The sequence below is a fragment of the Micromonospora olivasterospora genome (assembly GCF_007830265.1).
GTDB classification, from domain to species: Bacteria; Actinomycetota; Actinomycetes; order Mycobacteriales; family Micromonosporaceae; genus Micromonospora; species Micromonospora olivasterospora.
The window spans coordinates 1,663,784-1,718,049 of record NZ_VLKE01000001.1; the positions used below are offsets into that span (position 1 = coordinate 1,663,784).

Sequence of the window (54,266 nt, forward strand, 5' to 3'; positions counted from 1 at the left end):
GCAACTCGTTCTCGCAGACCACGGCGACCCCGGCCGAGTCGTAGCCGCGGTACTCCAGACGGCGCAGGCCGTCGAGCACGATGCCGAGCGCCGGGCGCGCGCCGGCGTAACCCACGATTCCACACATGGTCCGCAGCCTAACCCAGTTTCGCTCATCACGCGTGCGCAGAAGCCAGGTAAACAAGCACTGAATCTGATCGAACGGCCGGAAGTCATGGCTCGGGGCCGGTTTGCGGGGCACCGCGGCATCCCGCGGACGCCGAGCGCCGGAGGCGCCGGAACAGTCGGAGCCGGCCCGGGTGGGGCGCACGGTCGGAGGCGGCCGGGTGGGGCGCACCACGTACATTGGGGTCCCCTCGGGGAACGCGGCCCCGGCAGCGGGTTCCGGCGTCCCCACCCCCGCACCGCGGTCCTGGGCCGCGTCCCCTCTCCGGAGGCGTTGATTTCCGAGGCGTCGCCCTCCCCCGAGCCGACCCCGCCCGCCGGATCCGAGCCGGCGAGCCCGCCGGCTCCGGACCCGTCCGGCCCAGCGGGATCGCCGTGGTCGCCCCCGGACCCGATCGCCCCGGCACAGCCGTGGGCGGCACCGGAGCCGTGGTCGCCACCTGCCCCGGCGACCATGCCACCCCCGTGGACCGCGCCCGCCGCGTCGGGCGGCACCGAAGACCCGGTCGGGCCGGGCCCCGTCCCACCGGCCGACGGCGGGCAGCCCTGGCCGGGGTACGGCCCGACGGGCTGGCCGCCCGGGTACCAGCAGCCGGGGTACCCGCCGCCCGGCTACCCACCGCCGTACGCGTACCCCGGGCAACCGCCCTCCTCCGGCTCCGACCGCACGGTGGTGGGCCTGGTCATCGGGCTGGCGGTCGTGCTGGTGGTCGGGCTGTGTGCTGCGCCGGGCTGGCCGGCGTCCTCTCCACATTTCCCGACGACCAGTCGGTCGCCGAGGAGCCCTGGTACGACGACCCAGTCGACGACGGGTACGACGAGGAGCCCACCGAACCCGCCCCGACCACGTTTCCCGCCGATCCGAGCAAGAAGCCGATCACCCGGCCGACCTCCGGGCCGGCACCGGTGACCGTGGTGTACGAGGTCACCGGCGCCGGACGGGCCGACATCGCGTACTTCGACGCCGAGAGCGACCTCATCCACGTCGACGGGGCGAAGCTGCCGTGGCGCACCACGATCCGGACCGACGGCAAGAGCCGGGTCATGGTGGAGGCCAGCGAGGCCGACTTCGCCAGCGGATCGCCGGCCTGCCGGGTCACGGTCACCGGGGCCGGCAAGCCGGCGTCCGGCACGGACACGGGTTCCTGGCGCGTCACCTGTTCGCCCGAGTGAGGGTGGGCCCCGGGCGGGGACTGGCCGTAGGCTGGCCGACGTGACGACCACCGCCGATGTCGACCCGCTGGTGGCCCGGATGCGGCCGTTCGGGACGACCGTCTTCGCCGAGATGTCCGCCCTGGCCGTCCGCACCGGCGCGGTCAACCTCGGCCAGGGCTTCCCGGACGCCGACGGCCCGCCCGAGATGCTCGCCGCCGCCGCGGAGGCGCTGCGCGGCGGGCAGAACCAGTACCCGCCGGGTCCGGGCGTGCCCGCGCTGCGCGCCGCCGTGGCCGCCCACCAGCGCCGGTTCTGGGGCCTGGAGTACGACCCCGACGGCGAGGTCGTCGTCACCGCCGGGGCCACCGAGGCGATCGCCGCGAGCGTGCTCGCCCTCTGCGAGGCGGGCGACGAGGTGGTCTGCTTCGAGCCGTACTACGACTCGTACGCCGCCTCGATCGCGCTGGCCGGGGCGGTCCGCCGGCCGGTGACCCTGCGGCCCGGCCCGGACGGCCGCTACGCGTTCGACCCGGACGCGCTGCGCGCGGCGTTCGGGCCGCGGACCCGGCTGGTGCTGCTGAACTCCCCGCACAACCCGACCGGCAAGGTCTTCACCCCCGACGAGCTGGCCCTGGTCGCCGAGCTGTGCCGGGAGCACGACGCGTACGCGGTGACCGACGAGGTGTACGAGCACCTCGTCTTCGCCGACGCCGCCGCCGGGCACGTCCCGCTGGCCACCCTGCCCGGCATGCGCGAGCGCACCCTGCGCATCTCCTCCGCCGGCAAGACGTTCTCCTGCACGGGCTGGAAGGTGGGCTGGGTCAGCGGTCCCGCGCCGCTGGTGTCGGCGGTGCTGCGGGTCAAGCAGTTCCTCACGTTCGTCAACGCCGCACCGTTGCAGCCGGCGGTGGCGGTGGCGCTCGCGCTGCCGGACGCGTACTTCGCGGAGTTCGCCGCGGGCATGCGGGCCCGGCGGCACCAGCTCGTCGCCGGACTGACCGACGCCGGGTTCGACGTGCTCACCCCGGAGGGGACGTACTTCGTCACCGCCGACGTCACCCCGCTCGGCGGGCGGGACGGGATCGAGTTCTGCCGGTCGCTGCCGCAGCGCTGCGGGGTGGTGGCCGTGCCGACGCAGGTCTTCTACGACGATCCCGAAGCGGGCCGGCGGCTGGTCCGGTTCGCCTTCTGCAAGCGGCCGGAGGTGCTCACCGAGGCCGTCGCCCGGCTGCGCACACTGGGCACCGGCGGATGACGGCCGCGGTCGCCGGCCGGGCCCGGCGGCTGGCGGGACACCGAGGTCCCGGGGCTGGCCATGGCCGAGGTGACCGTGGCCGCCCCGGCGCTGGGCCTCGACGCCGCCCGGATCGCCGAGCTGGCGGCGCGCTTCCTGGCCCGGGTCTCGGCAGCCTGACCCGCCGGTCAGCCCGCCGCCCGGGTCGGCGCGGCCTCCGGCTCGGGGGGCGCGACCGGGCTCCGGTCCCGCGCGAGCGTGCCGAGCAGCGCGCCGCCGTCGGCAAGCAGCACCTGCTCGGCGTCGTCCACGAACGCGAGGTCGGCCTCGACGTGCCGGCTGGCGGCGGAGAGCAGCAGCCGTACGACGGGGTCCTCGGCCCGGCGCCGGAGACCGTCGAGGTTGCGCAGCTCGCGCATGAGGTGGCCGCGCTGGTTGCCGAGCACCGTGCGGACGGTCTCCGCCGCGCCTGAGCGCGCGGCGGCGGTGACCTTGAGGAAGAAGTCGTCCCGGAAGCCGCCGCCGCGCGCGCTGGGCTCGCCGAGCCAGCGTTCCAGCTCAGCCCGCCCCTCGGGGGTCAGCTCGTAGACCACCCGGTCGGGCTTCACCGGCTGGGCCTGCCGCTCGGCCACGACCAGGCCGTCGCGGGAGAGCCGGTCGAGGATCTGGTAGAGGTGCCCGATGTTCAGGGGCCCCCACTGCGGGCCGACCGCCTCCTCGAACGCGCCCTTCAGCCCGTAGCCGTAGCGGGTCGGCTTCGTCTTCCAGCGCTACCACCTGCTGCCGGCGCTGACCGTGCTGGACAACGTGATCGCCCCGGTGCTGCCCCGGCGCGGCCGGGCCGACCACGTGGCCCGCGCCCGGGAACTGCTCGACGCGGTCGGGCTCGCCGGCCGGGAGCGGGCGTTGCCGACGCAGCTCTCCGGCGGCCAGCAGCAGCGCGTCGCCATCGCCCGCGCCCTGATGGGCGAGCCCCGGCTGCTGCTGGCGGACGAGCCCACCGGCAACCTCGACTCGGCCACCGGCGGGCAGATCCTCGACCTGCTGCTCGACCTGCGCGACCGGCACGGCATGACGGTCCTGCTGGCCACCCACGACCCCGCCATCGCCGCGCGGTGCGACCGGCTGCTCCGGCTCGGCGACGGCCGGATCGTCGAGGACCTCGACCTCACCGGCGGCGAGGACCCCGCCGACACCTACGACCGGGCGACGCGTCTGCGCCTCTGACCGGCGACCGCGGTGCCCGGTCCCGGCGCGGTCCCGGCCCGGGGCCGGGCACCGACGGGTCAGGCGGTGGGGCTGGCGGCCCGGACCCGGTCGGCGATGCGCTCGGCGACCTCCCGGGCGGTCGTCTCCGTGGCCGCCTCGACCATCACCCGCACCAGCGGCTCGGTGCCCGACGGGCGCAGCAGCACCCGGCCGCTCTCGCCCAGCTCCGCCTCGGCCCGCTCGACCTCGGCCCGGACGGCCGGGGCGGCGGCGCCGACGGTACGGTCCCCGACCGGCACGTTGATCAGCACCTGGGGCAGCCTGGTCAGCACCGCGGCCAGCTCGGCCAGGGACCTTCCGCTGGCGGCCATCCGGGCCATCAGGTGCAGCCCGGTCAGCACGCCGTCGCCGGTGGTGGCGTACGCCGGCATGACGATGTGCCCGCTCTGCTCCCCGCCCAGGGCCAGCCCGGAGGCGCGCAGTTCCTCCAGCACGTACCGGTCGCCGACCTTGGTCTCGACCAGCCGGATGCCCTGTGCGGACATGGCCAGGCGCAGGCCGAGGTTGCTCATCACCGTGGCGACGAGGGTGTCGTCGGTGAGCTCGCCGGCCTCCCGCATGGCCAGGGCGAGAATCGCCATCACCTGGTCGCCGTCGACCTCGTCGCCGTCGGCGGTCACCGCGACGCACCGGTCGGCGTCGCCGTCGTGGGCGATGCCCAGGTGGGCGCCGTGCTCGACCACCGCGGCGCGCAGCGCGTCGATGTGGTTGGACCCGCACCCGTCGTTGATGTTGAGCCCGTCCGGCTCGGCGTGGATCGCGACGACCTCGGCCCCCGCCTCCCGGTACGCCACGGGGGCCACCTCGGCCGCCGCGCCGTTGGCGCAGTCGACCACGACCTTGATCCCGTCGAGGCGGTGCGGCACCGTGTTGACCAGGTGCTGGACGTAGTGGTCGGCGCCGTCGAGCAGGTCGTGCACCCGGCCCACCCCGGCGCCGATCGGCCGGTCCCACGCGCTGGCGGCGTTCGCCTCGACGGCCGCCTCGATCCGCGCCTCGATCTCGTCCGGCAGCTTGTGCCCGCCGGCGGCGAACAGCTTGATCCCGTTGTCGGGCATGGGGTTGTGCGAGGCGGAGAGCATCACGCCGAGGTCGGCCTTGGCCTCGGCGGTGAGGAACGCCACGGCCGGGGTGGGCAGCACGCCGACCCGGACGACGTTGGCGCCGGCGCTGGTGAGCCCGGCCACCACGGCGGCCTCCAGCATCTCGCCGCTGGCCCGGGTGTCCCGGCCGACGACGGCCAGCGGGGGATGGCTGCGGTCCGACTCGGCCAGTGTGTGTGCGGCGGCGACCGCCACCGCGAGCGCCAGCTCGGGTGTGAGATCCGCGTTCGCCCGCCCGCGTACGCCGTCCGTGCCGAACAACCGACCCATACCGCCAACCTCCGAAGAAACGGTACAACCAGAAAAAGCGGAAACGGCCGGGCCACCTCCCGGTAGAGGGGAGGCGGACCCGGCCGTCCGTCAGACGTACAACGCGAGGCTGATGATCAGCGCTTCGAGTACTGGGGCGCCTTACGGGCCTTCTTGAGGCCGTACTTCTTGCTCTCCTTGACCCGGGCGTCACGGGTCAGGAAGCCGGCCTTCTTCAGGGCCGGGCGGTCGTCCGGCTCGCTGACGATCAGCGCCCGGGCGATGGCGAGCCGCAGCGCACCGGCCTGGCCGGTGGTGCCGCCGCCCCGCAGGTTGGCGATGACGTCGAACGCCTCGGCCTTCTCGGCGGTCACCAGCGGGTCCTTGATGAGCTGCTGGTGCACCTTGCTCGGGAAGTAGGCCTCGAGGTCGCGGCCGTTGCAGGTGATCTTGCCGCTGCCCGGGACGATGCGGACCCGGACGATGGCCTCCTTGCGCCGACCCACGGTCTGGATCGGCCGGTCGCCACGGGGCGCGCGGGCGACGGGCGCCGGCGCCTCGGCGGCCTCGGGGGCAACCTCGGTGGCGGTGATGTCGGTCATGCTGATTCCTTCGCCCGCGCTCACTGCGCGATCTGCTTGATCTCGAACGGCACCGGCTGCTGCGCGCCGTGCGGGTGCTCGGCACCGGCGTAGACCTTCAGCTTCTTGATCAGCTGGCGGCCGAGCTTGTTGTGCGGGAGCATCCCCTTCACGGCCAGCTCGATGGCCCGCTCGGGACGCTTGCTGAGCAGCTCCTCGTAGCCGACCCGCTTGAGGCCGCCCGGGTAACCCGAGTGGCGGTAAGCGACCTTGGTCTGGCGCTTGTTGCCGGTCAGCGCGACCTTGCCCGCGTTCACGATGACGACGAAGTCGCCCGTGTCGACGTGCGGCGCGAAAGTCGGCTTGTGCTTACCGCGCAGCAGCGTGGCGGCGTGGGTGGCCAGGCGGCCCAGCACGACATCAGAGGCGTCGATGACGTGCCACTGACGCTCGATCTCACCCGGCTTCGGGCTGTACGTACGCACAGGTCTACCTTGTCTCGTCGTCGGTCTGGGGCTGCGCGCCGAGGTGACCAGGGCTTCCCGGCCGGACCAGCGCGCACGAACGACCAAGCGTACCTGATGTGGCACGCCTCTGGATGTCGTACAACAGCAGGCAACGATACCCGGCGCCCCATCGGCAGGTCAAAACGGGGTGCCACGCCGGGTGGCCCGCGCTTTGCCATGGTGCAGGTCACACGCCGGGAATCCTACGCGGCCCCGGCCGGAGGAACACCACCCAGGTCACGACGACGCAGAGGGCGTACCAGCCGATGAAGGTCAGGTAGGCCGCGTCCGCCGTTCCGGAGGAGAGGAAGGACTGCCGGAAGGCCACGTTCACCAGCACCCCACCCGAGGCGCCGACCGCCCCCGCGATCCCGATCAGCGCCCCGGACAGCCGCCGGCCCCGGCGCTCGGCCGCCGCCCGGTCCCCCGTCCGCTCGGTCTCCGCGACGGCACGGGCCCGGAAGATCGCCGGGATCATCTTGTACGTCGACCCGTTGCCGATCCCGGAGAAGACGAAGAGCGCCAGGAACCCGACGAGGTAGAGCGGGAACGACCGCTCCCGCGCGGCGTACAGCACCACGGTGGCGCCCGCGGCCATGGCGACGAAGTTCCAGAAGGTGACCCGGGCCCCGCCGAGCCGGTCGGCGAGCTGGCCGCCGAGCGGCCGGATCAGCGAGCCGACCAGCGGCCCGAGGAACGTCAGCCAGGCGGCGTCGACCGGGGTCGGGAACCGGTCGTGGAACTGGAGCTGGAGCACCTGGCCGAAGGCGAAGCCGAAGCCGATGAACGAGCCGAAGGTGCCGAGGTAGAGCAGGGACATCACCCACGTGTGCGGGTCGCGGGCGGCCGCGCGCAGCGCCCCCGGCTCGTTGCGCGCCCCGGGGACGTTGTCCAGCCAGCGCGCCGAGGCGAGGGCCGCGGCCACGATCAGCGGCAGGTAGACCGCCGGCACCAGCCGGGGGTACGCGGCCCCGGTGGCCGCCAGCACCGCCAGCCCGACGAGCTGCACCGCCGGCACGCCGAGGTTGCCGCCGCCGGCGTTCAGGCCGAGCGCCCGCCCCTTGAGCCGGTCGGGGAAGAACAGGTTGATGTTCGCCATCGAGGAGGCGAAATTGCCGCCGCCGACCCCAGTCAGGCAGGCCAGCACCATCAGCGTCGAGTACGACACCCCCGGCTCGATCAGCACCGCCATCGGGACCGCGGGCACCAGCAGCAGCAGCGCGCTGACGATCGTCCAGTTCCGGCCGCCGAACCGGGCGACCGCCAGGGTGTACGGCAGCCGCAGCACCGCGCCCAGGGCGGCCGGCACGGCGGTGAGCAGGAACTTTCCGGCCGGATCGATCCCGTACTCCGGGCCGAGGAAGAGCACCATCACCGACCAGAGGCTCCACACGGAGAAGCCGACGTGCTCGGCGAAGATCGAGACGTACAGGTTCCGGCGGGCGATCGGGGCGCCGGTGGTCTCCCAGAACCCGGGGTCCTCCGGGCGCCAGTCGGTGATCCGTCGCGGGCGCCCGACGGCGTCCGGGACCGCGGGCCTGGGGGAAGCGAGCGTGCTCACGGCAACTCCTCCTCGTCGGTGACGAGGAGGACGCTAGGAACGGATGGTTTCCCGGCTGTGCCCGTCCGGGGTCGGGTCGGAAACGGAGACCGCACGTCCGCCGGGAGCCGACGGTGAGCCCCGGACTCACAGCTCCTGGAGGATGCGCAACGCCCGCCCCACCCGCTGCATGGTCTCGGTGTCGGCCACGTCGACGCACTCGATGAACCACTGCTTCAACGGCGAGGAGAGACGGTCGGGCATCACCACGTGCCCGCCCATGGGCACGGCCAGGGGCGAGTCCCGCAGCAGCGACTCCTCGACCACCTCGGCCACGATCACGATCGGCACGTCGGTGGAGTTGTAGACGTCGGAACTGATCACCAGCCCGAGCCGTTCGCGGGCGCCGGAGATGCGCCAGACCTCTCCCCTACGCAGCACGCGGCCGCCCGCCGCCGAAGAGGACGTCGTCGACCATGGCGGCCTCCTGGGCGTCGGCCAGGGCGGCGGACTCCAGGTCCAGCCCCGCGCGTCCGACGGCGGTGGCGTGCGCGGTGAAGACCTCGCGCAGCGCCTTCTCCCGGGCGGCCTGGTCCATCCAGGCGGAGAGGGACAGCCCCTCCCGCTTGGCGAACCGGCGCGCCTCCTCGATCGTCTCGTCGGAGAACGACAGTGTCACCTTGGCGGTCATGCCGGAGAGATTACCCACTGGTATGACCGCCAGTCATCCCTGCTCGCGCCCGTCGACGAACGGGACACCCGGGCTTGCGGCGACCATGATCCTCGCAACTTCCCAGAAAATGTCGCCTGCCCGCACACCGAGGGGACACTTTCCGGGAAGTTGTTCGGATTTTGGCTCGCCCACCTGCACGCCGACTGATCGCCGGCCGCGTCCCGTCAGGGGCGGCGACCGCCGAAGACGGCGAAGCGCCACTCCTTGAAGAAGCAGTCCACGTCCGCCAGGCCGGCCTCGGTCAGCCAGCGGCACTGGTCGGCCACCGGCGCCGGGCGGTCGTGGCGCATCCGCTCCCGGGCCGCGGCGATCTCCTCGGCGCCCGAACCCAACTCGGTGATCCGGGCCGTCCAGACCTCGTCGTAGCGCCTGTCCAGCGCCGGGGTCGGGCCGGCGACCTGCTCGGCGTTGACGAACACCCCGCCCGGCGCCAGCGCCTCGGCCGCCCGCCGGTAGAGCGCCCGCTTGCCGTCGTCGGCGAGGTGGTGGATGGCCAGTGCGGAGACCACCGCGTCGTACCGGCCGGCGGGCAGCGGATCGGTCAGGTCGGCGAGCACCGTCCGGTGCGGCACGTCCCGGGCGGCCAGGTGCCCGGCGGCCACCGTGAGCATGCCCGCCGCGCCGTCGACCAGGGTCAGCCGGATGCCCGGGACCGCCGCGGCGAGCAGCAGGGAGAACAGGCCGGTGCCCGCGCCCAGGTCCAGCACCTCGGGGGTACGCCCCGCCGCGAGCGCCGCCCGCAGCGGGGGCGCGGCCACCTGGACGGCCGTGCCGTAGAACGCGTCGAAGCACGGCACCAGCCGGCGCCGAGCCTCGTCGTAGCTGCCCGCGACGGCGTCGAACGCCTCCGCCACACTCATCAGATCTCCCATTATCTAGGATTTTTGTCCCACATTCTAAACCGCGCGGTCCGGCCCGTCACTCCCGTGCGGTGTGAGGCGCTCTTGACAGGACCGAAACAGAAGGGACCCCGACCGGAAACCGCCCGGCGGCACGCTCTTCTGGTATGACACAGGGTGCGCGCGTGACGACACGACCCGGGGTCCCGCCCCGGGAGGCGGCCACGCACTGCCCGTACTGCGCCCTCCAGTGCGGCATGGTGCTGCGCGAGAACGGCCGGCGGGTCGAGGTGCTTCCCCGGCAGTTCCCCACCAACCGGGGCGGCCTCTGCCAGAAGGGCTGGACCGCCGCCGAGCTGCTCGACCACCCGGACCGGCTCACCACCCCGCTGGTGCGGGACCGCCGCGGCGGCGAACTGCGCCCGGCGAGCTGGGACGAGGCCCTCGACCGGGTGGCCACCGGGATCCGTGCCGTCCAGGACCGGTACGGGCGGGACGCGGTCGCGGTCTTCGGCGGCGGCGGGCTGACCAACGAGAAGGCGTACGCGCTCGGCAAGTTCGCCCGGGTGGCGCTGCGTACCCGGCACATCGACTACAACGGCCGCTGGTGCATGTCCTCGGCCGCGGCGGCCGGGCTGCGCGCCTTCGGCGTCGACCGCGGGCTGCCGTTCCCCCTCGCCGACCTCGGCCGGGCGGAGACCCTGCTGCTGGTGGGCGCGAACCCGGCCGAGACCATGCCGCCGCTGCTGCGCCACCTCGCCGACCAGCGCGCCCGGGGCGGCCGGCTGATCGTGGTCGACCCCCGGCTCACCGCCACCGCCCGCCAGGCCGACCTGCACCTGCAACCACTCCCCGGCACCGACCTGGCGGTGGCCAACGCGCTGCTGCACGTCGCGCTCTCCGAGGGCTGGGTCGACCGGGCGTACGTGGCCGAGCGGACCAGCGGCTTCGACGAGGTCCGGCGGACCGTGGCGGGATACTGGCCGGCCGAGGTGGAACGCCTCTCCGGGGTGCCGGTGGCCGACCTGGAGGCGACCGCCCGGGCGCTGGCCACCGTGGACCGCGCGATCATCCTCACCGCCCGGGGCGCGGAACAGCACGCCAAGGGCGTGGACACCGTCACCGCGTTCGTCAACCTGGCGCTCGCCCTGGGCCTGCCCGGCCGCCCCGGCTCCGGGTACGGGTGCCTCACGGGACAGGGCAACGGCCAGGGCGGCCGGGAGCACGGGCAGAAGGCCGACCAGCTCCCCGGATACCGGCGGATCGACGACCCGGCGGCCCGCGAGCACGTGGCGCGGGTCTGGGGCGTACCCGCCGAAGACCTGCCCGGGCCGGGCGTGCCCGCGTACGCCCTGCTGGACTCCCTCGGCACCGCGACCGGCCCCGGGCGCTGCTGGTCTTCGGCTCCAACCCGGTGGTGTCCGCGCCCCGGGCGGCCCGGGTCGAGTCCCGGCTGCGCGACCTGGACCTGCTGGTGGTGGCCGACTTCCTGCGCTCCGAGACGGCCGAGCTGGCCGACGTGGTGCTGCCCGTCGCGCAGTGGGCCGAGGAGGACGGCACGATGACCAACCTGGAGGGTCGGGTGCTGCGCCGGCGGGCGCTGCGGGAGCCGCCCCCGGGGTCCGTACCGACCTGGCCGTGCTCGCCGCCCTCGCCGCCCGCCTGGAAGAAGGGCCGCCGGGGGCAGCGCCGGCGGCGGGGCTTCCCGGCCGACCCGCGTACGGTGTTCGAGGAGCTCCGCCGGGCCTCCGCCGGCGGGCCGGCGGACTACGCCGGGGTGACCTGGGAACGGGTCGAACGGGACGAGGGCGTCTTCTGGCCCTGCCCGGATCCGGACGGGCCCGACACGCCCCGGCTCTTCGCCGGCTCCTTCCCCACCCCGGACGGGCGCGCCCGGTTCCACGCGGTGACGCACCGACCCGCCGCGGAGGAGGTGTCCGCCGAGTACCCACTGCACTTCACCACCGGCCGGGTGCTCGCCCAGTACCAGTCCGGCGCGCAGACCCGCCGGGTCGACGCGCTGCGCCGGGCCGCCCCCAACGGCTTCGTCGAGCTGCACCCGGACCTGGCCGGCCGGCTCGGCGTGGCCGAGGGCGACGAGGTGCGGGTGGTCTCCCGCCGGGGCGAGCTGCGGGCGCCGGCCCGGGTCAGCCCGGCGATCCGGCCGGACACCGTCTTCGCACCGTTCCACTGGCCCGGCGCGGCCCGGGCCAACTCGGTCACCAACGACGCCGTCGATCCGGTCTCCGGGATGCCGGAATTCAAGATCTGCGCGGTCCGGGTGGAGAGAGCATGAGCGAGCGAGTCGTCGTGATCGGGTACGGGATGGCGGGCGCGCGGCTCGCCGCCGAGCTGCACGCGCGGGACGGCGACCGGAAGGTCACCGTGCTCGGGGCGGAGCTACACCGGGCCTACAACCGGATCATGCTCTCCACGCTGCTCGCGGGAAAGATCGACGAGCCGGACGTGGAACTGACCCACGTCGCCGGGCAGGGCGTGGAGGTCCGGACCGGAGTGGCGGTCACCGCGATCGACCGGGCCGCCCGGGAGGTACGCACCGCCGACGGCGACCGGCACTGCTACGACCACCTGGTCCTCGCCACCGGCAGCCGGGCCGTGGTGCCGCCATTGCCCGGGCTCGACCCGCTGCCCGACCGGGTGATCCCGTTCCGCACGCTGGACGACTGCCGGCGGATCCTCGCCGTCGCCCGGGACGCCCGCCGCGTCCTGGTGCTCGGCGGCGGGCTGCTCGGCCTGGAGGCGGCCCGCGGGCTCGCCGCCCGGGGGCTGGACGTGACGGTGGTGCACCCGACCGGCTGGCTGATGGAGCGGCAGCTCGACCCGGCCGCCGGGACGATGCTCGCCGGCACCCTCGCCGGGCTCGGCGTACGGACCGCGCTGGCCGTCCCGGCGACCGGGGTGGCCGCCGACTCCGACGGCGTACGCCTCGACCTCGCCGACGGCCGCGCGCTCCGCGCCGACCTGCTCGTCCTCTCCTGCGGCGTACGCCCCGACACCAGCCTGGCCGCCGCGGCCGGGCTCGCCGTGGACCGGGGTGTGGTGGTGGACGACCGGATGCGGACCAGCGACCCGCACGTCTCGGCGATCGGCGACTGCGCCCAGCACGCCGGCGCGCTGACCGGGCTCGTCGCCCCCGCCTGGGCGCAGGCCCGGGTGGTGGCCCAGGTGCTGGCCGGGGACGACCCGGACGCCCGGTACCGGCCCCGGCCCGTGGTGACCCGGCTCAAGGCGGCCGGCATCGACCTGGCCGCGATGGGCGACGCCGCCGAGGCCGGGCGGGACGGCGGCGGGCTCCACGGTGGAGCGGTCGAGGAGCTGACCTTCGCGGACCCGGCCCGCGGCACGTACGCCCGGCTGCGGATCCGCGACGACCGGTTGACCGGGGCGATCCTGCTCGGCGACAACCCGGCCGTCGGCACCGTGGTGCAGCTCTTCGACCGGGGCGGCCCGGTGCCGGCGGACCGCCGGTCGCTGCTGCTCGGGCGGGCGCTCGGCGCCGCCCCGGCCACCCCGGCCGCGTCCCCGGCGCTGATGCCGGACGCGGCCACGGTGTGCCAGTGCAACGACGTCAGCAAGGGCGCGCTGGTGGCGTGCTGGCGCTCCGGGGCCAGGACCGTCGAGGAACTGTCGGCGGGGACCCGGGCCGGGACCGGCTGCGGCGGCTGCCGCGACGCCGTGGCCGGCATCGCCGAGTGGCTCGCCGGGGCGGAACCGGCGACGGCTGGAACGAGGAACGGTATGGAGGTGACGCGATGAGCGAGCGACGCGAAGGAAACAGCGGCGGCAGGGTGGTGGTCGTCGGCAACGGCATGGTCGGGCAGCGCTTCGTCGAGGCGTTGCGGGCCCGGGACCACGAGCGGCGTTGGCGGGTGACGGTGCTCGCCGAGGAGCGGCGCCCGGCGTACGACCGGGTGCGGCTCTCGGCCTTCTTCGACGGGGCCAGTGCCGAGGAGCTGAACCTGCACACCCCCGACGACGGGGTGGAGCTGCGCCTGGGCGAGCCGGCCACCGGGATCGACCGGGCCCGGCGGGTGGTGACCACGGCCGCCGGCGAGCACCCGTACGACGCCCTGGTGCTGGCCACGGGGTCGTACGCGTTCGTGCCGCCCGTCGACGGCACCGACCTGCCGGGGGTCTTCGTCTACCGGACCCTGGACGATCTGGAGGCCATCCGGGAGCACGCCCGGGGCCGGCGGACCGGGGCGGTGATCGGCGGCGGCCTGCTCGGCCTGGAGGCGGCGAACGCGCTGCGCCTGCTCGACCTGTCCACCAGCGTGGTGGAGTTCGCGCCCCGGCTGATGCCGGTGCAGGTGGACGAGGCTGGCGGGGCGATGCTCCGCCGCTACGTCGAGGAGTTGGGCGTCACCTCGTACCTCGGGGTGGCCACCACCGCCCTGCGCCCCGGCCCGGACGGCGCGGTCGCCGCTCTGGAGCTCTCCGACGGCCGTACGCTCGACGCGGAGCTGGTCGTGGTGGCCGCCGGCATCCGGCCCCGGGACGAGCTGGCCAGGGCCGCCGGGCTGCCGCTCGGGCCGCGCGGCGGCGTGCTGGTCGACGACGCCTGCCGGACGGCGGACGAGCGGATCTGGGCGGTCGGCGAGTGCGCCGCGGTGGACGGCACCTGCCACGGCCTGGTCGCCCCCGGCTACGCGACCGCCGAGGTGGTCGCCGACCGGCTGCTCGGCGGGGCGGCGACCTTCCCCGGCGCGGACACCGCCACCAAGCTGAAGCTGCTCGGCGTGGACGTGGCCTCGTTCGGCGACGCGCACGGCGTCACCCCGGGCTGCCTCGACGTCACCTTCACCGACCCGGCCACCCGCGCGTACGCGAAGCTGGTCCTCTCCGACGACGCGCAGACGCTGCTCGGCGGCGTGCTGGTCGGCGACGCGAGCGCGTACCCGACGCTGCGGGCGTGCGTCGGCGGGCCGCTGCCCGGTCCCCCGCTGGCGCTGCTGGCGCCGGCCGGCGGCGCGACCGCGGGGGTCGGCGCGCTGCCGGCCGCGGCGCAGGTGTGCTCGTGCAACGCCGTGACCCGCGAGCAGATCGACGCGGCCATCGCGGACGGCGCGGCCGACGTGCCGGCGCTGAAGGCGTGCACCCGGGCCGGTACGAGCTGCGGCTCCTGCGTCCCGATGCTGAAGCAGCTGCTGGACGCGGCCGGGGTGCGGCAGTCCACCGCGCTCTGCGAGCACTTCGCCGCCAGCCGGCAGGAGCTGTTCGACATCGTCCGGGTCCGCGGCATCCGCACCTTCTCCCAGCTCATCGCCGAGCACGGGCGGGGGCGCGGCTGCGACATCTGCAAGCCGGTGGTGGCCTCGATCCTCGCCTCGCTCGGCACCGGGCACGTGCTCGACGGCGAGCAGGCGTCCCTGCAGGACACCAACGACCACTTCCTGGCCAACCTGCAACGCGACGGCAGCTACTCGGTGGTACCCCGGATCCCGGGCGGAGAGATCAGCCCGGAGAAACTCATCGTGATCGGCGAGGTGGCCCGGGACTTCCGGCTCTACACGAAGATCACCGGCGGGCAGCGAATCGACCTGTTCGGCGCCCGGGTCGAGCAGCTCCCGCAGATCTGGCGCCGGCTGGTCGACGCCGGCTTCGAGTCCGGCCACGCGTACGGCAAGGCGCTGCGCACGGTGAAGTCCTGCGTCGGCGAGACCTGGTGCCGGTACGGGGTGCAGGACTCGGTCGGGCTGGCCATCGCCCTCGAACTGCGCTACCGGGGGTTGCGGGCCCCGCACAAGCTCAAGTCGGCGGTCTCCGGCTGCGCCCGCGAGTGCGCCGAGGCACGCGGCAAGGACTTCGGCATCATCGCCACCGAGACCGGCTGGAACCTCTACGTCGGCGGCAACGGTGGCTTCCGCCCCCGGCACGCCGACCTGTTCGCCACCGACCTGTCCACCGAGGAGCTGGTCCGGCTCATCGACCGGTTCCTGATGTACTACATCCGCACCGCCGACCGGTTGCAGCGCACCGCCGCCTGGATCGAGGCGATGGACGGCGGCCTCGACCACCTGCGCTCGGTGATCGTGGACGACTCGCTCGGGCTCTGCGCCGAACTCGACGCGGCGATGGCCCGGCACGTCGCGTCGTACTCCGACGAGTGGCGGGACGTCCTGGAGGACCCGGACCGGCTGCGCCGCTTCACCTCCTTCGTCAACGCCCCCGACGTGCCCGACTCGTCCATCACGTTCGCCGTCGAACGCGGCCAGCCGGTGCCCGTACGCGGGGCGCCACCGGCGGCCGCCGCCGACCGCCGGCGCCAGCCGGTCACCCTGGGACTTCCGGAGGTACGCCGATGACCGCGCCGACCATGTTGGACTGGGCAGTGGTCTGCCCGCTCGACCTGCTGGACCCGGACCGGGGCGCGGCCGCGCTGGTCGACGGCGTGCAGGTCGCCCTCTTCCGAACGGGCGGCGAACTGTACGCGGTCGACAACCTGGACCCGGTCGGCGGCGCGTACGTGATGTCCCGGGGGATCGTGGGCAGCCGTGGCGGCGTTCCCACGCTCGCCTCCCCGCTGCACAAGCAGGTCTACGACCTGCGGACCGGGCGGTGCCTGGACCTCCCGGACGTGGCGCTGCGGCGGCACGAGGTGCGCTGCCGGAACGGGCTGGTCGAGGTGCGGCTACGACAGGAGGGGTGATGCGGGAGGAACTGGCCGGCTTCACCATCGGCGTCACCGCCGACCGGCGACGCGACGAGTTGGCCACGCTGCTGCAGCGGCGCGGCGCCCGGGTGGTGCTCGCGCCGGCCCTGCGGATCGCGCCGCTGGCCGACGACACCGAACTGCGCGACGCCACCCGGGCGTGCCTCGACCGTCCGCCGGACGTCCTGATGGCGAACACCGGCATCGGGATGCGCGGCTGGCTGGAGGCCGCCGAGGGGTGGGCCCTGGGCGAGCCCCTGCGCGACGTGCTCTCCCGGTCGTACGTGGTCGCCCGGGGTCCGAAGGCGACCGGAGCGATCCGGGCGGCCGGGCTGCGCGAGCACTGGTCCCCGGCCTCGGAGAGCTGCGACGAGGTCGTGGACCACCTGCTCCGGCGTGGGGTGGCGGGCCAGGTCGTCGCGCTCCAACTGCACGGCGAGCGGCAGCCGGAGTGCACCGAGGCACTGGAGGCGGCCGGCGCCACGGTGATCGAGATTCCCGTCTACCGGTGGGCCCCGCCGGCCGACCCCGCCCCGCTGCACCGGCTGATCGACCTCGTCGCCGGGCGGCTGGTGGACGCGGTCACGTTCACCTCCGCCGCCGCCGCCGAGGCGTTGCTGCGCGCCGCCGGGGACCGGACCGAGACGGTGCTGGACGCGCTGCGCGGCGACGTGCTGGCCGGCTGCGTCGGCCCGGTGACCGCCGAACCCCTGATCCGCCGCGGCGTGCCGGTCAGCGCGCCGAGCCGGGCGCGGCTCGGCGCGCTGGTCCGGACCATCGTGGACGAGCTGCCCCAGCGCGCCGTCACCATTCGGGCCGCCGGACACCAGCTGACCCTGCGCGGGCACGCGGCCATAGTCGACGGCGAGTTGCGGCCGCTCGCCCCCGCCCCCATGGCGGTGCTGCGGGCGCTGGCCGTGTCCCCCGGTCGGGTGCTGTCCCGTACCGTACTGCTGCGCGCGCTGCCGCGCGGCGCCGACGAACACGCGGTGGAGATGGCGGTGGCCCGGCTGCGGGCCGGGCTGCGCGCGCCCCGGGCGGTGCAGACGGTCGTCAAGCGCGGCTACCGCCTCCGCGTCGAGTGAGCGCGACCATCGCCTCCGGGATCTGGCCGGACGCGGCCACCGCCGCCGGGTCGGCGGTCGGCGCGGCTCAGACCCGGGCGGGGTAGCCGCGGCCGTGCTCGGCCTGCAGCCGCATCATCGCGTGTTCCACGACCGTGACCAGGACCTGCTTCACCGCCTCGCGGTGCCGGGCGTCGGTCATGATCAGCGGCACCTGCGGTGAGATGGCCAGGGCCTCGCGCACCTCGTCCAGCTCGTACTGCGGAGCGTTGTCGAACCGGTTGAGCGCCACGACGTACGGCAGCCCGCGGTTCTCGAAGTAGTCCAGGGGCGCGAAGGCGTCGGTGATCCGGCGGGTGTCGACCAGCACCGCGGCGCCCACCGCACCCTTGATGATCTCGTCCCACATGAACCAGAACCGGGTCTGGCCAGGCGTTCCGAAGAGATACAGGATCAGGTCCTCGGCCATGGTGATACGGCCGAAGTCCATGGCGACGGTGGTGGTCTGCTTCCCCGGCACCTTCGACGGGTCGTCGATGCCGACGCCGGCCGCGGTCATCACCGCCTCGGTGGTCAGCGGAGTGATCTCCGAGACCGCGCCGACCAGGGTCGTCTTGCCCACGCCGAAGCCGCCCGCAATCACGATCTTCGCGGAGGTGATCCCGCGGTTGCGGCGCGCCCCGGCCGGGTCATAGCCTGCGAAGTCCACTTAGAGGTCGCGCAGATAGGTCAAGATCATGGGCGCCGGGTGGGACGGTTGTCCCAGCGGTAGAGGGTCCATGCCTGCCGGATCAGGCTACGTAGAGTGATGATCGCGTCGGCGAGGTCGAAGAACGCGTCGATGACGCGTTCTCGGCGTTCGTAGCAGCGTTGCAGGCGGTTGAAGGCGTTGTGCCAGGCGTTCGTCCGCTCGACATGCCACCTGCGGCCCGCCTGGATGGGTGCTTTGTCGCCCTTATGGGCTATTTCGGCGTGCAGGTTACGGCCGGCCAGAAGCTCGCGGGTGACCGCCGAGTCGTAGCCGGCGTCCAGGTGTACTGTCACCTTCTCCGGCAGCGGACCGAACACATCCAGCTTGTCCAGAGTAGACGCCAGTAGTGGTGAATCATGACGGTTCGCGCCGGCCAGAACCCGGTCGAGAGGGATCCCCCGGGCCTCGACCATGCTGGAGCGTTTCATCCCCTGCTTGCCCCGGTCGACCGGAGACCGGCCGGCGACCTCACCGCCACCGGGAGCCTTGGTGATACACCCGTCCACCGAGATATCGTCCAGAATCAGTCCGACAATCCGGTCATAGGTGTCCAATACGATGGCCTTCAATTGTTCGAACACGCCCAGCGTGATCCACTCGTCACGCCGGTTCCGGATCGTCGTCGCCGAACAACCACTGTCCGCGATCGACTCGTACGCACACCCGAACCGCAGCACCTGCAACAACTTCTCGAATATCAGCCGATCCGCCACCCGCGGCCGGTGACACCCCAGCGGATGCGACGGATCAACCCGCGGCCGCTCGGGCAACAGCGCGGCGAACTGGTCCCACAGCGGGGTCATCAGCCATGATGGAACAACGGGCACGGACACTCCTGGCGATCACGAGGCGTAAGCACCTTCATGATCATGGATGTCCGTGCCCGCCTCGTATCTGGGGCAGCGCGTCTGACCTATTTGCGCGGGCTCTTAGCACCCTTCCAAGGATTTCCATCCGCTCCTCGTACCCGTCGGGGGAAGCGGCAGTGTGTAGCGTCAGCAGGTTCTCGGCCACCATGTCGGCGACCAGCACCCGGGCGACACCGAGCGGCATCCGGGCGTACGCGGCGATCTCCGCCAGCGACTGGGGCCGGCCCTCGCAGATCGTGGCGATACGGTGCTTGTCGTGGCCCGCGAACCGGGATTCGGCGACCGCGGTCGGGCTGGCGGTCAGCACCGCCTCCAGCGCGATGTCCTGCCGCGGCTCGGTACGGCCGCGGGTGACCGCATACGGACGTACCAGCGCACCCCGCGGGTCCTCTCGCCGTTGGTCCATCCGCGATCACCTCCTCCCGGTCGGCGCCGTCCCTCGGCGCCGTCGATTTTCGTCCCTGCGGCCGCGCTACGCGCGGACCGCGTCGCGGGGCAGCGGCACCAGCGCGGCGCCCACCCGCTCGACCAGCAGCGCCATCTCGTAGCCGACCTGGCCGACGTCGCAGCTGCGCGCGGCGAGCACGGCCATCGACGAGCCGTCGCTGATCGACATGAGGAACAGATACCCGCTGTCCATCTCGATGACTGTCTGGAGCACCCCACCGGCGCTGAACATCCGGGCCGCGCCCTCCGTGAGGCTCACCACGCCCGACGTGATCGCGGCGAGCTGGTCGGCCCGGTCCTGGGGCAGGTCCCGCGACGAGGCGAGCAGCAGCCCGTCCGCGGACACCGCCACCACGTGGGCGATACCCGCCACGCTGTCGGCGAAGTTGGTGAGCAGCCAACCCATGTCCTGCATGGCCGCTGGCCTGTTCATCGGTTCGTCTCCTTGGTCGAGGTGCTGTTGAGGTCCGCGCCGGCGGACCGTCCCCGCTGCACGCCGCGGTGGTAGGCCGACAGCAGGCCGCGTACTTCGTCCGGGCTGCGCCGGGTGCGCCCGCGACTGCTCTTGGCCTCGATCCCGCCGGGGACGAGCTGCGCCTGCGGCACCCGCTTCGGCAGGCCGGAGCGGGTGGTCCCGCCGGCGTCCGGCTCGGCCGCCCGGCTGGCGCGGGACCAGCCCTCGTCGGCCGCGGTCCGCCAGGCGTCCGGGTCGATCGCCGGGGCCGGCTCCGCGGGCGGGGCGTACGCGGGCGGCGGCGTCGGCGCGGCGGTCGTGGGAGCCGCGGCCGGCGGGGCGGTGGGCATGGGAGCCGCGGCCGGCGGGGCGGTGGGCATGGGAGCCGCGGCCGGCGGGGCGGTGGGCATGGGAGCCGCGGCCGGCGGGGCGGCGGCCGTGGGAGCCGCGGCCGGCGGGGCGGCGGCCATGGGAGCCGCGGCCGGCGGGGCGGTGGCCATGGGAGCCGCGGCCGGCGGGGCGGTGGCCATGGAGGTGGCGCCCGGGACACGGGTGGCCAGCGTGGGCCGGGGCGCCTCCGGGGCGACCCGAGGCGCGGCCGGTGCCGGCTCGTCGTCGAAGCTGGGCCGCTGGAAGATCGCCGTGGCGTCGTTGCCGTGCGACCGGAACCAGACCGCCTCCATCTCGCGGAAGATCGGCGCCTCGGCCGGCCGGGCCGGCGGGGCCGGCGGGGCCACCGGCACCGCCGGGGCGCTCGGCACCGCCCCGGCGACCGGGCCGGCCGGCAGCACCGGCGCGGGGGCCGGGCCAGCCGGCAGCACCGGCGCGGGGGCCGGGGGCGCGATCGGCTTGATCGGATCGCCGCCCGGCACCCGCTTCGGCAGCGGGTCGATCGTCGGGTACGCCGTGGTCGGCCCCCCCGCCGACAGGCCGCCGCCGGCGAACGTCGACTGGGCCGGGGGCGGGGTGGGCGTCGGTGGCGCGACGGGCGGGAGGGCCGGCGACGCCGGGGCCAGGCCGCCGAGCTGCACCGGCGACGCGTTGTCGCGGGCGTCCGCCTGGGTCTGCCAGCGGGCCGGCGTCGGGGCGGACGTCCGCCACTGGTCGGTCAGCGTGGCCGCCGACGTACGGCCGGCGCCGGCGTGCGGCTCGCCGAGCCCCATCGGGCTCAGCGGCGACTGTTCGATGGGGGCCGGGTGCCGCGGCGGCGCGGTCAGGGCCTGCTCCCGTCCGCGCAGCGACGGCAGCACCACGGCCGAGTTGGGCAGCGTCACCTGCGCGACGGTGCCGCCCTCCACGTTGCGCCGCAGCTCCACCCGGATGCCGTGCCGGGACGCGAGGCGGCTCACCACGGCGAGACCCATCAGCCGGAACGCGGCCACGTCCACGGTCGACGGGGCGGACAGCCGGCGGTTCAGCGAGTCGAGCTGCTCGTCGGTCAGGCCGAGGCCCCGGTCCTCGACCTGGATCAGCACGTAGTCCCGGATCCGCCGGCCGTCGGCGACGACGACCGTGTTCGGCGGGGAGAAGCGGGTGGCGTTGTCGAGCAGCTCGGCGACCAGCCGGACGACGTCGTTGACCGCGTGCGCGGCGACGGAGATGTCGGTGTCGACGGTGCCGAACTCGATGCGGTTGTACTGCTCGACCTCGGACTGGGACGCTCGCAGCACGTCGATGACCAGCGCGTCCTCCCGGCGTGGCACGCCGGAGTCGGCGCCGGCGAGGACCAGCAGGTTCTCGTCGTTGCGACGCATCCGGGTGGCCAGGTGGTCCAGCTCGAAGAGCTTGGCCAGCCGCTTCGGGTCCTCCTCGTCGCGCTCGATCGCGTCCAGCTCGCCGATCATCCGGTCGACCAGGGTCTGACTGCGCCGGGCCAGGTTGAGGAACATCGCCGAGACGCTGGTCCGCAGGGCGGCCTGCTCGGCCGCGATCCGGACCGCCTCGCGGTGGACGACGTTGAAGGCCGAGGCGACCTGGCCCACCTCGTCCCGGTTGGTGAGTTGGATCGGGTCCCGGACCTCCCGGACGATCTCCTCCACGCCGCCGTCGCCGACGCTGCCGACGTTCTGCAGCCGCTGCACGGCCTCCGGCAGGTCGCGGTCCGCCACCTGCAGGGCGCCCTCGCGCAGGCGGCGCAGCGAGTGGTTGAGCGAGCGGGCCAGCACCACGGCCAGCGTGACGGCGATGACCAGGGTGAGCAGCACCAGCAGCGACTCGATGATGGCCTGCCGGATGACGGCGGAGCGGGCGTCCTCGGTCTCGGCGAGCAGTTTGTCCTGGAGGCGGATCTCCGCCCACCGCATCAGGTCGTTGACCGCGCCCATCGCCGACGAGGCGTCGGCGGCGGTGACCAGCGGGTCCTGGCCGACGGACCGGGTCACGTCGGCGGCCACCCGGTCCGCGAGCACCACCGCGTCGCCGGAGACCGTGCCGTCGACCAGGGCCCGCTGGGCCGGGTCGGCCACCAGCGAGAACGAGACCAGGGCCTCCTGCTGGCTGGTCAGGGTGGCGACGAACGAGGAGAACTGCTCCTCGTCGATGCGGCCGGCCGAGAGCGCGGTGAAGGCGACCGACTCCTCCTCGGCGACCGCCGCCTTCGCGTGCGCGAACGCGGCCACCGCCCGGCGCTTGTCCGCCAGACCCTCCTGGCCGGGTAGCTGGGCCAGGGTGTCGCCGTAGGAGACCAGGTCGGTCAGGATGACGCCGTAGCGCAGCGCCGCCTCGGCGACCGGCATCTGCTGCCGGTCCAGCACCTCCTGCCGGGTGCTGTTCAGGGTCCGCAGGTGGTCGTCGATGGCCTCCAGCCGGTTACGCACCGCGGCCGGGACCTCGCCGATCTGGGCGCGCTCGGCGTTGTACGTCTCGATCCGGGCGTCCGTGCTGCGCACCCGCAGGTTGAACGCGTCGGGCTTCTCCCCCGGCCGGGCCAGGTAGTTGGCGGCCGCCATCCGCTCCTTGTGCAGTTCCTGCGTGAGCGCGGAGACGTCGGCCGACAGCGTGGTGAGCGCGCGGAGTTGGGTCGCCTCGACGGCGCCCTGGCCGGTCGAGATCAGCCGGATGGTGGCCAGCGCGATGACCGCGGCGACCGGGACGACCAGGATCAGCGCCAGCTTGGAACGGATGCGGGCGTCCCGGAGACGGGGCAGCCGGCGGCCCCGGCTCCGCCGTTCGGACTCGCCGCTCCTGGGCACGGTGGTGGGTCCGGTGCTCACGACATCGCCTCCGTCGTTCTTTCCACGCCTGAACCGCCGACCCGTGCCCGGCGCTCCGGAAGGCACCGCGCGCGGCACGGCCGCGATTTCACCAGAGAGGATCGTGTTTGGGAAGTCGCAGTGAGGCGGGAAACGGTCGGGCGCCACTCATCCCGTGATCCGGTCACCTTTTACCTTCATTTCCCCAAGCCCCTGAGCAGGGCATGTAACTCCAGAGTGGTCGCTTGATAATGCAGAGTAAGCGTTTGTAAACGTCGGGCAACCCCAACATGTGGGACGCTCGTCCCGAAAAAGCCGCAGGGGTCCGCGCTTGACCGCGGGGCCCGGCATTGGCAAGGTTTTGCAGGCTTCGCGCACACCGTACGGCAACCAATCTCGTTTCTCCACTGAGGACGAAACGGAACAAGCGGCGGTGACGGGGCATCGCCCGCGCCGCACCTGGAGGACTGAGTTGAGCCCCATCCGCTCCGTGACCATCGCGGCGCTCGCATCGGCCCTCGTGGCCACCACGCTCACCGGCTGCCAGCTCGGCGCGGAGGAGCAGGACACGAGCCCGATCGTGATCGCCGCCGACCTGGAACTGTCCGGCCCCGCGGCCGCGGTCGGGAAGGCGTTCCAGCGCGCGCTGGAACTGAAGCGCGACCAACTGAACGCCTCCGGCGCCCTGGGCGGCCGGACGATCGAGCTGAAGGTGAAGGACAACCGCTCGGACGCGAGCGAGTCGCTGCGCAACATCGGAGATTTCAGCAGCGATTCGCGGGTAAGCGCGATCATCATGGGCGGCTGCAACGAATGCGCGGTTGGCGCCGTTCGTACGGTGAACGAGAAGAAAATCCCGACCATCGCGCTCGCCGCGTCCAGCGCGGTCGCCAATCCCGTCGCCGAACGCCGGTACGTCTTCAAACTCGCCCCGAACGCGGCCGACAGCGCCGCCGCCCTCACCTCCGAGCTGCGCCGCCGCGGCGTCCGCAAGGCCGCCCTACTGCGCAGCGACGACAGCTACGGCGAAGAGGGGCTCACCGCGCTGCGCCGCGAGTTCGACAAGGTCGACATCAAGCTGGTTGCCGACGAGGCGGTCCGGACCACCGTCACCGACGTCAACGAGCCGGTCGCCACGGTGACCGGGGAGAAGCCGCAGGCGCTGGTCATCTGGACGCCGCCCGAGCAGGCGATGCTGGCCGCGACCGCCGCGCAGGCGGCGAGCTTCAAGGGCTCGCTCTTCTTCGACGCGGCGGCCGCCGGGGACCTGTTCCTCGGCGCCTCGGCCAAGTCCACCGAGAAGGCCACGCTGGTCTTCACCCAGACCATGGTGATCGACGACGTCATCGCCACCACCCCGGCCAAGGCGGCCCGCCGCCAGTGGTTCCAGGACTACACGGCCAGGTTCGGCGGCTACAACGGCTCCTCGTCGTTCGCGGCGGACGCGGTGCAGCTCATCGCCGACGCCGAGCTGCGGGCCGGCGGCCCGGCCGGCAAGGTGAACCGGGACGGCCTGCGCGACGTGCTCGAGACGTCCCAGCTGGACGGCCTGTCCGGCCCGATCCGGATGACGCCGGACAACCACTCGGGCCTGATGCCCCAGGCCCTGACCACCCTGGTCGCCCGGGGCGGCCGGTGGCGCCTCGCCGGCTGATCCCACGCGCGAGCGGAGAGAGTGTCCGTGCCGGGTCCGGCCGGGCACTCTCCCCGCTCGCGGGGCTCAGCGGGTGGAGGTCGTCTCCCGCACCCACGGCAGGGCCAGCCACTCGGCGAGCACCAGTGCCGAGTAGAGCAGGATGCTCACCAGCGCCACCAGCATGATGGCCGCCCAGGCGGTCGCGGTGTCGCCGATGCCCGCGTACTGGGTGACCACGTACCCGAGGCCACTCTCGCCGGCCTGGAACTCGCCGATCACGGCGCCGATCGCGGCCAGCGGCATGGCCACCTTCAGGCCGACGAAGATCTGCGGCAACGCGGCGGGGAGCCGCACCTTGCGGAACGCCTGCCACCAGGACGCGTTCAGCGAGCGGGCCAGCTCCGCGAGGTCCGCCGGGGTGGTGGTCAGGCCGGTCGCGGTGGACAGCACGATCGGGAAGAAGCAGAGCAGGAAGACCATGGTCAGGATCGGCCTCTGACCCCAGCCGAGCGCCACCACCAGCAGCGGCCCGAGGGTGATCTTCGGTACCGCGTTGACCGCGACGAGCAGCGGGGTGAACATCCGCTCGACCGTCCGCGAGGCGGCGAGCGAGAGCCCGATCAGGACCCCGGCCACGGACGACAGCGCGAAGCCGAGCAGGATCTCCCACAGGGTGTCGCCGGTGTGCGCGAGCATCTTGTCCGGCTTGTCGGTGAACGCCGTCAGCACCGAGCCGGGGGTGGGCAGGGCGGCGGTGTGGACCAGTTCCAGCCGGGCGGTGAGCCACCACACCGCGAACGCGACCAGCAGGCCGGTCGCGGGCAGCAGCGCCCTGCTCGCGCCGGCCCGCAGCCCGGCACCGAGGCCGGGGCCTCCGGCCGACGCGGGAACGGCGGGCCGGGACGCCACCGCGGGCTCCGGTGACCGCAGGTCGGTCATCTTCTCCTCCTCTGTGTCCGGCGGTGGCCGGGACGGAACGGGGGGTGCGCCCCGCCGGAGGCCGGCGGGGCGCACCCCCTTTCTGCTCGGTCGAACAGGTCAGGCCTTCGGCACGAGGTTGAAGTCGATGACCTGGTCAGGGGTGATGTTCTGCTTGAGCGAGCCCGCGCCCTGCAGGATCGCGATGGCCTTGGCGACCCGGCCGCCGTCCAGGGTGCCGATCGCGGTGCCGGAGTTGCTCGACCGGACGTACCCGGCCATCAGCTGCAGCTCGGCGGCGGCCGCCGCCGGGACGGTGGCGTCGACGTTCTTCTTCAGGATGTCGGCCGCCTCCTGGGGGTTGGCCAGGGCGTATTCCAGGCCCCTGAGCAGCGCGGCGGTGAACTTCTTGACCATCTCGGGCTTTTCCTTGGCCGTCTTCGACGAGGTGATCAGCGCGTTGCCGTAGAGGTCCTGCATCACGTTGCTGTACGGCAGGACGACCGGCGTCTTCTTGGTCACCGCGGCCACCGTGGGCTGGCCGACGACGAACTGGCCGATGCCGTCGACCTGGCCGGAGGCCAGCGTGCCCATCAGGGTCTGCGCCTCGCCGTTGACCCAGGTCACCTTGGTGGCGTCCACACCGGCCAGTCGGGCGTACGTCGGGAACAGGTTGCGGACCACGGAGCCGGGGGTGTCGGCGAGCTTCTTGCCCTCCAGGTCCTTCGGAGCGGCGATGCCCTTGCCCTCGACGCTCACGATGGCAGCCATGGTGCGCTGCTGGATCGCGGCGACCGCGACGAAGTCCTTGGCCTGGCCGTTGCCGACCTGGAGCAGGCCGCCGGTGAGGTCGATGACGCCGAAGTTGGCCTGGCCGCCGACGACGGTCTGGATCACGCCGCCCGTGCCCTGTCCGGGCTTGATGTCCACGTCGAAGCCGGCCTCCTTGAAGAAGCCCTTCTCCTTGGCCACCCAGGCGTACGAGTCACGGCCGAAGTTGCCGAACGAGGTGAGGTAGGTCACCTTATCCAGCGCCGTGCCGCCACCGCCCTTGGCCTCCGAGGAGTCCGAGCCGCCGCTGCAAGCGGACACCAGGGTGAGGGCGGCGGCGAGGGCGGCGGTGGCGACCGAGCGGGTCAGCCTTCTCATCTGTGCACCATGTCCTTTCCGGCCAGGGGCGACAAGCCGCCTGGACGGGTCGTCGAGAGCAGCGGCGTCGACAGAGGGGGGGCCGGCGCCGCCGTCGGAGGGGACTCTTAGCGGGCACAGCGTACGAGAAGGACCAGCCGGTGTAGCTAGATGTATCGGTTGCGGAACGGATACGAAGTGTTCTCCAGCCCGCACTGTGGTGCTAGAACACTCTCCGGCTACCCTTCCGGGGATCCGAACCTGACCACCTACTCAGGGAGGCCGCCGGCGATGATCCAACTGTCCGGGGTGTCCCGTACCTTCGACGGCCGCGCCGGCCGCGTCGAGGCCCTGCGGGGCATCGATCTCGACGTCGCCGAGGGCGAGTTCCTCGCCGTACTCGGCCGCTCGGGCTGCGGCAAGTCCACCCTGCTGCGGATGATCGCCGGGCTGATCCCGGCGACCGCCGGGCAGATCACCGTCGCCGGTACGCCGATCACCCGCCCCCGTCGGGACATCGCCATGCTGTTCCAGCGGCCCGCCCTGCTGCCCTGGCGGTCGGTGCTGGACAACGTCCTGCTGCCCGTGGAGATCTTCGGCTGGAGCCGGGCCAAGCACCGGGAACGGGCCCGTGAGCTGCTCGAACTGGCCGGGCTGGCCGGGTTCGAGAAGCGGCTCCCGCACGAGCTCTCCGGCGGCATGCAGCAGCGGGTCTCGCTGTGCCGGTCGCTGATCGGCGACCCACGGGTGATGCTGATGGACGAGCCCTTCTCCGCCCTCGACGCGCTCACCCGCGAGGAGCTCTCCGGCGAGCTCCAGCGGATCCACGTGACGAGCGGGGCCACCGTCGTCTTCGTCACCCACTCGATCGACGAGGCGGTGCTGCTCGCCGACCGGGTGGTCGTGCTCAGCCCCCGTCCCGGCCGCATCCGGTCGACGGTCCAGGTGGACATCCCGCGGCCCCGCACCCTCGGCCGCAACGCCCACCTGGCCGACGTCGCCCGCGTCAGCGCCGAGCTGCACGAGCTGCTGATGGAGCGCGACGCCCCCACCGGCCCGGCCGACGCCGTCGCGACGCCGGCCGGCAGCGGCGTACGCGAGGAGGCGCCGGCGAAGGCCGGCACCGAGGGACGCTGACCATGCGGGTGTCCATCTTCACCGAGCCGCACCGCGGCGCCAGCTACGACGACCAGTTGCGCTTCGCGCGCGCGGTCGAGGCGGCCGGCTTCGAGGGCTTCCTCCGCGCCGACCACTACCAGTCGATGGGCGCCGACCCGGGGCTGCCCGGCCCCACCGACGCCTGGCTCACGCTGGCCGCCCTCGCCCGGGAGACCACCCGGATCCGGCTCGGCACCCTGGTCACCTCGGCCACGTTCCGGCTGCCCGGGCCGCTCGCGGTGATGGTCGCCCAGGTCGACCAGATGAGCGGCGGCCGGGTGGAGCTGGGCATCGGCGCCGGCTGGTACGAGCGGGAGCACACCTCGTACGGCATCCCGTTCCCCTCCGTCGGGGAGCGCTTCGACCGGCTGGCCGAGCAGCTCGAAGTGATCACGGGGCTGTGGCGCACTCCCGTCGACGAGACGTACAGCTTCACCGGCGAGCACTACCGGCTGGCCGACGCGCCCGCCCTGCCCAAGCCGGTGCAGCAGCCGGGCCCGCCGGTCATCGTCGGCGGGCGCGGCCCCAAGCGCACCCCCGAGCTGGCCGCCCGGTACGCCGACGAGTTCAACCTGCCGTTCAAGAGCGTCGCCGAGACGGCGGTCGCGTACGAGCGGGTGGCCGAGGCGTGCGAGCGCCACGGCCGTACGGAGTCGGGGCGGGCGCCGCTGGTGCTCTCCACCGGGATCGTGGTGGCCATCGGGCGGACCGACGCCGAGGCGCGGCGGCGGGCCGCGCCGCTGCACGTCAAGAGCGCCCTGCCGCCGGAGGATCCGGTGATCGGCTCCCCCGCCCAGTTGGTCGACCGGATCGGCGAGTTCGCCGCGATCGGGACGACCCGCGTGCACCTGCGGCTGATCGACCTCGCCGACCTCGACCACCTGGAACTCGTCGCGGCGGAGGTGCTGCCGCAGTTGGGAGCGGACCGATGACCGACGTCGTCGACGGGGTCGAGCTGGGCCCGGTGGGCCAGGAGATCGTCTACGAGAACGACCGGGTGCGGGTGTGGCACATCCGGCTGGAGCCGGGCGAGCGCCAGCCGCTGCACCGCCACGACCACCCGTACCTGGTCATCGCCGTGCAGGGCGCGAAGAACGTCGTGCAGACGATCGACGGGAAGACGATCGACGCGGACGAGCCGACCGGCGGAGTGGTCTACCGGGATCCGGGGGCGGTCCACATGCTCACCAACGTGGGAGACACGACGTACCTGGCGCGGTTGGTCGAGCTGAAGCAGCGGTAAGCAGCCACGACGCCGCGCCGCGTCAAGGTGGCGATCGGGCGTACCGGGCCGTAACGTGCCCGATATGGCCTATCGCACGTGGGGCAGATGGCTGCTCACGGCGCTCGGGGTGAGCGTGCTGGCCGGAGCCGGCCAGCTCGGCGTCGCGTACGGGTTCGGCATCGTCCAACTCACCGGCGCCTTCACCGACGCCACCGTCAACCGCTGGCCGGCCCAACTGGTCTGGGTCGGCTGGTTCGCCGCGAGCGCCGCCGTGGTCGGCGCCATCGTCACCGAACGACTCGCCCGCGCCCGCGGTGCCATGGGCACCACGGCCGGGCGGCTCGGGACGGCTGGCGCCTCGGCGCTGGGCGCGACCGTCGTCGCGCCGCTGTGCATGCAGCCGGCGCGGGCCGCCGAGCTGAACAACGTGGACCCGGTCTGGGCGGTCGCCATCTGCGCGATCCTCGGCGCGGTGCTCGGCGCCGGGGCCGCCCTCGCCGTGCTGCTCCGCCCGCCGCTGGGCTGGAACGTCGCGACGGTGGCCTGCGGGATCTGGGCCATCGCCCTCCTCTCGTCCCTGCCCGGGCTGCTCGGCACCGGCCCACTGCACACCGTACGGCTCGGGGTGCCGGAGCCCAGGTGGCTGAGCGTCGACGCGGCGCAGCGGCTGGCGATGCTCGTACTGCCGCTGCTGGCCCTGCTCGCTGGCGCAGCCTCGGGCGCGCTGGCCCGCTGGCGCAACCACCCCCCGATCATCGGCGGTGCGGCCGGCGCGGCCGGCCCGGTGGTGGTCGCCTTCGCCTACCTGACCGCCGGCCCCGGCGACGCCGCCGACCGGTACCAGCTCGCGCCCTACTACGGTGCCCTGATCGCCGTCTTCGCCGGCGTGCTCGGTTCGACGGCCGCCACGCTGGTCCGCTGGCCGCTCACCGCCCACGACGCCGCCGACGGTGCCGCTGACCCGGCGATCGAGCCCACCGACATCCTCCGCCCCCTGCCCACCGGCCCCGCCAGGCCCACCGGTGACGAGCCCGATGCCGCCACCGTCGGCCTGGCCGGCACCGTCGACCTGGCCCGCAGCGGCGGCCCGGTCGACCGCGGCGGCACCGACGACCGGGGCGCCCGCCGGGTGGCCGCGACCGTCGGCGAGCCGCTGCCCCACCCCGCCGCCGAGCCGGTCCCGGCCGCCGATGTCGCCGATGTCGGGGATGCCGCCGGGCCCGCCCACGCGGCGACGGACGACCGGCCGGCGCGCACCGGCGGGCGCGGGGGCCGCGCGCCGGGCAGCACGCCCGACCCCGCCCCGGCCCACTGGGACTGGCCAGCGCCCGCGGACGCACCGGCCGCCGAGGAGAGGCTGGCCGCTCCGGTCGCGCGGCAGGAGACGAGTGCCTCCGTCGAACCGGCCCCGGTCACGCGGCAGGAAGCCGCACCCGCTGCCGGGGAGGAAGCGGCTCCGGCCGCGCGCGAGCAGGCGGCTCCCGCCGTGCGGGACGAGCCGGCTCCGGCCGTGCGGGACGAGCCGGTCCCGGTCGCGCGGGGTGGGGCGGACTCCCGCGTCGCGCCCGCCCCGCGGGAGAAGCGGACCCGGAAGCCGAAGGACTCCGCCGCGTCCGGTCCGGTTGGCCCCGGCCCAGCCGTGGCGGATCCGGCCGCCTCCGACCCGGCCAGCTCCGACCCGGCCGGGCCGAGCCCCGCGCTGGCCGACCCGGCCGCCTCCGTGCCGGCGGGCGGTGCGGCCGGTCGGAGCGGCGCCCGCAAGCGGCCGGGCAGGGCCACAGCCGACGCCGCCGCGTCCGCCGGGACGGACACCCGCCCGGGCGCGGCCGGCGCGCCGGCCGAGGTGACGGCCCCGGTCCCCGGGCCGGCGGCCGCCCCGGCCAACCCCGACGCCGCAGTCCCCGGCCCGGCCGCGAGCCCGGTGCGCCCGAGCGTCGATCACGACCGTACGGACGCGAGCGCCATCCGGGCCGCCGCGAGCCCGGGGCACGCCGACGCAGGCCAGCGCCGCACCGACGCGAGCACCGCCCGCGCGGAAGAAGACCCGACCGGCGCCGGCGCCCGCCCGGCTGTCACGGACAGGTCCGCCACCGGCACCGGCCCGGCCCATGCCGACCCTGGCCCGGTCACCGGGCACGCCCCGGCGGCCGGCGCGGACAGCAGCGCGCGGGTGGTCCACCAGGGGGCGGCTGGCTCCGTCGCCGGCCCCGGTACGCCGCGCGGCAACCCCGTGCCGCCCGCTCCCCGCAACCCGGCGACGGCTGGTCCGACGGCCTTCCCGGCACCGGGGCGCCCCGGTCCGGCGTACTTCGAGGCGCCCTCCATCGACGACCTGGCGCCGCCCGCCGTACCCCAGCCGACCTGGTCCGCCGCCGAGCCGGTTCCGCCGTACGCGCCCGGCGGGCCGACGGAGCCCGAGTTCATCGACCCGGCTTCCCTCCCCCGGCACCGGGCCCCCATGCCCGAGCCCGACCTGGACCGCGCCTCGAACTGGGACGCCCTGGCCAGCACCGCCCGCCGGGCCGGGCCCCAGCCGGTCGACTGGGCGGTCCCGGTCGCCCGTGGCCCCGTGGGACCCTCGGTCGGCCACGACCCGGCCTGGTCCGCCGCCTACCCGGGCGAGCCGCCGGCCGGCGACAATGGTTCGGCCGCCGGTGTTCCCGCCGGGGCAACCGAGGAATCGAGCGGCGGCCTGTCCCGGATCCGGCGGGGCCTGTTCCGGCGCAACCGGCCCCGGGCCAGCGAGGACGCCGGGACGGACCGCGACAACGGGGGCCGCGAGATGGAGCCGCTGCCCGCGCAGGACGCGGACTACGTGGACTGGGTCGCCGGCCTCTCCCACCCCAGGGCCGGTCAGGACGGCAGCCGCCGTCCCCCGGCCGCCACCACCGAGACTGACCGCGCCGCGCCCACGATCGGGCACCCGTCAGAGGATGGCGTCCAGGGCGTCGAGGTCGGCGTCGGTGGGCTGCCAGGTGCCGGCCTCGGCGTTGGCCCGCACCTGCTCCGGCGTGGTGGCGCCGGCGATCACCGAGGCCACCACGGGCCGGGCGGCCAGCCCGCCGATGGCCACCTGGAGCAGGGACAGGCCGCGCTCCGCGGCGTACGCCTCCAGCGCCTCGATGGTGTCCCAGTCCGCGGCGGCCAGGCGCTGCGCGTACCGGCCGCCGGCGGAGAGCCGGCTGCCGGCGGGCGGCGCCTCGCTCCGCTTGTACTTGCCGGTGAGCAGCCCGTTGGCCAGCGGGAAGAACGGCAGCATGCCCAGGCCGAACCGCTCGCAGGCGGGGATGACGTCGGCCTCGACGCCGCGCTCCAGCAGGCTGTAGTGGTTCTGCGCGCTGACGAACCGGGTCAGCCCCTGGGAGGAGGCGGTCCAGTCGGCGTCGGCGATCTGCCAGCCGGCGAAGTTGGAGTTGCCCAGGTAGCGGACCTTGCCGGCGCGGACCAGGTCGTCCAGGGCGGCGAGGGTCTCGTCGATCGGGGTGCCGGGGTCGGGCTCGTGCATCTGGTACAGGTCGATGTGGTCGGTGCCGAGCCGGCGCAGCGACGCCTCCACCGCCCGGGCGATGTACCGCCGCGAGCCCCGCGCGCCGAAGTCCGGCCCGTTGAGGCCGTGCATGTCCATGCCGAACTTGGTGGCCAGCACCACGTCGTCCCGCCGGCCCTTGAGCGCCTGGCCGAGCAGCTCCTCCGAGCCGCCCTGCGGCTCGCCGTAGATGTCGGCGGTGTCGAACAGGGTGATCCCGGCGTCGAGGGCGGCGTCGACGACCGCGCGGGTGCCGTCGGGGTCGAGCTTGCGGCCGAAGTTGTTGCAGCCGACGCCGACCGCGGACACCACGAGCCCGGAGTCGCCCAGCCGGCGATAGGTCATCTCAGTCACGAGATCAACCCTATGCCTCTCACCGGACGTCCCAGACCGGCTCCGGGGTCTCCACCACCTCGCCGTCGCCGCGGAACAGCACGAACCGGTCGAAGGTACGGGTGAACCAGCGGTCGTGGGTCACCGCGAGCACCGTCCCCTCGAACGCGTTCAGGCCGGCTTCGAGGGCCTCCGCGCTGGCCAGGTCGAGGTTGTCGGTGGGCTCGTCGAGCAGGAGCAGGGTCGCCCCGGACAGCTCCAGCAGCAGCACCAGGAAGCGGGCCTGCTGCCCGCCCGAGAGGGTGCCGAGCCGCTGGTCGCCCTGCCCGGCCAGCTCGTACCGGGACAGCGCCGCCATCGCCGCGTGCCGGTCCATCCCGGCCCGGTGCTCGTCGCCCCGCCAGAGGATGTCGACCAGCGTCCGCTCCATCAGCTCGGGGCGGTCGTGGGTCTGCGAGAAGTGGCCGGGGCGGACCCGCGCGCCGAGCCGCACCATGCCGTCGTGGGCCACCGAGGCGAGGGCCGCCGCGCCGTCGACCGGCCCGTTGGCCGGGTCCGGGTCGGTGCCGCCCCGCGCCAGCAGCCGCAGGAAGTGCGACTTGCCGGTGCCGTTCGCGCCGAGCACCGCCACCCGGTCGCCGTACCAGACCTCCAGGTCGAAGGGGTACGTCAGGCCGTCCAGCTCCAGCTGCTCGGCGACCACCGCGCGCTTGCCGGTCCGCCCGCCGCTCAGGCGCATCCGGATGTCCTGGTCCTTCGGCGGTACGGGCGGCGGCCCGGCCTCCTCGAACTTGCGCAGCCGGGTCTGTGCGGCCTGGTACCGCGAGGCCATCCCGTCGTTGTACGCGGCTTTCTGCTTGTACATCAGCACCAGCTCGCGCAGCTTCTGGTGCTCCTCGTCCCAGCGGCGGCGCTGCTCGTCGAGGCGGGCGTGCCGGGCCACCCGGGCCTCGTGCCAGCTCGCGAAGCCGCCCGGGTGCACCCAGGCGCTGCCGCCCTCGACGGCCACCACCCGGTCGGCGGTCTGCGCCAGCAGCTCCCGGTCGTGCGAGACGTACAGCACCGACTTGCCCGACTCCCGCAGCCGCGCCTCCAGCCAGCGCTTGCCGGGCACGTCGAGGAAGTTGTCCGGCTCGTCGAGCAGCAGCACCTCGTCGGTGCCGCGCAGCAGCAGTTCCAGGGCGAAGCGCTTCTGCTGCCCGCCGGAGAGGGTCCGCACGGGACGCTCCCGCGCGCCGTCCCACGGCAGGTCGAGCACGATCGTGGCGACGGTGTCGCAGAGCACCTCGGCGTCGTACCCGCCGACCTCTCCCCAGGCGGCGAGCGCGTCGGCGTACGCGAGCTGGGCCTTGCCGGCCGCGCTGCTGTACTTGCCGCGCACCTCGGCCGCCCGCATGGCCGCCTCGGTCTCGGCGAGCCGGTGGCCGGCGTCGCGCAGCGTCGGCGGGGCGAGCGACAGCGCCAGGTCGGCGAGGGTGGAGTCGTCGCCGATCATGCCGATGAACTGCCGCATCACGCCGAGGCCGCCGGAGCGGGAGACGGCGCCGGTCTTCACCGGCAGGTCCCCGGCGACCATCCGCAGCAGCGTGGTCTTGCCCGCGCCGTTGGGGCCGACGAGGGCGACCTTGGCCCCCTCACCGACCCGGAACGACACGTCGGTGAAGAGCTCCCGGCCGTCGGGCAGGATGTGCCCGACCGCCGCCACGTCCACGTATCCCACGCCGGCATCCTCCCGGAGGGACCGGGACGGGCTCCAGCCAATTACCGGGTGACCCGCAGCACCCGGAAGCCCTTTTGGCTGGCGTGCCGCTCCACCTGCCAGCCCTGCTCGACCAGCCACCGGTGCAGCGAGTCGCCGCCGAGGTGCCGCGCGATCACCAGCCACGCCACGCCGTCCGGGGCGAGCCGGGGCAGCCAGCGCCTGAGCAGCTCGTGCAGGCCCTCCTTGCCGACATGGATCGGCGGGTTGGACCAGAGCTGCGCGAAGGTCAGCCCGTCCGGCACCTCGTCCGGGGCGGCCACCCGTACCCGGTCGGCGGCGCCGAGCCGGGCCGCGTTGGCGGCGGTGAGTTCCCGGGCCCGCTTGTTGACGTCTACCGCCCAGACGGCGGCCCGGGGCGCGCGGTCGGCGAGCACGCAGGTGATCGGGCCGAAGCCGCAGCCCAGGTCGAGCAGGGGCCCGGCGACCTCCGGGGCCGGCAGCTCGGCCTTGCGCAGCAGCACGGCCGTGCCCGGGTCGAGGCGGTCGGCGGAGAAGACCCCGCCGGCCGAGGCCAGTGTGTAGGCACGCCCGGCGACGGTGAACTCGACCTCCCGGGGGCGGGCCGGGACGGCGGGCTCAGCGGTGAAGTAGTGGTCGCCGGTCACGCCCGGCATTCTCGCACTGGCGCCGCGCGCCGCTGCTCTCGGCCGCGCGCCAGTCGTTCCCGACCGCTCGCCGCCGCGCCGGGGACGCGCCGCCGTGCTCGCCCGCCTGCCCCGGCCCACTGCCAGGCGACACGCCACTCCGCCGCAATTTCTCATTATTACCCGCTAAAGGGATAATAAGTCCTACCCTGGGCGACATGGTGTATCGGCCCGAGTCCGATGAGGACGCATTCGAGGAGTACCCGGGGTCGGGATCCGACCCGTCGACGCGGGCCGGCCGCCCGCCCCTCCGCTCCAGGCCCTCCCCGTCCCGCTTCCCGACGCCGTCGCTGCCCCGGGTCACCCGCATCGCGCCGCCCGGCCCCGGCCCGACGGCCGGACGCGCGCCCGGCCCCGCGCCGGCCCGCGCCGCCGGACCGGCATACCCGGCCGGCGCAGCCCACCCCCCGCACGAACAGGTGGACCGCGCCCAACCGGAGCCGGCGGCGTACGTCCAGCACCACCCGCCGGCCTACCCGCAGCACGACCCCCAGGCCTACGCACGGCACCAGCCGCCGGCCTATCCGCAGCATGAACCGCAGGCGTACGTCCAGCACGAACCACCGGCGTACACGCACCCTCAACCGCAGGCGTACGTCCAGCAGCACCCGCCGGCCCACCCGCGGCACGATCCGCAGGCGTACACACAGCACGATCCGCAGGCGTACGTCCAGCACGAACCGCAGGCCGTTCAGCACCAGCCCCGGCCGCAGGCACACTACGACTCGCAAACGGTTCAGCACGACCCGCGGGCTCACGTCCAGCACGAACCGCCCGCCCACCCGCAACACCAGCCCCAGCCCCGCGCCCACCATGCACAGCAGCCGCACGGCCAGCACGAACCGGAGGTCGTCCAGCACCGTTCACGGCCCCCGGCACACCACGAGCCGCAGGCCGTCCAGCCCGAACCGCAGGCTCACGTCCAGGACGCACCGCCGGTCCAGGTCCAGCACGAACCGCCCGTCCACCCGCAGCACCACCCGCCGGCTCACGTCCAGCACGAACCGCCCGCCCGCCCGCAGCACCAGCCACAGCCCCACGCCCACCACGAACAGCAGCCGCGCACCCAGCACGAACAACAGACCGTCCAGCACCACGCGCAGGCCCACGCCGAGCTCGAACCACCCGCCCACCCGCAGCACCAGCCACAGCCCCACGCCCACCACGAACAGCAGCCGCACAGCCAGCACCAACCCGTCCAGCACCACCCACAGGACGAGCCGCAGGCCCAAGTCCGGCACGCACCGCCGGTCCAGGTCGAGCACCAGCCGCAGGCCCAAGTCGGGCACGCACCGCCGGTCCAGGTCGAGCACCAGCCGCAGGCCGTCCAGCACGAACCGCCGGCCCAACCGCAGCAGGAGCAGCCGGTCACCCAGACGCGGTCCGAGCCGGCGGCGCCCGCGCCGCAGGCCCCGGTGCCGGCCGAGCCCGAGCCCGAGCCGGCGGATGGTCCCCGCCCCCGCTGGCCCCGGACCGCCCGTCCGCGCGGCGGTCGGCTCTGGCAGACGCTCGTCGGGGGCGCTGCCGTCCTGGTGCTGCTCGCCCTCTGCGGGCTCGGCACCGCTGCGCTGGTGATGGAACGGAACGGCAACCCCCAGGGCACGCCGACCCAGCCGACCGGTGCCGCCCCGTCGCCGTCGCAGAACGACCGGCACGAGCTCGACTCCCGGGACAGCGACCAGGCGCCGCTGACGGCGAAAGAGGTCTTCCCCACCAAGCGGCTAACCGTCGCGGACGGCGAGATGTCGTACTCGGTCCTGAAGACCCAGTCCAGCGGCAGCTGCGCGGTCGCCGCCACCGAGGAGGTCGCCGACCTGCTCGTCCGGCTCGGCTGCAACCAGGTGGTTCGGGCGACGCTGCGCTCCCCCGACGGGGGCTACCTGCTCACGGCTGGCTTGTTCAACCTGACCGACGTGGCCACCGCCCAGCGGGTCCGGGACCGCGTCCGGGAGCTGCTGGACGAGCGGCAGGGGCGGTTCCGCGGCATGGCGGCGGGCACCGACACCGAGGCTCTCACCACCGCCTCGTCCCGGGTCGGATGGCAGACCCGGGGCCACTACCTCGCCTACTGCGTGGTCGTGCGGGCCGACGGGGACCCGGTTGGCAGCGACGATCCCAAGGCCCGCGAGATCCTCGTGGATCTCATCGAGTTGCACCTGAGCAAGGGGGTGCTGGAGCGCCGGGCCGCCGGCGGCTCGGCCAGCCAGCCGACGCCCGACGCCACCGAGCGCGACTGACGTCGGCCACGGCTCGGCGCTACGAGGAAGGGCCCCTTGCCCGACAAGGGGCCCTTCCTCGTCAGCCCTCGACCGGTACGCGGAGCCGGCGGGTGAGGTCGGCGCGGCGGGCGTACTCGGCAGGGTCGTCGGGGTAGCCGACGGCGACCAGGGTCAGGCCGTGCGCCGGCGCCACGGTCACCTCGCTGGACCGCTCGCGGCGGCTCAGCAGGCTGCCCGGCCACTCCACGGGGCGCCGCCCGTCCCCGGCCACCAGCATCGCCCCGACGAGGCTGCGCACCATCGCCTGGCAGAACGCGTCCGCCTGGACCGTGGCGACCAGCAGGCCGTCCGGGTCGCGCCGCCAGTCCAGCCGGGTCACCTCGCGCAGCGTGGTGGCGTTCTCCTTGCGCCGGCAGTACGCGGCGAAGTCGTGCTCCCCCACCAGCCCGGCCGCGGCGGCGTTGAGCAGGTCGAGGTCGAGCGGCTTCGGCCAGGCCAGCACCTCGTGCCGGCGCAGCGGCTCGGCGCCGTGCGGGGCGTCCGTCACCCGGTACTCGTAGCGGCGGTAGGTGGCCGAGAAGCGGGCGTCGAAGTCGGCGGGCACCGGGGTCATCGCGCGGACCCGCACGTCGGTGGGGAGCAGCCGGGCGAGCCGGCGCAGCAGGGAGCCCTCCCGCTCGCGCCAGACGTCGGACGGCAGGTCGAGATGGCACACCTGGCCGGTGGCGTGCACGCCGGCATCGGTACGACCGGCCACGGTCAGTCCGGTGGCGACGCCCGCACCGAGGACCATGTCGAGGGTCGCGGTGAGCACGCCGGCCACCGTCCGCCGGGTCGGCTGGGCCGCCCAGCCGGAGAAGTCTGTTCCGTCGTACGCGACGTCCAGCCGCAGCCGGGTCCGCTCGTCCACGCGTATCTCCCGTGACGGGTCGGGCCCGGCACCCCACGGGGGATGCCGGGCCCGACGGTGCCCTTGATCAGGCCTTGTTGTTCTCGGCCGCCTCGTCGCTGTCCTCGCGCGCCTCGGCCGCCTCGTCGCTGTCCTCGCGCGCCTCGGCCGCCTCGTCGCTGTCCTCGCGCGCCTCGGCCGTGTCACCGCTGGCCGACACCGGCGGCTCGGAGTCCTGGTCGGCCTGGGCCGACGCCGGGGTCTCCTCGGCCGGGGCGAGCGCCTCGACCTTGTCCTGCTGCGCCGACTTGCGGGCCGCGGTCTTCTTGTTCGCCTTCGGCTCGCTGACGACCAGCTCCTCGACCAGCTCGATGATCGCCATCGGGGCGGCGTCACCCTTGCGCGGGCCGGTCTTCACGATCCGGGTGTAGCCGCCGGGGCGGTTGGCGTACCGGGGCGCGATCTGGTCGAACAGGGTGTAGACCACGTCCTTGTCCTTGACGACCGCCAGCACCCGCCGACGGGACGCCAGGTCGCCACGCTTGGCCTTGGTGATGAGCTGCTCGGCGAGCGGACGCAGCCGCCGGGCCTTGGTCTCGGTGGTCTTGATCTTGCCGTGCTGGAACAGCGACATGGCCAGGTTGGCCAGCATCAGCCGCTCGTGCGCCGGGCTGCCGCCGAGGCGGGGACCCTTGGTGGGCGTGGGCATTCTTGGTGCTCCTCAGGTGTGGCGGCAGCCGGGACTAGAGCTGCTCGGTCTCGCGGTAGTCGTCGGTGTCGTAGTCGGCCTCACCGAAGGCGTCCACGACATGCGCCGGGTCGAAGTTGGGAGCCGAGTCCTTCAGCCCCAGACCCATCCCGGCCAGCTTCATCTTGACCTCGTCGATCGACTTCTGGCCGAAGTTGCGGATGTCGAGGAGGTCGGCCTCGGTACGCCCGATCAGCTCACCAACGCTGTTGATGCCCTCGCGCTTGAGGCAGTTGTAGGAGCGGACGGTCAGGTCCAGTTCCTCGATCGGCAGGGCCAGGTCCGCCGCCAGCTGGGCGTCCTGCGGGGACGGCCCGATGTCGATGCCCTCGGCGGTCTCGTCCAGCTCCCGAGCCAGGCCGAAGAGCTCCACCAGCGTTGACCCGGCGGAGGCCAGCGCGGTCCGCGGGCCCATCGACGGCTTGGTCTCGACGTCGATGATCAGCCGGTCGAAGTCGGTCCGCTGCTCGACACGGGTCGCCTCGACGCGGTACGTCACCTTGAGCACCGGCGAGTAGATCGAGTCCACCGGGATCCGGCCGATCTCGGCGCCGGCCTGCTTGTTCTGCGCCGCGGTCACGTAGCCGCGCCCCCGCTCGACGGTCAACTCCATGTCGAGCCGGCCCTTGCCGTTCAGGGTGGCGAGCTTCAGGTCCGGGTTGTGCACCGAGACGCCGGCCGGGGGCTGGATGTCACCGGCGGTCACGTCGCCCGGGCCCTGCTTGCGCAGGTACATGCTGACCGGCTCGTCGTGCTCGGAGCTGACGCACAGCTCCTTGATGTTCATGACGAGCTCGACCACGTCCTCCTTGACGCCGGGGATCGTGGTGAACTCGTGCAGCACACCGTCGATCTTGATCGAGGTGACCGCCGCGCCCGGGATGGACGACAGCAGCGTGCGCCGCAGCGAGTTGCCGAGGGTGTAGCCGAAGCCCGGCTCCAGCGGCTCGATGGTGAACCGGGACCGGGTCTCGTTGATCGACTCCTCGGAGAGGGTCGGTCGCTGGCTGATGAGCATGTCTTCTCTTCTCTTCCGGGGCGCCCGCTATATGACGCCCACGACACAAACTGTTCCGGTGGCCCGCCCCCGTCGGGGCGGACCACCGCAACGAGCCCTTACTTCGAGTAGAGCTCGACGATCAGCTGCTCCTGGACCTGGGTGTCGATCACCTGGCGGGCCGGGAGCGAGTGCACGAGGATCTTCATCTGGCTGGGGATGGCCTCGAGCCACGCCGGAACGCTGCGGGAGCCGGCCTCGGCCTGCGCCACCAGGAACGGGGTGAGCTCCTTGCTCTTGCCCCGCACCTCGATGATGTCGTGCTCCTTGACGCGGTACGACGGGATGTCGACCTTCTTGCCGTTCACCGTGAAGTGACCGTGCTTGACGAGCTGACGGGCCATGTCCCGGGACTTGGCGAAGCCGGCCCGGTAGACCACGTTGTCCAGCCGCGACTCGAGGATCTGCAGGAGGACCTCACCGGTCTTGGCCTGCTTGGCCACGGCCTCCTCGTAGTAACCGCGGAACTGCTTCTCCAGCACGCCGTACACGCGGCGGGCCTTCTGCTTCTCACGGAGCTGGAGCAGGTACTCCGTCTCCTTGGTGCGGCCACGGCCGTGCTGTCCGGGCGGGAACGGCCGGGACTCGAACGGGCACTTCGGGCCATCGCACTTGCTGCCCTTGAGGAACAGCTTCATCTTCTCCCGCCGGCAACGGCGGCAGTCAGCACCGGTGTAACGAGCCATCTCTCTCTAACCTCTCAGACCCGGCGACGCTTCGGCGGACGGCACCCGTTGTGCGGCTGCGGGGTCACGTCGGAGATCTGACCGACCTCCAGGCCCACCGCCTGCAGCGAACGGATGGCGGTCTCCCGGCCGGAGCCGGGGCCCTTGACGAACACGTCGACCTTGCGCATGCCGTGCTCCATCGCCCGGCGCGCGGCGGCCTCGGCGGCGAGCTGCGCGGCGAACGGCGTCGACTTGCGGGAGCCCTTGAAGCCCACCTGGCCAGCCGAGGCCCAGGAGATGACGGCACCGGTCGGGTCCGTGATGGACACGATGGTGTTGTTGAAGGTGCTCTTGATGTGCGCCTGCCCGTGGGCGACGTTCTTGCGTTCCTTGCGCCGGACCTTCTTGACGGCGGCTCCGGCACGAGCCTTCGGTGGCATGAGTCTGTGCGCTCCTAATTACTTCTTGCCGGGCTTCTTCTTGCCGGCCACGGTCCGCTTCGGGCCCTTGCGGGTCCGCGCGTTGGTCCGGGTCCGCTGGCCACGCACGGGCAGGCCCCGGCGGTGCCGGATGCCGGCGTAGCAGCCGATCTCGACCTTGCGGCGGATGTCAGCGGCGACCTCGCGGCGCAGGTCACCTTCAACCTTGTAGTTGGCCTCGATGTGGTCGCGGAGCTGGACCAGCTCCTCGTCCGTGAGGTCCCGAGCGCGCTTGTCCGGGGAGATGCCGGTAGCGGCGAGCGTCTCCAGGGCGCGGGTGCGACCGACCCCGAAGATGTAGGTGAGCGCGATCTCCATCCGCTTCTCGCGGGGGAGGTCGACGCCGACTAGACGTGCCATGTGCGGGCGTGCTCCTTGTGGTGTCTGGCGGAGGTCTCACCCGCCCCACCCCGCTCCGGTCGTCGGCTCCGGCGAAACGCCGGCGACGACCGCTGCCCGAGCGGGCCCCGGCCTCCGACCGGGGGTCAACCACGCAGTGGTACGCGACGCGCACCGCTCGCGGCTGGGACGAGCTGATGATGTGTTGGCTGGACCTGTGGCCCGGGCCCGCTCGACCGGCCGTGACGGGTCACGGTCGGCCGGGAACGGTTCAGCCCTGGCGCTGCTTGTGGCGCGGGTCGCTGCAGATGACCATGACCCGGCCGTGCCGGCGGATCACCCGGCACTTGTTGCAGATCCGCTTGACGCTCGGCTTGACCTTCACGGTTGCCTTACTTCCCAATCTGGCCCGGAGGCGCGGCTACGCGCGACACCGGACGTCGAGGACGGACACGGGGACGTCCCGGCCGTCGTCAGGTTCGGTTACTTGTAGCGGTAGACGATGCGCCCGCGGGTCAGGTCGTACGGCGAGAGTTCGACGACGACCCGGTCCTCCGGCAGGATGCGGATGTAGTGCTGCCGCATCTTGCCGCTGATGTGAGCCAGTACCTTGTGGCCGTTCGCGAGCTCCACCCGGAACATGGCGTTCGGCAGAGGCTCAATGACCCGACCCTCGATCTCGATGGCTCCGTCTTTTTTCGGCATGTCCTCCGCTGTCCTGACGTCGGTTGCTCCGGACGGCCCACAACGTCTTACACGGGCCCCCGAACCTTGATCGGGTGCCCGAGCCAGCCGCGGCTCCGGCCCCACCGAAGCGCAGGGTGGGCATGCCGGAGTGGACGCTGTGCGCCGATCAGAAAGTGTACGCCCGCCTGCGCGCCGTCGCCAAACCGACCACCCGTCCGGACAGCCAGCCGAAGAAATTCCGGCACCGCCGGGCCCGCTCCGTGGCCCCCGTCACACCAGACCGCCGCCGCTCGACCCGCGGCGCGGGCCGGCGCCGCGCGCCCGGCCCCCGGGCAAGTTCCCGGAAACTGTCGCCTCGCGGGCGCCCGAGGCCACAGTTTCCGGGCAAGTGTGGCCTCGGGCGCCCGCCGAGCGCGGCCCGCTCGGCACCGGGGCGGGTCGGGGGCCGTTCAGGCCGCCGGCGAGTCGGCCGGCTGGAGCGAGGTGACCAGGTCGCCGAGCCGGCCCCGGCCGCCGTCGAACGCGGTCAACACCCACACCCCGTCGGGCAGCAGCGCCATCGTGTGCTCGACGTGTACGGCCATCGAGCCGTCCCGGGTGACCACCGTCCAGCCGTCGGCCAGCTCGGCCGTACGCGGCGAGCCCATGGTGATCATCGGCTCGATCGCCAGCGCCATGCCGGACACCAGCCGGGGCCCCTTGCCCGGACGGCCGTGGTTGAGCACGTGCGGGTCCTGGTGCATCTCGGTGCCGATGCCGTGGCCGCCGTACCCGTCGACGATGCCGTACCGGCCGCCCTTGCGGACCGCGTTCTCCACCGCGTGGGAGATGTCCGTCAGCCGGCCCTTGCCGCTGGCCGCACCGCGGGCGGCGGCCGCGATCCCGGCCCACATCGCGTCCTCGGCGACGCCGGCCATCTTCAGCAGCGCCGGGTCGGTCTCGCCCACGCCGACCGTGATCGCCGCATCGCCGTGCCAGCCGTGCAGGATCGCCCCGCAGTCGATCGAGATCAGGTCGCCCTCCCGGAGCACCTGCTTCGGCGACGGGATCGCGTGCACCACCTGCTCGTTGACGGACGAACAGATCGAGGCGGGAAAGCCGTGGTAGCCCTTGAACGAGGGGACGGCCCCGGCCTCGCGGATCGTCGACTCGGCGATCGCGTCCAGGTCGGCGGTGGTGACCCCGGGGGCGACCGCCTCCCGCACCCGACGCAGCGCCTCGGCGACCACCAGGCCGGCGGCGCGCATCTTCTGGATCTGGTCGGGGGTCTTCAGCTGGATGTCCAGCTGGGGACGACGCATGGAGCCGTTACCTTTCGTCGCGCGGAACAGCGGGGCACGTCGGACGCACCCCGCTGTTCGCACTCTATCCGCCGGAGCCCCGGCGGCGCGTCAGCCGCCGTACGAGCGAAGGGCGTCGATGGCGCGGACGGTGACGTCCTCCACCGGGCCGGTGGCGTCGATGCCCACCAGCTTGCCCTGGGCGCCGTAGTAGTCGACCAGCGGCGCGGTCTTGTCGGCGTACTCCCGGAGCCGGGCCGCGATGGTCTCCGGCTTGTCGTCGTCGCGCTGGAACAGCTCGGCGCCGCAACGGTCGCAGATGCCGTCCCGGGTCGTCGCGTCGAACTCGACGTGCCAGATCTTGCCGCAGCCCCGGCAGGTGCGCCGGCCCGAGAGCCGCCGGATCACCTCGTCGTCGTCGACGACCAGCTCCAGGACCAGGTCCAGCGCGGTGCCGAGGTCGGCGAGGAGCTTGTCCAGCGCGGCGGCCTGCGGCGTGGTACGCGGGAAGCCGTCGAGCAGGAACCCCTCGGCGGCGTCCGGCTCGGCGAGCCGGTCCCGGACCATATTGATGGTGACCTCGTCCGGGACCAGCTTGCCCGCGTCCATGTATCGCTTGGCCTCGACGCCCAGCGGCGTGCCCTGGGAGACGTTCGCCCGGAAGATGTCACCGGTCGAGATCTTCGGCACCGACAGGTGGGCGGCGATGAACTCCGCCTGTGTGCCCTTGCCCGCGCCCGGCGGGCCAACCAGAACGAGTCGCATCTACCGCAGGAACCCTTCGTAGTTCCGCTGCATGAGTTGGCTCTCGATCTGCTTAACGGTCTCCAGACCGACGCCGACCATGATGAGCACAGCGGTGCCGCCGAACGGGAAGTTCTGGAACTGCTGGTTGTTCAGCCAGATGAAGAAGAAGTTCGGCAGGACCGCGATGATGCCCAGGTAGAGCGCACCCGGCAGGGTGATCCGGCTGAGGATGAAGTCGAGGTAGTCGGCGGTCGGCTTGCCGGGGCGGATGCCCGGCACGAAGCCGCCGTACTTCTTCATGTTGTCCGCGACCTCGGTCGGGTTGAACGTGATCGACACGTAGAAGTACGTGAAGAAGATGATCAGCAGGAAGTAGATCCCGATGTGCAAGGCGCTGTCCGGCGAGACGATGTACCTGTCGATCCAGGCCTGGGTGGGGCCCGGGTTCGTCCGATCGAAGAACTGCAGCGCCAGCTGCGGGAGGTAGAGCAGCGACGAGCCGAAGATGACCGGGATCACACCCGCCTGGTTGACCTTGAGCGGGATGTAGGTCGAGGTGCCGCCGTACATCCGCCGGCCGATCATCCGCTTGGCGTACTGCACCGGGATCCGGCGCTGCGCCTGCTCGATGAAGGTGACCGCGGTGATGACCACCAAGACCAGCGCGAGCACCAGGAAGAACTTGGGCCAGCCCTGCTCGGTCTTGATCTTCCAGCCCTCGCTGGGGAGGCGGGCGGCGATCGAGGTGAAGATCAGGACGGACATGCCGTTGCCGACGCCCCGATCGGTGATCAGCTCGCCGAGCCACATCACCACGCCGGTGCCGGCGGTCATCGTCATGACCAGGATGCCCAGCGTCAGCCAGTCCGGGATGCCGGTGTCCCGAGGGATGATCGGGAACTGGTCGCACTGGTTGTTGAACAGCTGCCCGGAACGGGCCAGCGCCACGAACGCCGACGACTGGAGGATGCCCAGGCCGAGGGTCAGGTAGCGGGTGTACTGGGTGATCTTCGTCTGGCCGGCCTGCCCCTCCTTGCGGAGCTGCTCCAGCCGCGGGATCACCACGGTCAGCAGCTGCAGGATGATCGACGCGGTGATGTAGGGCATGATGCCCAGCGCGAAGACCGAGAGCTGGAGCAGCGCCCCGCCGGAGAAGAGGTCCAGCAGGTTCAGCACCCCTGTGCTGCCGCCCTGCATCGCGTCGATGCACTTCTGCACGTTGCCGTACGAGACGCCGGGGCTGGGCAGCGTCGCGCCGAGCCGGTAGACCGCGATGATGCCGACTGTGAACAGCAGCTTCTTGCGCAGGTCAGGCGTGCGGAACGCACTGAGAAAGGCGGACAGCAACTTCTTCCTCCTGCGCGAGGCGGGCCGCCGGTGGTCCCTGGCGGATCGGGGTGGGCCGGGCGGAGCGCCCGATATCCATGGCTGGGATGGGACTCTAACAGTCCGACCCCGGTCCGGGCAGGTGTGCCCGGCTACATAAACCGAATCCGATGTTACCCGGCGCACACGCCCCAGGTAGACCATGGCGCCCGTTCAGTTGTTCACACTGAACGGGCGCCACGGGTGCTGCCTTACAGCTCGGTGACCGAGCCGCCGGCGGCGGTGATCTTCTCCTTGGCCGACGCGCTGAACGCGTGCGCCGACACCTGGAGCGCGACGCCGCCGAGGTCGCCGGAGCCGAGGACCTTGACCGGCTGGCCCTTGCGGACCGCGCCGGACTCGACCAGCTCCAGCGGGCCGACCTGGCCGCCGTTCGGGAACAGCTCGGCGAGCCTGTCCAGGTTGACCACCTGGAAGACCACCTTGAACTTGTTCTTGAAGCCCTTCATCTTCGGCAGGCGCATGTGGATGGGCATCTGCCCACCCTCGAACGCCGGCGAGATGTTCTTGCGGGCCTTGGAACCCTTGGTACCGCGACCGGCGGTCTTGCCCTTGGAGCCCTCACCGCGACCCACCCGGGTCTTCGGGGTCTTGGCACCGGGCGCCGGGCGCAGGTGGTGGACCTTGATCGTCATTACTCGACCTCCTCGACCTTCACGAGGTGGTTGACCGTGAAGATCATGCCGCGGATCTCCGGCCGGTCCTCCTTGACCACCACGTCGTTGATCCGCTTGAGGCCGAGCGAGCGCAGCGAGTCACGCTGGTTCCGCTTGGCCCCGATCTCGGACCGGACCTGGGTGACCTTCAGGCGAGCCATCAGGACGCCACCCCCGCCCGCGACGCGAGCATGGCGGCCGGTGCCACGTCCTCGACCGGCAGACCACGACGGGCCGCGACGGCCTCGGGGGACTCCAGCCCCTTCAGCGCCGCCACCGTGGCGTGCACGATGTTGATCGGGTTGGACGACCCGAGGCTCTTGGAGAGCACGTCGTGGATGCCCGCGCACTCCAGGACGGCACGCACCGGACCACCGGCGATGACACCCGTACCGGCCGAGGCCGGCTTGAGCAGCACCACGCCGGCGGCGGCCTCGCCCTGCACCGGGTGCGGGATCGAGGCGCCGATCCGCGGCACCTTGAAGAAGTGCTTCTTGGCCTCCTCGACGCCCTTGGCGATCGCCGCGGGCACCTCCTTGGCCTTTCCGTAGCCCACGCCGACGGTGCCGTCGCCGTCGCCCACGATCACCAGGGCGGTGAAGCTGAAGCGACGACCACCCTTCACGACCTTGGCGACGCGGTTGATCGCGACGACCCGCTCGAGGTGCGGGGTCTTCTCGACGGGCGCGTTTCCGCGGCCGCCCTCACGGCGGTTGTCGCGGCGACCACCCTCGTTGCCACCGGACCCGCCGCCACGGCGCTGTTGACCTGGCATCAGCAGCCTTCCTTCTCTCTCGTGACGGGGTTTCTAGAACTCGAGCCCGGCTTCGCGGGCGGCGTCGGCAAGCGCGGCGACCCGCCCCGCGTACCGGTTGCCACCGCGGTCGAAGACGACCTTGGAGACGCCGGCGGCCTTGGCCCGCTCGGCGAGCAGGGCGCCGACCTTGCCGGCCAGGGCGCTCTTGTCGCCCTCGGCGCCGCGCAGCGACGCGTCCAGGGTCGAGGCCGACGCCAGGGTGTGACCCTTGGTGTCGTCCACGATCTGGGCCACGATGTGCCGCAGCGAACGGGTGACGACCAGGCGGGGACGCTCGGCGGTGCCGCTGATGTTCTTGCGGACCCGGAAGTGCCGTCGCGCACGCCCGACGGCACGCTTGGCGGCGACGCCGCGGCGGCGCTTGAGCAGCGTGGCGCTCACTTCTTACCTGCCTTTCTCACGGCCTCACGGCCGGCGGAGGACCTCGCCCTGGTGCTGACGGCCGCGGTCACTTCTTGCCCGCCTTTCCAGCCTTACGGCGGATGACCTCGCCCTGGTACTTCACGCCCTTGCCCTTGTAGGGCTCCGGCGGACGGATCTTCCGGATGTTGGCGGCGACCTCACCGACCTGCTGCTTGTCGATGCCGGCCACGTGGAACAGCGTCGGCCTCTCCACCGTGAAGGTGATGCCCTCCGGGGCCGGGACCAGCACCGGGTGCGAGAACCCGAGCGCGAACTCCAGGTCCTTGCCCTTGGCGGTGACGCGGTAACCGGTGCCAGCGATCTCCAGGCTCTTGCGGTAGCCCTCGGTGACGCCGACGATCATGTTGGCGACCAGGGTCCGGCTCAGGCCGTGGAGCTCCTTGGCCTTGCGCTCGTCGTTGGGCCGGTTGACGTGCAGGTGGCCGTCCTCGCCCCGCTCCGCCGTGATCGGCTCGGCCAGAACGTGGCTCAGCTCGCCCTTCGGGCCCTTGACCGTGACGGTCTGGCCGTCGATCGTGATGTCGACGCCGGCTGGCACCGGGATCGACTTACGTCCAATACGCGACATTTCTACCTGTCTCCCGTTACCAGACGAAGGCGAGGACTTCCCCGCCAACGCTCCGCTTGCGGGCCTGCCGGTCGGTGAGCAGCCCCTGGGACGTCGAAATGATCGCCACGCCCAGCCCGCCGAGCACCCGCGGGAGCCCGTCCGACTTGGCGTACACCCGGAGACCGGGCTTGGACACTCGCTTGATGCCGGCCAGGCTCCGCTCGCGGTTCTGGCCGTACTTCAGCTCGACGACCAGTCGCTTGCCGACGGTGCCCTCCTCGGGCTCCTCGACCGACCAGGTGCTGATGTAACCCTCGGCCTTCAGGACCTCGGCGATATTCGCCTTGATCTTGGAGTAGGGCATCGTCACCCGGTCGTGGTACGCCTGGTTGGCGTTACGCAGACGCGTGAGCATGTCTGCGATCGGGTCGGTCATCGTCATGGATTTCGTCAGCCTTTCTCGCCGGGGTTCCCGGGGCGGTGAGCCCCGGGCCTACGGCGAAGAGCAATACGTGATCGGTGCAAGGGGGCCCCGGCCGTCGACCGGGGCGCGGTAGCCCTTACCAGGAAGCCTTGGACACGCCCGGCAGCTCACCGCGGTGGGCCATCTCCCGGATGCAGACCCGGCAGAGACCGAACTTGCGGTAGACCGCCTTGGGACGCCCGCACCGCTGGCAGCGGGTGTACGCGCGAACCGAGAACTTCGGCTTCGCGGCCGCCTTGAGGATCAGCGCCTTCTTGGCCATCTCAGTTCTCCTTGAACGGGAAGCCCAGGAGCTTCAGCAGCGCCCGGCCCTCGTCGTCGGTCGTGGCGGTCGTGACCACCGTGATGTCCATGCCCCGCTGCCGATCGATCTTGTCCTGGTCGATCTCGTGGAACACCGACTGCTCGGTCAGGCCGAACGTGTAGTTGCCGTGCCCGTCGAGCTTGCGCCCGTCCAGACCGCGGAAGTCACGGATACGCGGCAGCGCGATCGACAGCAGCCGGTCCAGGAACTCCCACATCCGGTCGCCGCGCAGGGTGACCTTCGCGCCGATCGGCATGCCCTCGCGGAGCTTGAACTGCGCGATCGACTTGGTCGCCCGGCGCACCTGCGGCTTCTGACCGGTGATGGTGGCCAGGTCGCGGACGGCGCCGTCGATCAGCTTGGCGTCCCGGGCGGCCTCGCCGACACCCATGTTCACGACGATCTTGACCAGCCGCGGCACCTGCATCGGGTTGCCGTAGTTGTGCTGCTCCTGCAGCTTGGCCACGATCTCGTTGCGGTACCGCTCCTTGAGGCGCGGCATGGTCTTGGTTTCGGTAGCCGTGGTCATCACAGGTCCTTACCGGTGCTACGCGCGATGCGAACCTTCTGGCCGTTCTCGTCGAACCGGTACCCGACGCGGGTCGGGTTGCCGTCGGAGTCCAGGACCTGCACGTTCGAGACGTGGATCGGGGCCTCCTGGGTGACGATGCCGCCGGTCTTGGCGCCACGCTGGGTGGTGCTGATGCGGGTGTGCTTCTTGACCCGGTTCACGCCCTCGACCAGGACCTTGTCCTGCCGCGGGTAGGCCGCGATGACCTTGCCCTTGGCGCCCTTGTCCTTGCCGGCGATGACGACGACCGTGTCGCCCTTCTTGACCTTCACGGTCACAACACCTCCGGCGCGAGGGAAATAATCTTCATGAACCGCTTGTCCCGCAGCTCGCGACCCACCGGGCCGAAGATACGGGTGCCGCGCGGGTCCCCGCCGTCCTTGATGATGACGGCGGCGTTCTCGTCGAAGCGGATGTACGAGCCGTCCGGCCGCCGCTTCTCCTTGGCGGTGCGGACGACGACAGCCTTGACGACGTCGCCCTTCTTCACACCGGCACCCGGGATCGCGTCCTTGACCGTGGCCACAATGACGTCGCCGATGCTCGCGTAGCGCCGACCGGAGCCACCGAGAACCCGGATGCACAGGATCTCCCGGGCACCCGTGTTGTCGGCGACGCGCAGTCGCGACTCCTGCTGAATCACGTCTATCTCCTATGTCTGCCGGTTCTCCGGCCGCCGGTGGCGGCCGGAGCCTGGCGGAACCTGCGCCCGGCTGACGCCGGGCGAGCTCGAGCCTTCGCTACTTGGCCTTTTCCAGGATCTCCACGAGCCGCCACCGCTTGGTGGCCGACAGCGGCCGGGTCTCCATGATCAGGACCCGGTCGCCGATGCCGGCGGAGTTCTGCTCGTCGTGCACCTTCAGCTTGCTGGTCCGGCGCATGATCTTGCCGTACAGCGCGTGCTTGACCCGGTCCTCGACCTCGACGACGACGGTCTTGTCCATCTTGTCGCTGACCACGAGGCCCTCGCGAACCTTCCGGCGGGCCCGCGCGGTGGCGGTGGTGGTGTTCTCACTCATGACGCAGTCACCTCAGTCGGCGCGGTCGAGAGACCCAGCTCGCGCTCACGCATGATCGTGTAGATCCGGGCGATCTCCCGACGGATGACCTGCAGCCGCCGGTTGTTGTCCAGCTGACCGGTTGCGGCCTGCACGCGGAGGTTGAACAGCTCCGCCTTGGCCTCGCGCAGCTTCGTGACCAGCTCCTCGTCGGAGTGCTCACGCAGCTCGGAGGCCTTAACGCCCGCTGCCATCAGGATTCACCCACTTCGCGCGTAACAATGCGGCACTTCATCGGGAGCTTGTGGATCGCGCGACGCATCGCCTCTCGCGCGATCTGCTCGTTGGGGAAGGACATCTCGAAGAGGATCCGCCCCGGCTTGACGTTGGCGACCCACCACTCGGGCGAGCCCTTACCGGAACCCATCCGGGTTTCCGCCGGCTTCTTGGTCAGGGCCTGGTCCGGGAAGATCGAGATCCAGACCTTGCCGCCACGCTTGATGTGACGGGTCATCGCGATACGCGCCGACTCGATCTGCCGGTTGGTCACGTACGCCGGCTCGAGAGCCTGGATCCCGAACTCGCCGAACACCACCCGGTTGCCGCCCTTGGACGCGCCGTGGCGGTCCGGGTGGTGCGGCTTGCGGAAGCCCTTCGGGGGCTTGCGCGGCATCAGCATCTGTCAGCCCTCCTGCTGCGTTTCTGCCGGAGTCGAAGCGGCCGAGGAGACAGCGGCGCTGTCGATCGGCTCGCCGCTCGGCGTCTCGGCCTGCTGCGCGATGGTGGTCGCGGCAGCCCGGCCGGCCTCGGTGCCACCGGCGGTCGTGCCGGCGGAGCCGGACCGACCACGGCGCGGCCGCTCGGGGCGGTCACCGCGCTCACGGCGCGGGCGCGACGGAGCCTCGGCCGGGGTCTCCCGACCCGGCACCGCGTCACCCTTGTAGATCCAGACCTTCACGCCGATGCGGCCGAAGGTGGTACGGGCCTCGAAGAGGCCGTACTCGATGTTGGCCCGCAGCGTGTGCAGCGGGACGCGACCCTCGCGGTAGAACTCCGTCCGGCTCATCTCAGCGCCGCCGAGGCGACCCGAGACCTGAACCCGGATGCCCTTGCAGACCGGGTTCTTCATCGCCGACTGCATCGCCTTGCGCATGGCCCGACGGAAGCTGACCCGGCTGGAGAGCTGCTCGGCGACGCCCTGGGCGACCAGCTGCGCGTCCGACTCGGGGTTCTTGACCTCGATGATGTTCAGCTGCACCTGCTTGCCGGTGAGCTTCTCCAGCTCGCCGCGGATCCGGTCGGCCTCCGCGCCCTTACGGCCGATGACGATGCCCGGCCGGGCGGTGTGGATGTCGACCCGGACCCGGTCGCGGGTGCGCTCGATGTCGACCTTCGAGATGCCGGCCCGCTCCAGCCCCTTGGACATCATCCGGCGGATCTTGACGTCCTCGCCGATGTAGTCCTTGTAGAGCTTGTCGGTGAACCAGCGGGACTTCCAGTCGGTCGAGATGCCGAGCCGGAACCCAGTGGGGTGAACCTTCTGACCCATTACTCGGCACCCTCCGTCGTGCTCTGCGCTTCCGCCGGCTCGGCCTGCTTCGCCGGGGCCGCCTTCTTCGCCGCCGCCTTCTTCGGCGCGGCCGGCGCCACCGCCTCGACCGCCACGGTGATGTGGCACGTCCGCTTGCGGATCCGGTACGCCCGGCCCTGCGCCCGCGGCCGGAACCGCTTCATCGTCGGGCCCTCGTCGACGAACGCCTCGCTGACGAGCAGCGCGTCGGGGTCCAGCCGCTCGTTGTTCTCCGCGTTGGCGATCGCGCTCGCGAGCACCTTGTACACCTGCTCGCTCGCAGCCTGCGGCGCGAACTGCAGCACCGTGAGCGCCTCCTTCGCGGGCAGGCCGCGGACGAGGTTGACCACCCGGCGCGCCTTCATCGGCGAGATGCGCACGTGCCGCGCAACCGCCCGCGCGCCCGGAAGCACCGGAGCGTCGCCCTTTCCTGGCATCGCTGTAACCCCTTGTTCCTCTATCCGTATGCCCGCGGCGTCAGCGCCGGCGGCTCTTCCGGTCGTCCTTCTCGTGACCCTTGAACGTGCGGGTCAGCGCGAACTCGCCGAGCTTGTGCCCGACCATCGCCTCGGTGATGAACACCGGGACGTGCTTGCGCCCGTCGTGCACTGCGATCGTGTGGCCGAGCATCTCGGGGATGATCGTCGAGCGCCGCGACCAGGTCTTGATGACGTTCTTCGAGCCCTTGTCGTTCTGCGTCTCCACCTTCTTGAGCAGGTGGTCGTCGACGAACGGGCCCTTCTTCAGGCTGCGAGGCATTAGTCAGCTCTCCTGTTAGCCGCGCTTGCGGGTGGCGTAGCGGCGGCGGACGATCAGCCGGTCGCTCGGCTGGCCCTTACGACGGGTGCGGCCCTCGGGCTTACCCTGCGGGTTGACCGGGTGGCGACCACCGGAGGTCTTACCCTCACCACCACCGTGCGGGTGGTCGACCGGGTTCATGGCGACACCACGGACGGTCGGGCGCTTGCCCTTCCACCGCATGCGGCCCGCCTTACCCCAGTTGATGTTCGACTGGTCGGCGTTGCCGATCTCGCCGATGCTGGCGCGGCAGCGCACGTCGACCCGCCGGATCTCACCGGACGGCATGCGGAGGGTGGCGTACGCGCCCTCGCGGCCGAGCAGCTGGATGCCGACGCCGGCCGAGCGGGCCAGCTTGGCGCCGCCGCCCGGGCGCAGCTCCACGTTGTGGATCGTGGTACCGACCGGGATGTTGCGCAGCGGCAGGTTGTTGCCCGGCTTGATGTCGGCGCCCGGGCCGGACTCGACGGCGTCGCCCTGCTTCAGGTCCTTCGGCGCGATGATGTAGCGCTTCTCGCCGTCGGCGTAGTGCAGCAGCGCGATGCGCGCGGTGCGGTTCGGGTCGTACTCGATGTGGGCGACCTTCGCCGGGACGCCGTCCTTGTCGACCCGCTTGAAGTCGATCAGACGGTACTGGCGCTTGTGCCCACCGCCGTGGTGCCGCGTGGTGATCCGGCCGTGGGCGTTGCGTCCGCCCTTCTTCGGCAGCGGCGCCAGCAGCGACTTCTCGGGCGTCGACCGGGTGATCTCAGCGAAGTCGGCGACGCTCGAGCCACGCCGGCCCGGCGTCGTCGGCTTGTACTTACGGATAGCCATTGTCTACACCCCTCAGCTGACCGGGCCGCCGAAGGCCTCGATACGGTCACCGTCAGCCAGCTTCACCATCGCCCGCTTGGTGGCCTTGCGCTGACCGAAGCCGGTCTTGGTGCGCTTGCGCTTGCCCTCGCGGTTGAGCGTGTTGACCGTCAGGACGCGGACGTTGAAGATCTGCTGAATAGCGATCTTGATCTCGGTCTTGTTGGCGTCCGGGTGCACCAGGAAGGTGTACCAGTTGCGGTTCAGCTCGCTGTAGCTCTTCTCCGAGACGACCGGCGCCACGATGATGTCGCGCGGGTCGGCGATCGTGCTCACTTGCCACCCTCCTCGGTGGTCTCGGCGGGCACGCCGAGGAACTCGTCCAGGGCGTCCTTGGTGAAGACCACGTCGTCGGCCACCAGCACGTCGTACGTGTTGAGCTGGCCGGCCTCGATCAGGTGCACCCGCGGCTCGTTGCGCAGCGACACCCAGTTCAGCTCATCGGTGCTGCTCAGCACGACCAGGACCCGACGGGCCTCGGTCACCTTGGCCAGCGTGGCCAGGGCCGCCTTGGTCGACGGCTTCTCGCCCGAGACGAACGCCTCGATGACGTGCACCTGGCCCGCGCGCGCCCGGTCGGAGAGGGCA

The 54,266-nt window shown here is 72.7% G+C and carries 65 protein-coding genes and 2 pseudogenes (2 of these 67 running past the window's edge); 13 read left to right on the plus strand and 54 right to left on the minus strand.

Annotated features, from left to right (window positions below; translation table 11 throughout):
• On the minus strand, positions 1 to 127 hold the 5' end (the start) of the coding sequence (gene glmS, locus JD77_RS07455) for a glutamine--fructose-6-phosphate transaminase (isomerizing) (protein WP_145773633.1). The gene continues 1,787 nt to the left of window position 1, outside the view; only the first 127 of its 1,914 coding nucleotides appear in the window; it begins with the start codon at positions 125 to 127; the stop codon falls past the left edge of the window.
• Positions 128 to 882: 755 nt separating this feature from the next.
• On the opposite strand from glmS, the gene JD77_RS31930 reads away from it, so the two are divergent.
• Positions 883 to 1,338 (plus strand): MmpS family transport accessory protein, encoded by a 456-nt coding sequence (locus JD77_RS31930; protein ID WP_170286392.1) that lies wholly within the window; start codon positions 883 to 885, stop codon positions 1,336 to 1,338.
• Positions 1,339 to 1,378: 40 nt separating this feature from the next.
• Positions 1,379 to 2,575, plus strand: a complete 1,197-nt coding sequence (locus JD77_RS07465) for a pyridoxal phosphate-dependent aminotransferase (protein ID WP_145773635.1) — start codon at positions 1,379 to 1,381, stop codon at positions 2,573 to 2,575.
• A 167-nt stretch (positions 2,576 to 2,742) separates the two neighbouring features.
• On the opposite strand, the gene JD77_RS07475 is transcribed toward JD77_RS07465, so the two are convergent.
• Positions 2,743 to 3,288, minus strand: coding sequence for a PadR family transcriptional regulator (locus tag JD77_RS07475; protein ID WP_342799679.1), 546 nt, complete (start codon positions 3,286 to 3,288; stop codon positions 2,743 to 2,745).
• Between the two features lie 16 nt (positions 3,289 to 3,304).
• Between JD77_RS07475 and JD77_RS07480 the strand changes: the two are divergent.
• Positions 3,305 to 3,781, plus strand: a pseudogene (locus tag JD77_RS07480) (ABC transporter ATP-binding protein); the annotation flags it as partial.
• A gap of 59 nt (positions 3,782 to 3,840) precedes the next feature.
• On the opposite strand, the gene glmM reads toward JD77_RS07480, so the two are convergent.
• The 7 genes from glmM to JD77_RS07515 all read right to left on the minus strand — a co-directional run bounded on the left by glmM (position 3,841) and on the right by JD77_RS07515 (position 9,395).
• On the minus strand, positions 3,841 to 5,196 hold the full coding sequence (gene glmM, locus JD77_RS07485) for a phosphoglucosamine mutase (RefSeq protein ID WP_145773638.1): 1,356 nt from the start codon (positions 5,194 to 5,196) through the stop codon (positions 3,841 to 3,843).
• 116 nt (positions 5,197 to 5,312) lie between these two features.
• The gene (gene rpsI, locus JD77_RS07490; RefSeq protein ID WP_145773639.1) at positions 5,313 to 5,777 is read right to left on the minus strand and encodes a 30S ribosomal protein S9; all 465 of its coding nucleotides are present in this window, start codon (positions 5,775 to 5,777) and stop codon (positions 5,313 to 5,315) included.
• Positions 5,778 to 5,797: 20 nt separating this feature from the next.
• A complete protein-coding gene (gene rplM / locus JD77_RS07495) occupies positions 5,798 to 6,241 on the minus strand; it encodes a 50S ribosomal protein L13 (protein WP_145773640.1) in 444 nt (147 codons plus the stop codon).
• 208 nt (positions 6,242 to 6,449) lie between these two features.
• Positions 6,450 to 7,823: a nitrate/nitrite transporter gene (locus tag JD77_RS07500; protein ID WP_145773641.1), complete on the minus strand. Its 1,374-nt coding sequence runs from the start codon at positions 7,821 to 7,823 to the stop codon at positions 6,450 to 6,452.
• A gap of 126 nt (positions 7,824 to 7,949) precedes the next feature.
• Positions 7,950 to 8,243, minus strand: coding sequence for a type II toxin-antitoxin system PemK/MazF family toxin (locus tag JD77_RS07505; RefSeq protein WP_145773642.1), 294 nt, complete (start codon positions 8,241 to 8,243; stop codon positions 7,950 to 7,952).
• The gene (locus JD77_RS07510) at positions 8,233 to 8,493 is read right to left on the minus strand and encodes a DUF6364 family protein (protein WP_145773643.1); all 261 of its coding nucleotides are present in this window, start codon (positions 8,491 to 8,493) and stop codon (positions 8,233 to 8,235) included. Before JD77_RS07510 ends, JD77_RS07505 begins: the two co-directional genes overlap by 11 nt.
• 206 nt (positions 8,494 to 8,699) lie before the next feature.
• On the minus strand, positions 8,700 to 9,395 hold the full coding sequence (locus tag JD77_RS07515; protein ID WP_145773644.1) for a class I SAM-dependent methyltransferase: 696 nt from the start codon (positions 9,393 to 9,395) through the stop codon (positions 8,700 to 8,702).
• A gap of 236 nt (positions 9,396 to 9,631) precedes the next feature.
• Here JD77_RS07515 and JD77_RS07520 point away from each other — a divergent pair.
• The 5 genes and pseudogenes from JD77_RS07520 (at position 9,632) to JD77_RS07540 (ending at position 17,132) form a co-directional block, all read left to right on the plus strand.
• A pseudogene (locus tag JD77_RS07520) lies at positions 9,632 to 11,670 on the plus strand (molybdopterin oxidoreductase family protein).
• Entirely contained in the window at positions 11,667 to 13,151 is a 1,485-nt protein-coding gene (locus JD77_RS07525) for an FAD-dependent oxidoreductase (RefSeq protein ID WP_145773645.1), read from the plus strand. The pseudogene JD77_RS07520 and the gene JD77_RS07525 overlap by 4 nt, the downstream one beginning before the upstream one ends.
• Entirely contained in the window at positions 13,148 to 15,700 is a 2,553-nt protein-coding gene (gene nirB / locus JD77_RS07530; RefSeq protein WP_145773646.1) for a nitrite reductase large subunit NirB, read from the plus strand. The genes JD77_RS07525 and nirB overlap by 4 nt, the downstream gene beginning before the upstream one ends.
• Positions 15,697 to 16,044 carry a nitrite reductase small subunit NirD gene (nirD, locus tag JD77_RS07535; protein WP_145773647.1) on the plus strand — a complete coding sequence of 116 codons (348 nt, stop codon included), beginning with the start codon at positions 15,697 to 15,699 and terminating at the stop codon, positions 16,042 to 16,044. Before nirB ends, nirD begins: the two co-directional genes overlap by 4 nt.
• The gene (locus JD77_RS07540; protein WP_145773648.1) at positions 16,044 to 17,132 is read left to right on the plus strand and encodes a uroporphyrinogen-III synthase; all 1,089 of its coding nucleotides are present in this window, start codon (positions 16,044 to 16,046) and stop codon (positions 17,130 to 17,132) included. The genes nirD and JD77_RS07540 overlap by 1 nt, the downstream gene beginning before the upstream one ends.
• Positions 17,133 to 17,199: 67 nt before the next feature.
• Here JD77_RS07540 and JD77_RS07545 read toward each other — a convergent pair whose 3' ends face one another.
• From JD77_RS07545 to JD77_RS07565, 5 genes are all read right to left on the minus strand, one after another.
• The gene (locus JD77_RS07545; RefSeq protein WP_145773649.1) at positions 17,200 to 17,820 is read right to left on the minus strand and encodes a GTP-binding protein; all 621 of its coding nucleotides are present in this window, start codon (positions 17,818 to 17,820) and stop codon (positions 17,200 to 17,202) included.
• Between the two features lie 26 nt (positions 17,821 to 17,846).
• Positions 17,847 to 18,689, minus strand: a complete 843-nt coding sequence (locus tag JD77_RS07550) for an IS5 family transposase (RefSeq protein WP_145773437.1) — start codon at positions 18,687 to 18,689, stop codon at positions 17,847 to 17,849.
• Between the two features lie 40 nt (positions 18,690 to 18,729).
• Positions 18,730 to 19,137 carry a DUF742 domain-containing protein gene (locus JD77_RS07555; protein WP_246140563.1) on the minus strand — a complete coding sequence of 136 codons (408 nt, stop codon included), beginning with the start codon at positions 19,135 to 19,137 and terminating at the stop codon, positions 18,730 to 18,732.
• Positions 19,138 to 19,203: 66 nt separating this feature from the next.
• Positions 19,204 to 19,611 carry a roadblock/LC7 domain-containing protein gene (locus JD77_RS07560; protein ID WP_145773650.1) on the minus strand — a complete coding sequence of 136 codons (408 nt, stop codon included), beginning with the start codon at positions 19,609 to 19,611 and terminating at the stop codon, positions 19,204 to 19,206.
• Positions 19,608 to 22,844, minus strand: a complete 3,237-nt coding sequence (locus JD77_RS07565) for a sensor histidine kinase (protein WP_145773651.1) — start codon at positions 22,842 to 22,844, stop codon at positions 19,608 to 19,610. Before JD77_RS07565 ends, JD77_RS07560 begins: the two co-directional genes overlap by 4 nt.
• 451 nt (positions 22,845 to 23,295) lie before the next feature.
• Between JD77_RS07565 and JD77_RS07570 the strand changes: the two genes are divergently transcribed.
• Positions 23,296 to 24,477, plus strand: a complete 1,182-nt coding sequence (locus JD77_RS07570; RefSeq protein ID WP_145773652.1) for an ABC transporter substrate-binding protein — start codon at positions 23,296 to 23,298, stop codon at positions 24,475 to 24,477.
• 66 nt (positions 24,478 to 24,543) lie between these two features.
• Here the strand turns inward: JD77_RS07570 and JD77_RS07575 are convergent, their stop codons facing one another.
• The gene (locus JD77_RS07575) at positions 24,544 to 25,398 is read right to left on the minus strand and encodes an ABC transporter permease (protein WP_145773653.1); all 855 of its coding nucleotides are present in this window, start codon (positions 25,396 to 25,398) and stop codon (positions 24,544 to 24,546) included.
• Between the two features lie 99 nt (positions 25,399 to 25,497).
• The gene (locus JD77_RS07580) at positions 25,498 to 26,526 is read right to left on the minus strand and encodes an ABC transporter substrate-binding protein (RefSeq protein ID WP_145773654.1); all 1,029 of its coding nucleotides are present in this window, start codon (positions 26,524 to 26,526) and stop codon (positions 25,498 to 25,500) included.
• Positions 26,527 to 26,796: 270 nt separating this feature from the next.
• Between JD77_RS07580 and JD77_RS07585 the strand changes: the two genes are divergently transcribed.
• Genes JD77_RS07585 through JD77_RS07595 form a run of 3 tightly spaced genes read left to right on the plus strand, consistent with a single transcriptional unit; the run spans position 26,797 to position 28,906 of the window.
• On the plus strand, positions 26,797 to 27,642 hold the full coding sequence (locus tag JD77_RS07585) for an ABC transporter ATP-binding protein (protein ID WP_145773655.1): 846 nt from the start codon (positions 26,797 to 26,799) through the stop codon (positions 27,640 to 27,642).
• A gap of 2 nt (positions 27,643 to 27,644) precedes the next feature.
• The gene (locus JD77_RS07590) at positions 27,645 to 28,595 is read left to right on the plus strand and encodes an LLM class F420-dependent oxidoreductase (RefSeq protein ID WP_145773656.1); all 951 of its coding nucleotides are present in this window, start codon (positions 27,645 to 27,647) and stop codon (positions 28,593 to 28,595) included.
• A complete protein-coding gene (locus JD77_RS07595; RefSeq protein WP_145773657.1) occupies positions 28,592 to 28,906 on the plus strand; it encodes a cupin domain-containing protein in 315 nt (104 codons plus the stop codon). The genes JD77_RS07590 and JD77_RS07595 overlap by 4 nt, the downstream gene beginning before the upstream one ends.
• A gap of 69 nt (positions 28,907 to 28,975) precedes the next feature.
• Here the strand turns inward: JD77_RS07595 and JD77_RS07600 are convergent, their stop codons facing one another.
• From JD77_RS07600 to JD77_RS31940, 8 genes are all read right to left on the minus strand, one after another.
• Positions 28,976 to 29,449 (minus strand): hypothetical protein, encoded by a 474-nt coding sequence (locus tag JD77_RS07600; protein ID WP_145773658.1) that lies wholly within the window; start codon positions 29,447 to 29,449, stop codon positions 28,976 to 28,978.
• A gap of 294 nt (positions 29,450 to 29,743) precedes the next feature.
• The gene (locus JD77_RS07605) at positions 29,744 to 30,304 is read right to left on the minus strand and encodes a hypothetical protein (RefSeq protein ID WP_145773659.1); all 561 of its coding nucleotides are present in this window, start codon (positions 30,302 to 30,304) and stop codon (positions 29,744 to 29,746) included.
• Between the two features lie 522 nt (positions 30,305 to 30,826).
• Entirely contained in the window at positions 30,827 to 31,312 is a 486-nt protein-coding gene (locus JD77_RS07610) for a hypothetical protein (RefSeq protein WP_145773660.1), read from the minus strand.
• Positions 31,313 to 31,814: 502 nt separating this feature from the next.
• Positions 31,815 to 32,759: an aldo/keto reductase gene (locus JD77_RS07615; protein ID WP_145777464.1), complete on the minus strand. Its 945-nt coding sequence runs from the start codon at positions 32,757 to 32,759 to the stop codon at positions 31,815 to 31,817.
• 28 nt (positions 32,760 to 32,787) lie between these two features.
• Positions 32,788 to 34,467, minus strand: coding sequence for an ABC-F family ATP-binding cassette domain-containing protein (locus JD77_RS07620; RefSeq protein ID WP_145773661.1), 1,680 nt, complete (start codon positions 34,465 to 34,467; stop codon positions 32,788 to 32,790).
• 41 nt (positions 34,468 to 34,508) lie between these two features.
• Entirely contained in the window at positions 34,509 to 35,114 is a 606-nt protein-coding gene (locus JD77_RS07625) for a class I SAM-dependent methyltransferase (protein ID WP_145773662.1), read from the minus strand.
• 158 nt (positions 35,115 to 35,272) lie between these two features.
• Positions 35,273 to 36,013 carry a hypothetical protein gene (locus tag JD77_RS31935; RefSeq protein ID WP_170286303.1) on the minus strand — a complete coding sequence of 247 codons (741 nt, stop codon included), beginning with the start codon at positions 36,011 to 36,013 and terminating at the stop codon, positions 35,273 to 35,275.
• A 3-nt stretch (positions 36,014 to 36,016) separates the two neighbouring features.
• On the minus strand, positions 36,017 to 36,502 hold the full coding sequence (locus tag JD77_RS31940; protein ID WP_170286304.1) for a hypothetical protein: 486 nt from the start codon (positions 36,500 to 36,502) through the stop codon (positions 36,017 to 36,019).
• 66 nt (positions 36,503 to 36,568) lie between these two features.
• Between JD77_RS31940 and JD77_RS07630 the strand changes: the two genes are divergently transcribed.
• Complete coding sequence (locus JD77_RS07630; RefSeq protein ID WP_211372505.1) at positions 36,569 to 37,390, plus strand: hypothetical protein; 822 nt, start codon at positions 36,569 to 36,571, stop codon at positions 37,388 to 37,390.
• A gap of 61 nt (positions 37,391 to 37,451) precedes the next feature.
• Here the strand turns inward: JD77_RS07630 and truA are convergent, their stop codons facing one another.
• The 30 genes from truA to rplD all read right to left on the minus strand — a co-directional run.
• Positions 37,452 to 38,282, minus strand: a complete 831-nt coding sequence (gene truA / locus JD77_RS07635; RefSeq protein ID WP_145773663.1) for a tRNA pseudouridine(38-40) synthase TruA — start codon at positions 38,280 to 38,282, stop codon at positions 37,452 to 37,454.
• Between the two features lie 67 nt (positions 38,283 to 38,349).
• Positions 38,350 to 38,970: a 50S ribosomal protein L17 gene (gene rplQ, locus JD77_RS07640; protein WP_145773664.1), complete on the minus strand. Its 621-nt coding sequence runs from the start codon at positions 38,968 to 38,970 to the stop codon at positions 38,350 to 38,352.
• Positions 38,971 to 39,004: 34 nt separating this feature from the next.
• Entirely contained in the window at positions 39,005 to 40,027 is a 1,023-nt protein-coding gene (locus tag JD77_RS07645) for a DNA-directed RNA polymerase subunit alpha (protein WP_013735931.1), read from the minus strand.
• A 98-nt stretch (positions 40,028 to 40,125) separates the two neighbouring features.
• Positions 40,126 to 40,752, minus strand: a complete 627-nt coding sequence (gene rpsD, locus JD77_RS07650) for a 30S ribosomal protein S4 (RefSeq protein ID WP_145773665.1) — start codon at positions 40,750 to 40,752, stop codon at positions 40,126 to 40,128.
• 14 nt (positions 40,753 to 40,766) lie between these two features.
• Positions 40,767 to 41,174 (minus strand): 30S ribosomal protein S11, encoded by a 408-nt coding sequence (gene rpsK / locus JD77_RS07655; protein ID WP_007073011.1) that lies wholly within the window; start codon positions 41,172 to 41,174, stop codon positions 40,767 to 40,769.
• Between the two features lie 18 nt (positions 41,175 to 41,192).
• A complete protein-coding gene (gene rpsM / locus JD77_RS07660) occupies positions 41,193 to 41,573 on the minus strand; it encodes a 30S ribosomal protein S13 (RefSeq protein ID WP_007073012.1) in 381 nt (126 codons plus the stop codon).
• Positions 41,574 to 41,823: 250 nt separating this feature from the next.
• Complete coding sequence (gene rpmJ / locus JD77_RS07665; protein ID WP_043965539.1) at positions 41,824 to 41,937, minus strand: 50S ribosomal protein L36; 114 nt, start codon at positions 41,935 to 41,937, stop codon at positions 41,824 to 41,826.
• 98 nt (positions 41,938 to 42,035) lie between these two features.
• Positions 42,036 to 42,257 carry a translation initiation factor IF-1 gene (infA, locus tag JD77_RS07670; RefSeq protein WP_007073013.1) on the minus strand — a complete coding sequence of 74 codons (222 nt, stop codon included), beginning with the start codon at positions 42,255 to 42,257 and terminating at the stop codon, positions 42,036 to 42,038.
• Between the two features lie 431 nt (positions 42,258 to 42,688).
• Positions 42,689 to 43,540 (minus strand): type I methionyl aminopeptidase, encoded by an 852-nt coding sequence (map, locus tag JD77_RS07675; RefSeq protein ID WP_145773666.1) that lies wholly within the window; start codon positions 43,538 to 43,540, stop codon positions 42,689 to 42,691.
• 90 nt (positions 43,541 to 43,630) lie between these two features.
• Positions 43,631 to 44,284 carry an adenylate kinase gene (locus tag JD77_RS07680; RefSeq protein ID WP_145773667.1) on the minus strand — a complete coding sequence of 218 codons (654 nt, stop codon included), beginning with the start codon at positions 44,282 to 44,284 and terminating at the stop codon, positions 43,631 to 43,633.
• Positions 44,285 to 45,613, minus strand: coding sequence for a preprotein translocase subunit SecY (gene secY, locus JD77_RS07685; RefSeq protein WP_145773668.1), 1,329 nt, complete (start codon positions 45,611 to 45,613; stop codon positions 44,285 to 44,287). It abuts the gene before it with no gap.
• 230 nt (positions 45,614 to 45,843) lie between these two features.
• A complete protein-coding gene (gene rplO, locus JD77_RS07690; protein ID WP_145773669.1) occupies positions 45,844 to 46,287 on the minus strand; it encodes a 50S ribosomal protein L15 in 444 nt (147 codons plus the stop codon).
• Positions 46,287 to 46,469, minus strand: a complete 183-nt coding sequence (gene rpmD / locus JD77_RS07695) for a 50S ribosomal protein L30 (protein ID WP_145773670.1) — start codon at positions 46,467 to 46,469, stop codon at positions 46,287 to 46,289. Before rpmD ends, rplO begins: the two co-directional genes overlap by 1 nt.
• Positions 46,469 to 47,083 (minus strand): 30S ribosomal protein S5, encoded by a 615-nt coding sequence (gene rpsE / locus JD77_RS07700; protein ID WP_145773671.1) that lies wholly within the window; start codon positions 47,081 to 47,083, stop codon positions 46,469 to 46,471. The genes rpmD and rpsE overlap by 1 nt, the downstream gene beginning before the upstream one ends.
• Positions 47,084 to 47,116: 33 nt before the next feature.
• Entirely contained in the window at positions 47,117 to 47,506 is a 390-nt protein-coding gene (gene rplR / locus JD77_RS07705) for a 50S ribosomal protein L18 (RefSeq protein ID WP_111134438.1), read from the minus strand.
• 67 nt (positions 47,507 to 47,573) lie between these two features.
• Positions 47,574 to 48,116 (minus strand): 50S ribosomal protein L6, encoded by a 543-nt coding sequence (rplF, locus tag JD77_RS07710; protein ID WP_145773672.1) that lies wholly within the window; start codon positions 48,114 to 48,116, stop codon positions 47,574 to 47,576.
• Between the two features lie 16 nt (positions 48,117 to 48,132).
• Positions 48,133 to 48,540 carry a 30S ribosomal protein S8 gene (rpsH, locus tag JD77_RS07715; RefSeq protein ID WP_145773673.1) on the minus strand — a complete coding sequence of 136 codons (408 nt, stop codon included), beginning with the start codon at positions 48,538 to 48,540 and terminating at the stop codon, positions 48,133 to 48,135.
• Positions 48,541 to 48,658: 118 nt separating this feature from the next.
• Positions 48,659 to 48,844: a type Z 30S ribosomal protein S14 gene (locus JD77_RS07720; protein ID WP_007073023.1), complete on the minus strand. Its 186-nt coding sequence runs from the start codon at positions 48,842 to 48,844 to the stop codon at positions 48,659 to 48,661.
• A gap of 1 nt (position 48,845) precedes the next feature.
• Positions 48,846 to 49,415, minus strand: coding sequence for a 50S ribosomal protein L5 (gene rplE, locus JD77_RS07725; protein WP_145773674.1), 570 nt, complete (start codon positions 49,413 to 49,415; stop codon positions 48,846 to 48,848).
• A complete protein-coding gene (rplX, locus tag JD77_RS07730) occupies positions 49,415 to 49,735 on the minus strand; it encodes a 50S ribosomal protein L24 (RefSeq protein ID WP_211372506.1) in 321 nt (106 codons plus the stop codon). The genes rplE and rplX overlap by 1 nt, the downstream gene beginning before the upstream one ends.
• On the minus strand, positions 49,732 to 50,100 hold the full coding sequence (gene rplN, locus JD77_RS07735) for a 50S ribosomal protein L14 (RefSeq protein ID WP_007073026.1): 369 nt from the start codon (positions 50,098 to 50,100) through the stop codon (positions 49,732 to 49,734). Before rplN ends, rplX begins: the two co-directional genes overlap by 4 nt.
• Before the next feature lie 97 nt (positions 50,101 to 50,197).
• A complete protein-coding gene (gene rpsQ, locus JD77_RS07740) occupies positions 50,198 to 50,476 on the minus strand; it encodes a 30S ribosomal protein S17 (protein ID WP_145773676.1) in 279 nt (92 codons plus the stop codon).
• Positions 50,473 to 50,709 carry a 50S ribosomal protein L29 gene (gene rpmC / locus JD77_RS07745; protein ID WP_145773677.1) on the minus strand — a complete coding sequence of 79 codons (237 nt, stop codon included), beginning with the start codon at positions 50,707 to 50,709 and terminating at the stop codon, positions 50,473 to 50,475. The genes rpsQ and rpmC overlap by 4 nt, the downstream gene beginning before the upstream one ends.
• A complete protein-coding gene (gene rplP / locus JD77_RS07750) occupies positions 50,709 to 51,134 on the minus strand; it encodes a 50S ribosomal protein L16 (RefSeq protein WP_043965519.1) in 426 nt (141 codons plus the stop codon). Before rplP ends, rpmC begins: the two co-directional genes overlap by 1 nt.
• 3 nt (positions 51,135 to 51,137) lie before the next feature.
• Entirely contained in the window at positions 51,138 to 52,004 is an 867-nt protein-coding gene (gene rpsC / locus JD77_RS07755) for a 30S ribosomal protein S3 (protein ID WP_145773678.1), read from the minus strand.
• Positions 52,004 to 52,462 (minus strand): 50S ribosomal protein L22, encoded by a 459-nt coding sequence (rplV, locus tag JD77_RS07760; RefSeq protein WP_145773679.1) that lies wholly within the window; start codon positions 52,460 to 52,462, stop codon positions 52,004 to 52,006. Before rplV ends, rpsC begins: the two co-directional genes overlap by 1 nt.
• Before the next feature lie 40 nt (positions 52,463 to 52,502).
• Positions 52,503 to 52,784 carry a 30S ribosomal protein S19 gene (gene rpsS / locus JD77_RS07765; RefSeq protein WP_145773680.1) on the minus strand — a complete coding sequence of 94 codons (282 nt, stop codon included), beginning with the start codon at positions 52,782 to 52,784 and terminating at the stop codon, positions 52,503 to 52,505.
• Between the two features lie 15 nt (positions 52,785 to 52,799).
• The gene (gene rplB / locus JD77_RS07770) at positions 52,800 to 53,639 is read right to left on the minus strand and encodes a 50S ribosomal protein L2 (protein WP_046567215.1); all 840 of its coding nucleotides are present in this window, start codon (positions 53,637 to 53,639) and stop codon (positions 52,800 to 52,802) included.
• A 12-nt stretch (positions 53,640 to 53,651) separates the two neighbouring features.
• The gene (gene rplW, locus JD77_RS07775; RefSeq protein WP_088982052.1) at positions 53,652 to 53,954 is read right to left on the minus strand and encodes a 50S ribosomal protein L23; all 303 of its coding nucleotides are present in this window, start codon (positions 53,952 to 53,954) and stop codon (positions 53,652 to 53,654) included.
• On the minus strand, positions 53,951 to 54,266 hold the 3' end of the coding sequence (rplD, locus tag JD77_RS07780; RefSeq protein WP_145773681.1) for a 50S ribosomal protein L4. The gene runs 335 nt beyond the window's last position; the window shows 316 of its 651 coding nt (coding positions 336-651); the start codon falls outside the window, past its right edge; the stop codon is at positions 53,951 to 53,953. Before rplD ends, rplW begins: the two co-directional genes overlap by 4 nt.

Bases quoted from the DNA above. Each gene is read 5' to 3' on its own strand.
- glmM (WP_145773638.1), bottom strand. From the start codon at position 5,196: ATGGGTCGGTTGTTCGGCACGGACGGCGTACGCGGGCGGGCGAACGCG.
- rpsI (WP_145773639.1), bottom strand. From the start codon at position 5,777: ATGACCGACATCACCGCCACCGAGGTTGCCCCCGAGGCCGCCGAGGCG.
- JD77_RS07510 (WP_145773643.1), bottom strand. From the start codon at position 8,493: ATGACCGCCAAGGTGACACTGTCGTTCTCCGACGAGACGATCGAGGAG.
- JD77_RS07515 (WP_145773644.1), bottom strand. From the start codon at position 9,395: ATGAGTGTGGCGGAGGCGTTCGACGCCGTCGCGGGCAGCTACGACGAG.
- JD77_RS07525 (WP_145773645.1), top strand. From the start codon at position 11,667: ATGAGCGAGCGAGTCGTCGTGATCGGGTACGGGATGGCGGGCGCGCGG.
- nirB (WP_145773646.1), top strand. From the start codon at position 13,148: ATGAGCGAGCGACGCGAAGGAAACAGCGGCGGCAGGGTGGTGGTCGTC.
- nirD (WP_145773647.1), top strand. From the start codon at position 15,697: ATGACCGCGCCGACCATGTTGGACTGGGCAGTGGTCTGCCCGCTCGAC.
- JD77_RS07540 (WP_145773648.1), top strand. From the start codon at position 16,044: ATGCGGGAGGAACTGGCCGGCTTCACCATCGGCGTCACCGCCGACCGG.
- JD77_RS07555 (WP_246140563.1), bottom strand. From the start codon at position 19,137: ATGGACCAACGGCGAGAGGACCCGCGGGGTGCGCTGGTACGTCCGTAT.
- JD77_RS07560 (WP_145773650.1), bottom strand. From the start codon at position 19,611: ATGAACAGGCCAGCGGCCATGCAGGACATGGGTTGGCTGCTCACCAAC.
- JD77_RS07575 (WP_145773653.1), bottom strand. From the start codon at position 25,398: ATGACCGACCTGCGGTCACCGGAGCCCGCGGTGGCGTCCCGGCCCGCC.
- JD77_RS07580 (WP_145773654.1), bottom strand. From the start codon at position 26,526: ATGAGAAGGCTGACCCGCTCGGTCGCCACCGCCGCCCTCGCCGCCGCC.
- JD77_RS07585 (WP_145773655.1), top strand. From the start codon at position 26,797: ATGATCCAACTGTCCGGGGTGTCCCGTACCTTCGACGGCCGCGCCGGC.
- JD77_RS07590 (WP_145773656.1), top strand. From the start codon at position 27,645: ATGCGGGTGTCCATCTTCACCGAGCCGCACCGCGGCGCCAGCTACGAC.
- JD77_RS07595 (WP_145773657.1), top strand. From the start codon at position 28,592: ATGACCGACGTCGTCGACGGGGTCGAGCTGGGCCCGGTGGGCCAGGAG.
- JD77_RS07600 (WP_145773658.1), bottom strand. From the start codon at position 29,449: ATGGCCCAGATCCCGCAGGCCACCGTCGCGACGTTCCAGCCCAGCGGC.
- JD77_RS07610 (WP_145773660.1), bottom strand. From the start codon at position 31,312: ATGAACTCGGGCTCCGTCGGCCCGCCGGGCGCGTACGGCGGAACCGGC.
- JD77_RS07615 (WP_145777464.1), bottom strand. From the start codon at position 32,759: ATGACCTATCGCCGGCTGGGCGACTCCGGGCTCGTGGTGTCCGCGGTC.
- rplQ (WP_145773664.1), bottom strand. From the start codon at position 38,970: ATGCCCACGCCCACCAAGGGTCCCCGCCTCGGCGGCAGCCCGGCGCAC.
- JD77_RS07645 (WP_013735931.1), bottom strand. From the start codon at position 40,027: ATGCTCATCAGCCAGCGACCGACCCTCTCCGAGGAGTCGATCAACGAG.
- rpsD (WP_145773665.1), bottom strand. From the start codon at position 40,752: ATGGCTCGTTACACCGGTGCTGACTGCCGCCGTTGCCGGCGGGAGAAG.
- rpsK (WP_007073011.1), bottom strand. From the start codon at position 41,174: ATGCCACCGAAGGCTCGTGCCGGAGCCGCCGTCAAGAAGGTCCGGCGC.
- rpsM (WP_007073012.1), bottom strand. From the start codon at position 41,573: ATGGCACGTCTAGTCGGCGTCGACCTCCCCCGCGAGAAGCGGATGGAG.
- infA (WP_007073013.1), bottom strand. From the start codon at position 42,257: ATGCCGAAAAAAGACGGAGCCATCGAGATCGAGGGTCGGGTCATTGAG.
- map (WP_145773666.1), bottom strand. From the start codon at position 43,540: ATGCGTCGTCCCCAGCTGGACATCCAGCTGAAGACCCCCGACCAGATC.
- JD77_RS07680 (WP_145773667.1), bottom strand. From the start codon at position 44,284: ATGCGACTCGTTCTGGTTGGCCCGCCGGGCGCGGGCAAGGGCACACAG.
- rplO (WP_145773669.1), bottom strand. From the start codon at position 46,287: ATGACGATCAAGGTCCACCACCTGCGCCCGGCGCCCGGTGCCAAGACC.
- rpmD (WP_145773670.1), bottom strand. From the start codon at position 46,469: ATGGCTCGCCTGAAGGTCACCCAGGTCCGGTCCGAGATCGGGGCCAAG.
- rpsE (WP_145773671.1), bottom strand. From the start codon at position 47,083: ATGCCAGGTCAACAGCGCCGTGGCGGCGGGTCCGGTGGCAACGAGGGT.
- rplF (WP_145773672.1), bottom strand. From the start codon at position 48,116: ATGTCGCGTATTGGACGTAAGTCGATCCCGGTGCCAGCCGGCGTCGAC.
- rpsH (WP_145773673.1), bottom strand. From the start codon at position 48,540: ATGACGATGACCGACCCGATCGCAGACATGCTCACGCGTCTGCGTAAC.
- JD77_RS07720 (WP_007073023.1), bottom strand. From the start codon at position 48,844: ATGGCCAAGAAGGCGCTGATCCTCAAGGCGGCCGCGAAGCCGAAGTTC.
- rplE (WP_145773674.1), bottom strand. From the start codon at position 49,415: ATGACCACGGCTACCGAAACCAAGACCATGCCGCGCCTCAAGGAGCGG.
- rpsQ (WP_145773676.1), bottom strand. From the start codon at position 50,476: ATGAGTGAGAACACCACCACCGCCACCGCGCGGGCCCGCCGGAAGGTT.
- rpmC (WP_145773677.1), bottom strand. From the start codon at position 50,709: ATGGCAGCGGGCGTTAAGGCCTCCGAGCTGCGTGAGCACTCCGACGAG.
- rplP (WP_043965519.1), bottom strand. From the start codon at position 51,134: ATGCTGATGCCGCGCAAGCCCCCGAAGGGCTTCCGCAAGCCGCACCAC.
- rpsC (WP_145773678.1), bottom strand. From the start codon at position 52,004: ATGGGTCAGAAGGTTCACCCCACTGGGTTCCGGCTCGGCATCTCGACC.
- rplV (WP_145773679.1), bottom strand. From the start codon at position 52,462: ATGCCAGGAAAGGGCGACGCTCCGGTGCTTCCGGGCGCGCGGGCGGTT.
- rpsS (WP_145773680.1), bottom strand. From the start codon at position 52,784: ATGCCTCGCAGCCTGAAGAAGGGCCCGTTCGTCGACGACCACCTGCTC.
- rplB (WP_046567215.1), bottom strand. From the start codon at position 53,639: ATGGCTATCCGTAAGTACAAGCCGACGACGCCGGGCCGGCGTGGCTCG.